General features: G+C 65.7%; 59 protein-coding genes and 1 other RNA gene (2 of these 60 cut by a window edge). 25 read left to right on the top strand and 35 right to left on the bottom strand.

Translation table 11 applies throughout. The annotated features are described in order from the left end of the window. Positions 1–68: the 3' portion of a DNA repair protein RecN gene (gene recN, locus ACZK4Z_RS08650; protein WP_049404573.1), read on the top strand. Its footprint begins 1,594 nt before the window's first position; only the last 68 of its 1,662 coding nucleotides appear in the window; the start codon falls outside the window, past its left edge; its stop codon occupies positions 66–68. Between the two features lie 121 nt (positions 69–189). Here recN and ACZK4Z_RS08645 read toward each other — a convergent pair whose 3' ends face one another. Continuing rightward, positions 190–1,107 (bottom strand): LysR family transcriptional regulator, encoded by a 918-nt coding sequence (locus tag ACZK4Z_RS08645; RefSeq protein WP_125895980.1) that lies wholly within the window; start codon positions 1,105–1,107, stop codon positions 190–192. A gap of 97 nt (positions 1,108–1,204) precedes the next feature. Here ACZK4Z_RS08645 and ACZK4Z_RS08640 point away from each other — a divergent pair, with 97 nt between their 5' ends. Further along, the gene (locus ACZK4Z_RS08640; protein ID WP_125895981.1) at positions 1,205–2,449 is read left to right on the top strand and encodes an SGNH/GDSL hydrolase family protein; all 1,245 of its coding nucleotides are present in this window, start codon (positions 1,205–1,207) and stop codon (positions 2,447–2,449) included. A 58-nt stretch (positions 2,450–2,507) separates the two neighbouring features. Here the strand turns inward: ACZK4Z_RS08640 and fur are convergent, their stop codons facing one another. After that, positions 2,508–2,915: a ferric iron uptake transcriptional regulator gene (fur, locus tag ACZK4Z_RS08635; RefSeq protein ID WP_005409235.1), complete on the bottom strand. Its 408-nt coding sequence runs from the start codon at positions 2,913–2,915 to the stop codon at positions 2,508–2,510. Between the two features lie 103 nt (positions 2,916–3,018). Here fur and ACZK4Z_RS08630 point away from each other — a divergent pair, with 103 nt between their 5' ends. Beyond that, positions 3,019–3,411: an outer membrane protein assembly factor BamE gene (locus ACZK4Z_RS08630; protein ID WP_010484453.1), complete on the top strand. Its 393-nt coding sequence runs from the start codon at positions 3,019–3,021 to the stop codon at positions 3,409–3,411. A 36-nt stretch (positions 3,412–3,447) separates the two neighbouring features. Here the strand turns inward: ACZK4Z_RS08630 and ACZK4Z_RS08625 are convergent, their stop codons facing one another. Together ACZK4Z_RS08625 and ACZK4Z_RS08620 are read right to left on the bottom strand one after the other, a co-directional pair. Beyond that, complete coding sequence (locus ACZK4Z_RS08625; protein ID WP_032128285.1) at positions 3,448–3,705, bottom strand: RnfH family protein; 258 nt, start codon at positions 3,703–3,705, stop codon at positions 3,448–3,450. Positions 3,706–3,708: 3 nt separating this feature from the next. After that, positions 3,709–4,134 (bottom strand): type II toxin-antitoxin system RatA family toxin, encoded by a 426-nt coding sequence (locus tag ACZK4Z_RS08620; RefSeq protein WP_010484449.1) that lies wholly within the window; start codon positions 4,132–4,134, stop codon positions 3,709–3,711. Positions 4,135–4,191: 57 nt separating this feature from the next. On the opposite strand from ACZK4Z_RS08620, the gene smpB reads away from it, so the two are divergent. Together smpB and ACZK4Z_RS08610 are read left to right on the top strand one after the other, a co-directional pair. Then, positions 4,192–4,695 (top strand): SsrA-binding protein SmpB, encoded by a 504-nt coding sequence (gene smpB, locus ACZK4Z_RS08615; protein ID WP_010484447.1) that lies wholly within the window; start codon positions 4,192–4,194, stop codon positions 4,693–4,695. 329 nt (positions 4,696–5,024) lie between these two features. Beyond that, the gene (locus tag ACZK4Z_RS08610) at positions 5,025–5,987 is read left to right on the top strand and encodes an IS110 family transposase (protein WP_478451066.1); all 963 of its coding nucleotides are present in this window, start codon (positions 5,025–5,027) and stop codon (positions 5,985–5,987) included. 36 nt (positions 5,988–6,023) lie between these two features. Here ACZK4Z_RS08610 and ACZK4Z_RS08605 read toward each other — a convergent pair whose 3' ends face one another. The 3 genes from ACZK4Z_RS08605 to ACZK4Z_RS08595 form a co-directional block, all read right to left on the bottom strand. Then, positions 6,024–6,596, bottom strand: a complete 573-nt coding sequence (locus ACZK4Z_RS08605; protein ID WP_032128284.1) for a hypothetical protein — start codon at positions 6,594–6,596, stop codon at positions 6,024–6,026. A gap of 141 nt (positions 6,597–6,737) precedes the next feature. After that, on the bottom strand, positions 6,738–7,190 hold the full coding sequence (locus ACZK4Z_RS08600; RefSeq protein ID WP_293799520.1) for a GNAT family N-acetyltransferase: 453 nt from the start codon (positions 7,188–7,190) through the stop codon (positions 6,738–6,740). 64 nt (positions 7,191–7,254) lie between these two features. Then, positions 7,255–7,482 carry a hypothetical protein gene (locus tag ACZK4Z_RS08595; protein WP_258015708.1) on the bottom strand — a complete coding sequence of 76 codons (228 nt, stop codon included), beginning with the start codon at positions 7,480–7,482 and terminating at the stop codon, positions 7,255–7,257. A gap of 197 nt (positions 7,483–7,679) precedes the next feature. On the opposite strand from ACZK4Z_RS08595, the gene ssrA reads away from it, so the two are divergent. Continuing rightward, positions 7,680–8,072, top strand: a transfer-messenger RNA (tmRNA) gene (gene ssrA / locus ACZK4Z_RS08590). A gap of 343 nt (positions 8,073–8,415) precedes the next feature. Beyond that, positions 8,416–9,921 carry a S8 family serine peptidase gene (locus ACZK4Z_RS08585; RefSeq protein WP_223224726.1) on the top strand — a complete coding sequence of 502 codons (1,506 nt, stop codon included), beginning with the start codon at positions 8,416–8,418 and terminating at the stop codon, positions 9,919–9,921. Positions 9,922–9,969: 48 nt separating this feature from the next. On the opposite strand, the gene ACZK4Z_RS08580 is transcribed toward ACZK4Z_RS08585, so the two are convergent. After that, positions 9,970–11,403 (bottom strand): MFS transporter, encoded by a 1,434-nt coding sequence (locus ACZK4Z_RS08580; protein ID WP_125895154.1) that lies wholly within the window; start codon positions 11,401–11,403, stop codon positions 9,970–9,972. A gap of 108 nt (positions 11,404–11,511) precedes the next feature. On the opposite strand from ACZK4Z_RS08580, the gene soxR reads away from it, so the two are divergent. Further along, positions 11,512–11,982 (top strand): redox-sensitive transcriptional activator SoxR, encoded by a 471-nt coding sequence (soxR, locus tag ACZK4Z_RS08575; protein ID WP_032128280.1) that lies wholly within the window; start codon positions 11,512–11,514, stop codon positions 11,980–11,982. A 93-nt stretch (positions 11,983–12,075) separates the two neighbouring features. Further along, positions 12,076–12,561: a hypothetical protein gene (locus tag ACZK4Z_RS08570; protein WP_125895152.1), complete on the top strand. Its 486-nt coding sequence runs from the start codon at positions 12,076–12,078 to the stop codon at positions 12,559–12,561. A gap of 14 nt (positions 12,562–12,575) precedes the next feature. On the opposite strand, the gene ACZK4Z_RS08565 is transcribed toward ACZK4Z_RS08570, so the two are convergent. Further along, positions 12,576–13,037: a methyltransferase family protein gene (locus ACZK4Z_RS08565; protein WP_125895150.1), complete on the bottom strand. Its 462-nt coding sequence runs from the start codon at positions 13,035–13,037 to the stop codon at positions 12,576–12,578. Between the two features lie 153 nt (positions 13,038–13,190). On the opposite strand from ACZK4Z_RS08565, the gene ACZK4Z_RS08560 reads away from it, so the two are divergent. Beyond that, complete coding sequence (locus ACZK4Z_RS08560) at positions 13,191–15,212, top strand: esterase/lipase family protein (RefSeq protein ID WP_032128277.1); 2,022 nt, start codon at positions 13,191–13,193, stop codon at positions 15,210–15,212. Between the two features lie 74 nt (positions 15,213–15,286). Here ACZK4Z_RS08560 and ACZK4Z_RS08555 read toward each other — a convergent pair whose 3' ends face one another. After that, the gene (locus tag ACZK4Z_RS08555) at positions 15,287–15,979 is read right to left on the bottom strand and encodes an alpha/beta hydrolase (RefSeq protein ID WP_125895148.1); all 693 of its coding nucleotides are present in this window, start codon (positions 15,977–15,979) and stop codon (positions 15,287–15,289) included. A 98-nt stretch (positions 15,980–16,077) separates the two neighbouring features. Here ACZK4Z_RS08555 and ACZK4Z_RS08550 point away from each other — a divergent pair, with 98 nt between their 5' ends. The 6 genes from ACZK4Z_RS08550 to ACZK4Z_RS08525 all read left to right on the top strand — a co-directional run bounded on the left by ACZK4Z_RS08550 (position 16,078) and on the right by ACZK4Z_RS08525 (position 20,373). Beyond that, positions 16,078–17,010, top strand: a complete 933-nt coding sequence (locus ACZK4Z_RS08550) for an AraC family transcriptional regulator (RefSeq protein ID WP_235202873.1) — start codon at positions 16,078–16,080, stop codon at positions 17,008–17,010. A 70-nt stretch (positions 17,011–17,080) separates the two neighbouring features. Then, entirely contained in the window at positions 17,081–17,953 is an 873-nt protein-coding gene (gene hchA, locus ACZK4Z_RS08545) for a glyoxalase III HchA (RefSeq protein WP_032128274.1), read from the top strand. A 5-nt stretch (positions 17,954–17,958) separates the two neighbouring features. After that, positions 17,959–18,663, top strand: a complete 705-nt coding sequence (locus tag ACZK4Z_RS08540; protein ID WP_032128273.1) for a PA1136 family autoinducer-binding transcriptional regulator — start codon at positions 17,959–17,961, stop codon at positions 18,661–18,663. 87 nt (positions 18,664–18,750) lie between these two features. Continuing rightward, a complete protein-coding gene (locus tag ACZK4Z_RS08535; RefSeq protein WP_125895146.1) occupies positions 18,751–18,984 on the top strand; it encodes a hypothetical protein in 234 nt (77 codons plus the stop codon). A 135-nt stretch (positions 18,985–19,119) separates the two neighbouring features. Next, positions 19,120–19,362, top strand: a complete 243-nt coding sequence (locus ACZK4Z_RS08530) for a hypothetical protein (RefSeq protein ID WP_049462602.1) — start codon at positions 19,120–19,122, stop codon at positions 19,360–19,362. Between the two features lie 156 nt (positions 19,363–19,518). Further along, complete coding sequence (locus ACZK4Z_RS08525) at positions 19,519–20,373, top strand: endonuclease/exonuclease/phosphatase family protein (RefSeq protein WP_125895144.1); 855 nt, start codon at positions 19,519–19,521, stop codon at positions 20,371–20,373. A 19-nt stretch (positions 20,374–20,392) separates the two neighbouring features. Here the strand turns inward: ACZK4Z_RS08525 and ACZK4Z_RS08520 are convergent, their stop codons facing one another. Beyond that, positions 20,393–20,656, bottom strand: a complete 264-nt coding sequence (locus ACZK4Z_RS08520) for a hypothetical protein (RefSeq protein ID WP_049423576.1) — start codon at positions 20,654–20,656, stop codon at positions 20,393–20,395. Between the two features lie 140 nt (positions 20,657–20,796). Here ACZK4Z_RS08520 and ACZK4Z_RS08515 point away from each other — a divergent pair, with 140 nt between their 5' ends. Beyond that, positions 20,797–21,174, top strand: a complete 378-nt coding sequence (locus ACZK4Z_RS08515) for a VOC family protein (RefSeq protein WP_125895142.1) — start codon at positions 20,797–20,799, stop codon at positions 21,172–21,174. Between the two features lie 41 nt (positions 21,175–21,215). Here ACZK4Z_RS08515 and ACZK4Z_RS08510 read toward each other — a convergent pair whose 3' ends face one another. The 6 genes from ACZK4Z_RS08510 to ACZK4Z_RS08485 form a co-directional block, all read right to left on the bottom strand. Beyond that, positions 21,216–22,637 carry an efflux transporter outer membrane subunit gene (locus ACZK4Z_RS08510; protein ID WP_032128266.1) on the bottom strand — a complete coding sequence of 474 codons (1,422 nt, stop codon included), beginning with the start codon at positions 22,635–22,637 and terminating at the stop codon, positions 21,216–21,218. Beyond that, positions 22,631–23,368 carry an SDR family oxidoreductase gene (locus tag ACZK4Z_RS08505; protein WP_012510730.1) on the bottom strand — a complete coding sequence of 246 codons (738 nt, stop codon included), beginning with the start codon at positions 23,366–23,368 and terminating at the stop codon, positions 22,631–22,633. The genes ACZK4Z_RS08510 and ACZK4Z_RS08505 overlap by 7 nt, the downstream gene beginning before the upstream one ends. Positions 23,369–23,432: 64 nt before the next feature. Then, entirely contained in the window at positions 23,433–26,603 is a 3,171-nt protein-coding gene (locus ACZK4Z_RS08500; protein ID WP_032128264.1) for an efflux RND transporter permease subunit, read from the bottom strand. Positions 26,604–26,730: 127 nt separating this feature from the next. Then, positions 26,731–27,957 carry an efflux RND transporter periplasmic adaptor subunit gene (locus tag ACZK4Z_RS08495; protein WP_032128263.1) on the bottom strand — a complete coding sequence of 409 codons (1,227 nt, stop codon included), beginning with the start codon at positions 27,955–27,957 and terminating at the stop codon, positions 26,731–26,733. Positions 27,958–28,048: 91 nt separating this feature from the next. Continuing rightward, positions 28,049–28,819 carry an SDR family NAD(P)-dependent oxidoreductase gene (locus ACZK4Z_RS08490; RefSeq protein WP_049400332.1) on the bottom strand — a complete coding sequence of 257 codons (771 nt, stop codon included), beginning with the start codon at positions 28,817–28,819 and terminating at the stop codon, positions 28,049–28,051. Then, positions 28,816–29,043: a hypothetical protein gene (locus ACZK4Z_RS08485; RefSeq protein WP_032128321.1), complete on the bottom strand. Its 228-nt coding sequence runs from the start codon at positions 29,041–29,043 to the stop codon at positions 28,816–28,818. Before ACZK4Z_RS08485 ends, ACZK4Z_RS08490 begins: the two co-directional genes overlap by 4 nt. A 147-nt stretch (positions 29,044–29,190) precedes the next feature. Between ACZK4Z_RS08485 and ACZK4Z_RS08480 the strand changes: the two genes are divergently transcribed. Beyond that, on the top strand, positions 29,191–30,222 hold the full coding sequence (locus ACZK4Z_RS08480) for a LysR family transcriptional regulator (protein WP_005409107.1): 1,032 nt from the start codon (positions 29,191–29,193) through the stop codon (positions 30,220–30,222). Positions 30,223–30,701: 479 nt separating this feature from the next. Here ACZK4Z_RS08480 and ACZK4Z_RS08475 read toward each other — a convergent pair whose 3' ends face one another. Continuing rightward, positions 30,702–31,397, bottom strand: a complete 696-nt coding sequence (locus tag ACZK4Z_RS08475; protein ID WP_010484399.1) for a YiaD family glycine zipper/OmpA-like lipoprotein — start codon at positions 31,395–31,397, stop codon at positions 30,702–30,704. Positions 31,398–31,536: 139 nt separating this feature from the next. Further along, a complete protein-coding gene (locus ACZK4Z_RS08470) occupies positions 31,537–32,952 on the bottom strand; it encodes a cryptochrome/photolyase family protein (protein WP_478451541.1) in 1,416 nt (471 codons plus the stop codon). Between the two features lie 108 nt (positions 32,953–33,060). On the opposite strand from ACZK4Z_RS08470, the gene ACZK4Z_RS08465 reads away from it, so the two are divergent. Next, on the top strand, positions 33,061–33,645 hold the full coding sequence (locus ACZK4Z_RS08465) for an SMI1/KNR4 family protein (RefSeq protein ID WP_125895140.1): 585 nt from the start codon (positions 33,061–33,063) through the stop codon (positions 33,643–33,645). Positions 33,646–33,664: 19 nt separating this feature from the next. Here the strand turns inward: ACZK4Z_RS08465 and ACZK4Z_RS08460 are convergent, their stop codons facing one another. Genes ACZK4Z_RS08460 through ACZK4Z_RS08445 form a run of 4 tightly spaced genes read right to left on the bottom strand, consistent with a single transcriptional unit; the run spans position 33,665 to position 39,282 of the window. After that, complete coding sequence (locus ACZK4Z_RS08460; RefSeq protein WP_107432879.1) at positions 33,665–34,279, bottom strand: inorganic diphosphatase; 615 nt, start codon at positions 34,277–34,279, stop codon at positions 33,665–33,667. Positions 34,280–34,289: 10 nt separating this feature from the next. Further along, a complete protein-coding gene (locus ACZK4Z_RS08455) occupies positions 34,290–35,657 on the bottom strand; it encodes a purple acid phosphatase family protein (protein WP_125895138.1) in 1,368 nt (455 codons plus the stop codon). Further along, a complete protein-coding gene (locus tag ACZK4Z_RS08450; RefSeq protein ID WP_125895136.1) occupies positions 35,654–36,769 on the bottom strand; it encodes an NHL repeat-containing protein in 1,116 nt (371 codons plus the stop codon). The genes ACZK4Z_RS08455 and ACZK4Z_RS08450 overlap by 4 nt, the downstream gene beginning before the upstream one ends. After that, positions 36,769–39,282 carry a TonB-dependent receptor gene (locus ACZK4Z_RS08445; RefSeq protein ID WP_263010093.1) on the bottom strand — a complete coding sequence of 838 codons (2,514 nt, stop codon included), beginning with the start codon at positions 39,280–39,282 and terminating at the stop codon, positions 36,769–36,771. Before ACZK4Z_RS08445 ends, ACZK4Z_RS08450 begins: the two co-directional genes overlap by 1 nt. A 213-nt stretch (positions 39,283–39,495) precedes the next feature. On the opposite strand from ACZK4Z_RS08445, the gene upp reads away from it, so the two are divergent. Continuing rightward, positions 39,496–40,128: a uracil phosphoribosyltransferase gene (gene upp, locus ACZK4Z_RS08440; RefSeq protein WP_005409099.1), complete on the top strand. Its 633-nt coding sequence runs from the start codon at positions 39,496–39,498 to the stop codon at positions 40,126–40,128. A gap of 146 nt (positions 40,129–40,274) precedes the next feature. Continuing rightward, on the top strand, positions 40,275–40,568 hold the full coding sequence (locus tag ACZK4Z_RS08435; RefSeq protein ID WP_032130275.1) for a PsiF family protein: 294 nt from the start codon (positions 40,275–40,277) through the stop codon (positions 40,566–40,568). A gap of 85 nt (positions 40,569–40,653) precedes the next feature. Here ACZK4Z_RS08435 and ACZK4Z_RS08430 read toward each other — a convergent pair whose 3' ends face one another. The 8 genes from ACZK4Z_RS08430 to ACZK4Z_RS08395 all read right to left on the bottom strand — a co-directional run bounded on the left by ACZK4Z_RS08430 (position 40,654) and on the right by ACZK4Z_RS08395 (position 46,695). Further along, positions 40,654–41,541, bottom strand: coding sequence for an MBL fold metallo-hydrolase (locus tag ACZK4Z_RS08430; protein WP_125895132.1), 888 nt, complete (start codon positions 41,539–41,541; stop codon positions 40,654–40,656). Between the two features lie 120 nt (positions 41,542–41,661). Then, positions 41,662–43,392 carry a gamma-glutamyltransferase gene (gene ggt, locus ACZK4Z_RS08425; RefSeq protein WP_032130276.1) on the bottom strand — a complete coding sequence of 577 codons (1,731 nt, stop codon included), beginning with the start codon at positions 43,390–43,392 and terminating at the stop codon, positions 41,662–41,664. Then, entirely contained in the window at positions 43,389–43,670 is a 282-nt protein-coding gene (locus ACZK4Z_RS08420) for a YfhL family 4Fe-4S dicluster ferredoxin (RefSeq protein WP_004153175.1), read from the bottom strand. Before ACZK4Z_RS08420 ends, ggt begins: the two co-directional genes overlap by 4 nt. A gap of 132 nt (positions 43,671–43,802) precedes the next feature. Beyond that, positions 43,803–44,294, bottom strand: coding sequence for a hypothetical protein (locus tag ACZK4Z_RS08415; protein ID WP_004153167.1), 492 nt, complete (start codon positions 44,292–44,294; stop codon positions 43,803–43,805). A gap of 60 nt (positions 44,295–44,354) precedes the next feature. Next, on the bottom strand, positions 44,355–44,864 hold the full coding sequence (coaD, locus tag ACZK4Z_RS08410; protein ID WP_032130277.1) for a pantetheine-phosphate adenylyltransferase: 510 nt from the start codon (positions 44,862–44,864) through the stop codon (positions 44,355–44,357). Positions 44,865–44,890: 26 nt separating this feature from the next. Beyond that, on the bottom strand, positions 44,891–45,469 hold the full coding sequence (gene rsmD / locus ACZK4Z_RS08405) for a 16S rRNA (guanine(966)-N(2))-methyltransferase RsmD (RefSeq protein ID WP_125895130.1): 579 nt from the start codon (positions 45,467–45,469) through the stop codon (positions 44,891–44,893). A gap of 133 nt (positions 45,470–45,602) precedes the next feature. Further along, the gene (locus tag ACZK4Z_RS08400; protein ID WP_125895128.1) at positions 45,603–46,148 is read right to left on the bottom strand and encodes a hypothetical protein; all 546 of its coding nucleotides are present in this window, start codon (positions 46,146–46,148) and stop codon (positions 45,603–45,605) included. After that, the gene (locus ACZK4Z_RS08395) at positions 46,126–46,695 is read right to left on the bottom strand and encodes a hypothetical protein (protein ID WP_253143889.1); all 570 of its coding nucleotides are present in this window, start codon (positions 46,693–46,695) and stop codon (positions 46,126–46,128) included. The genes ACZK4Z_RS08400 and ACZK4Z_RS08395 overlap by 23 nt, the downstream gene beginning before the upstream one ends. A 310-nt stretch (positions 46,696–47,005) precedes the next feature. Between ACZK4Z_RS08395 and htpG the strand changes: the two genes are divergently transcribed. Beyond that, on the top strand, positions 47,006–48,895 hold the full coding sequence (gene htpG, locus ACZK4Z_RS08390; RefSeq protein WP_125895124.1) for a molecular chaperone HtpG: 1,890 nt from the start codon (positions 47,006–47,008) through the stop codon (positions 48,893–48,895). A 241-nt stretch (positions 48,896–49,136) separates the two neighbouring features. Here the strand turns inward: htpG and ACZK4Z_RS08385 are convergent, their stop codons facing one another. Continuing rightward, positions 49,137–49,436, bottom strand: coding sequence for a hypothetical protein (locus tag ACZK4Z_RS08385; RefSeq protein WP_032128872.1), 300 nt, complete (start codon positions 49,434–49,436; stop codon positions 49,137–49,139). 129 nt (positions 49,437–49,565) lie between these two features. Between ACZK4Z_RS08385 and ftsY the strand changes: the two genes are divergently transcribed. From ftsY to ACZK4Z_RS08370, 3 genes are all read left to right on the top strand, one after another. Then, on the top strand, positions 49,566–50,894 hold the full coding sequence (gene ftsY, locus ACZK4Z_RS08380; RefSeq protein WP_125895122.1) for a signal recognition particle-docking protein FtsY: 1,329 nt from the start codon (positions 49,566–49,568) through the stop codon (positions 50,892–50,894). Positions 50,895–50,976: 82 nt separating this feature from the next. Next, positions 50,977–52,101 (top strand): A/G-specific adenine glycosylase, encoded by a 1,125-nt coding sequence (mutY, locus tag ACZK4Z_RS08375; protein WP_125895120.1) that lies wholly within the window; start codon positions 50,977–50,979, stop codon positions 52,099–52,101. Positions 52,102–52,106: 5 nt separating this feature from the next. Next, positions 52,107–52,376 carry an oxidative damage protection protein gene (locus tag ACZK4Z_RS08370; protein ID WP_125895118.1) on the top strand — a complete coding sequence of 90 codons (270 nt, stop codon included), beginning with the start codon at positions 52,107–52,109 and terminating at the stop codon, positions 52,374–52,376. A 74-nt stretch (positions 52,377–52,450) separates the two neighbouring features. Here ACZK4Z_RS08370 and ACZK4Z_RS08365 read toward each other — a convergent pair whose 3' ends face one another. From ACZK4Z_RS08365 to ACZK4Z_RS08355, 3 genes are all read right to left on the bottom strand, one after another. Continuing rightward, positions 52,451–52,900: a DUF6491 family protein gene (locus ACZK4Z_RS08365; protein WP_032128869.1), complete on the bottom strand. Its 450-nt coding sequence runs from the start codon at positions 52,898–52,900 to the stop codon at positions 52,451–52,453. A 204-nt stretch (positions 52,901–53,104) separates the two neighbouring features. Next, positions 53,105–53,818, bottom strand: coding sequence for a lipoprotein-releasing ABC transporter ATP-binding protein LolD (lolD, locus tag ACZK4Z_RS08360; RefSeq protein ID WP_014036806.1), 714 nt, complete (start codon positions 53,816–53,818; stop codon positions 53,105–53,107). After that, positions 53,811–53,919: the 3' end of a lipoprotein-releasing ABC transporter permease subunit gene (locus ACZK4Z_RS08355; RefSeq protein ID WP_125895117.1), read on the bottom strand. 1,133 nt of this gene lie beyond the right edge of the window; the window shows 109 of its 1,242 coding nt (coding positions 1,134–1,242); its start codon lies beyond the right edge, outside the window — the gene reads right to left on this strand; its stop codon occupies positions 53,811–53,813. The genes lolD and ACZK4Z_RS08355 overlap by 8 nt, the downstream gene beginning before the upstream one ends.

Genomic DNA, 53,919 nt, shown 5'->3' with positions numbered 1-53,919 from the left:
GCATGCTCGGCGGCGTGGAAGTGAGCAAGGAAGCGCGCGCCGCCGCCCGCAAGCTGCTGCAGGTCTGAGGCCTGTTCGCGGTTATCCACGCATGGCGTGGATCTACAACGCGCGAGGTAGTGCCGGCCGCTGGCCGGCAACCCAACACAGGTGAACGAAGATCATGAGGTTGCCGGCCAGCGGCCGGCACTACCCCCGTGGCTGCGCCAGATCCACCGTTTCCACCAGAAAATCAAGGAAGGCGCGCACCCGCAGCGGCAGGTAGCCGCCCTGCCCCAGGAACACCGCGTGCACCTCTTCCAGGTCACCGGGGTTGGCCTCCTCCAGCACCGGCAGCAGGCGTCCGGCGGCGATGTCCTCCTGCACCTGGTAGGTCGCCAGCCGCGCCATGCCCAACCCGCCCAGCACCAGCTGCCGCAGCGCGTTGCCGTTGCTGGCGCGGGCATTGCCACTGGGCAGCAGCATGCGCTCGCGACCGTCCTGCAGCAGCGGCCAGCCCTGCATCGCACGCGCATGGCCGATGTCCAGACGGTTGTGCGACATCAGCTCCTCAGCGTTGCGCGGCAGTCCATGCCGCTGCGCGTAGGCTGGCGCGGCCACGATCATCATCCGCGTCGCACCCAGCCGTCGCGCCACCAGGCTGGAACTCTTCAGCGGGCCTGCCCGCACCGCCACGTCGGTGCGCTGCTCAAGCAGGTCGATCACCTCGTCGTTCAAGGTCAGGTCCACGCCCACCTGTGGGTTGCGTTCGAGGAACGCCGGCAGCAGCGGCAACAGGAAATGCTGGCCGAACGGCACGTTGGAATTGACCCGCAGGCGTCCGCGCGGCTCGGCATGGGCGCTGGCGCAGCGCTCGGCCTCCTCCAGGTCGGCCAGCACGCGCAGGCCGCGCTCGTAGAACGCGCAGCCTTCCGGGGTCAGCTGCAGCTGGCGGGTGGAGCGCTGCAGCAGGCGCGTACCCAGCCGCTGCTCCAGCCGTGACACCAGCTTGCTGACTGCCGACGGCGTCATGTCCAGGGTGCGCGCTGCGGCAGAGAAGCCACCGGTCTCGATCACCCGCACGAACACTTCCAGTTCGCCGGATCGGTTGATGTCGGGTCGCGCCATGGCGATGAATCCAGTTCACAGATGATTATCCATGCGCAGTCTAGTTCACAGATCGACGGAGAATCACCATGGCCCTCCCTCCTCCCGGGATTGCCCGATGAACCGCCTCAGCCAGCTCACCGCGACCGCCTTGATCGCCCTCTCCAGCGCAGCCAGTGCCGCCCCGGCCCCGCACTGGGTCGCCAGCTGGCAGGCCAGTCCGCAACCGGTCTGGGGCGCCGATTTCCTGTTCCCGACCCTGGTTCCGGCCACGCTGCAGGACCAGACCTTCCGCCAGACGGCGCGTATCAGCCTGGGCGGGCCTCGGCTGCGGGTGAGGCTGAGCAACGCCTACGGCAGACAGCCGCTGCGGATTGGGGCGGCAAGCGTGACGGCACAGGCAGGCGCAATGCCGCAGCCGCTCAGCTTCGACGGCCAGCCCGGGGTGCTGATCGGCCCCGGTCAGGAACGGCTGAGCGATCCGCTGCCACTGGCCACGGATGACCACCAGGCGTTGCAGATCAGTGTCTTTGTGCCGGGGCCGACGCCCGTGCAGACGTTCCACTGGGAGGGTCGGCAGACCAGTTGGATTGCGCCCGGCGACCAGAGCCAGACCCAGGCTCTGAGCGGGGCCAGCAGCACCACTGCCCGCCTGTTCCTGGCTGGCATCGAGGTCGAGGCGGCGGCCAGCGCACGCAGCGTGGTGGTGATCGGCGACTCGATTACCGACGGCGCCACCGCCAGCCTCGACCAGGACCAGCGCTGGACCGACCATCTGGCGGCGCGCCTGGCATCGCGGGGCGTTGCCGTGGTCAACGCCGGTATTTCCGGGGGGCGGCTGCTGCGCGATGGCATGGGCGAATCCGCCCTGGCCCGCTTCCGGCGTGACGTGCTGGATCAACCAGGCGTGGTCAGCGTAGTCGTGCTGATCGGCATCAATGACATCAGCTGGCCCGGCACCGCCTTCGCCCGGAACCAGGCCCGGCCCACGCTGGCCGAACTGCAGGCGGGGTATCGCACCCTGGCCGAGCAGGCCCATCGGCGGGGTCTACGCATCCTCGGCGCCACCCTGACGCCGTTCGCCGGCGCCCTGCCCGGCACGCCGTTGGACGACTACTACCAGCCGGACAAGGAGGCCCTGCGCCAACAGCTCAATGCCTGGCTGCGCAGCGACAGCCCGTTCGATGCGGTGATCGACCTGGATGCGGCGCTGCGCGACCCGGCCGATCCGTCACGGATGGCCGCCGCCTACGACTCCGGCGACCACCTGCATCCGGGCGATGCGGGTAACCGGGCCATGGCCGAGGCGGTGGATCTGGAGGTGTTGATGGGGCCCCTCACACATGGCGCGGATCTGCCGTAAGCAACGAAAAACCCCGGGCAGGCCCGGGGTTTCGTCGCATCCAGCTGGCTGGAACGGCTTACTTGCGCTTCTTGCGCACGTACAGCACCAGCGAATGCTCTTCCAGCTCGTAGCCGTGGTCGGCCGCGATCTTGCGCTGCAGCTCCTCGATCTCGTGGCTTTCGAACTCGATGATCTTGCCGCTGTCCACGTCGACCATGTGGTCGTGGTGGCCGCCACGGTCCAGCTCGTAGACGGCCTGGCCGCCTTCGAAATTGTGCTTGAGCACGAGGCCGGCGGCCTCGAACTGGGTCAGCACCCGGTAGACCGTCGCCAGGCCGATCTCGTCGCCATGCTCGAGCAGCTGGCGGTAGATGTCTTCGGCGGTCATGTGGTGCTGGGCATTGCGCTGTTCAAGCAGCGCCAGGATCCGCATCCGTGGATGGGTCACCTTCAGGCCGACTTTTCGCAGGTCGTGGGTTTCCATAGGTCTCCGTTCATTGGCGATTTAGCGCCAGCTGCCTCGGATTGGGTCGCGGTGGCACGCCGGGAGTGTATCATCGGTTTGATTTCCCCAACCGCCAGTCCCGATGCGCAATCTCCTGTTGGTCGCCGCCGTCGCCCTGTCCACCACCGGGTGCGGCATCATCTACAAGCAACCCATCTATCAGGGCAACCTGATCCGGGAAGATGCCGTGGCCAAGCTGCAGGTCGGGCAGAGCAAGCAGCAGGTCACCGCGCTGCTGGGCACCCCGTCCATTCCGGACCCGTTCCACGCCCAGCGCTGGGACTACACCTCCAGCCAGCGCGTGAACCGCCTGGGCCGTACCGAGGTGAAGAACTTCACCGTGTTCTTCGACAATGACAACGTGACCCGCTGGGAAGGCGATTACTTCCCGGGTAACGACAAGGCCCTGGCCCAGCAGACCGTGCGCCAGTTCGGCCGCAATCTGCCGAAGGACAAGAAGAAGAAGGGTCGCTGACGCCCCCTGCCCGTCCTCGCGGACGGGCGACAGGAATCAACCGCCGAGCGCGCGACGCCGGCGGTTGTCCTTGGGGTCGGCCTGCAACGGGCGTAGCAGCTCGATGCGGTCGCCATCCAGCAGCACCTGCTGCGGGCGCGCCAGCAGCCCATGCACGGCCGCCGCCGGGCAGTCGGCACTGCCTTCCAGCGCAGCAGCGGCAATGGCCTCGGCCACGGTCGCGCCCTCGTCCAGCTGCAACCGGCGCGAAAGCACCCGCTGCGGCCAGGCCAGCACCACCTCGACCTCGATCATCGCTCAGGCCTCGTCGGCAACGCGGATGAAGTCGTTGACCATGCGGTCGGCCAGGCTCTGGAAGCCCAATGCCAGCGCCGGACCGAGCAGGCGCGAACTGGGCTCGAAGTCCAGGGTCAGGGTGACCTTGCAGGCATCTTCGGCCAGCGCATGGAACTCCCAGCGGCCGTGCAGCTGCTTGAACGGGCCATCGCGCAGCTGCATATCGATGCTGTGCGGGCGCTGCAGTGTGTTTTCAGTCTGGAACCAGGTGCTGAACGAGCCCAGGCCCAGGTCCAGGCGCGCTACCAGCCGGTCCTCGCCCTGCTCCAGAATCTGGGCAGCCGAACACCAGCGGAAACGGCGCGGATAGGCCTGGACATCATTGACCAGGTCGAACATGCGCGCGGCCGAATGTTCGACCAGGGCGCTGCGGCGGATAGTAGGCATGAATACAGGACGTTTCGGCAATCGACCGGGCGGGCCCGAATCGGAGACAATACGGAAATGAGCAAGAACAGCGGCAAGGATAAAGCAAAGAGCGCGACGGCCAACAAAACCATCGCGTTGAACAAGCGTGCCCGCCACGAGTACCACATCGAAGACCGCTTCGAAGCCGGCCTGGCCCTGCAGGGCTGGGAGGTGAAATCGATCCGTGCTGGCCGCGGCAACATCGTCGACGCCTACGCCTACGTGAAGGATGGTGAGATCTTCCTGATCGGCGCGCAGATCACTCCGTTGATCCAGGCCTCGACCCATGTCGTGGCCAACGACCGGCGCGATCGCAAGCTGCTGCTGCACCGGAGCGAGATCGACAAGCTGGTCGGCAAGGTCGAGCGCGATGGCTACACGATCGTGCCCACCGCGATGTACTGGAGCAAGAACAAGATCAAGCTCGAAGTCGCGCTGGCCAAGGGCAAGCAGACCCACGACAAGCGCGATGCCGCCAAGGACCGCGACTGGGCGATCGAGAAGCAGCGCGTGATGCGTCGCGGCAACCGCGACGCGTAAGGCGTCTGCGCATCACCCTGTAGAGTCGAGCCATGCTCGACTGCCTTGGCTTCTGTAGAGCCGAGCCATGCTCGGCTTCGATAAGAAAAGCAGTCGAGCATGGCTTGTATGTTCCTCCCGGCTCCTACGCGGTATGTAGGAGCCAGGGTGGAGGGACCGTCAAGCATGCATCTGCGGATACTAGCCGACAGACGAGTCGAGCGATCCCCATCCCGCACACGAACGTCGATAAAGGATCGTACGGCCCCCAAAGGGGATCGTCGATGTAGGCAAGCTAACGTCGGTGCGGTACCACCCCAGCCCCTTAAAGATAGCTGGGAGCCGTACAAATGTCTGATTCTCTCGATATTGGCGTGGACGTGGACTCCAAGGAGTTCGTACCGGCAGTGGCCGACCGCAAGGCCGGCGACAGGATCGCCAACACCCGGGCCGGCATAGCCCAGTGGCTCAACACCTTGCCCCAGCGATGCCGGATTGGCATGGAGGCGACGGGGCGGTACTACGAGTTGTTGGCTCGGATGGCTGGCCAGGCAGGCCACGTTGTCTATGTGATCAATCCACGTCTGATCAAGCACTACGGCCGGGCGACGGGCTCGCGTGGCAAGACGGACGCCATGGACGCCGAAGCGATCGCCCGGTACGTGAAGAAGGAGAGCGATCGCCTGCGTGAATACGTACCGCGTACCGACGAGCAGCAGCAGATGCACGATTTGCTGCGCAAGCGGCAGACGCTGGTAAAGACACGCGCGCGCCTGGAGCAATCCTTCGGGGTAAGCAAAAGTGCCCCCGGGGAGCTGTCAGATCTGTTCTGCGCTCTGGCTGGGACGCTGTCCGAGCTGGAAAGCGAACTGCAGCGCTTGGGTCGCGATGGAGAGCATGGCACGCTCTACAAGCGCCTGTTGACCATCCCTGGTATCGGCCCCGCCGTCGCCGCTCACCTGATTTACTACATGACGCGCTGGCCGTTGGCCAACGCCAACGCGTGGATCGCCTGCACGGGCCTGGATCCCCGGCCCAACGAGTCTGGCGGCAGAACGGGACGGCGTCGGCTGTCCAAACAGGGCGCGCCAGTGCTGCGCCAGATGCTCTACATGGCCGCAATGGGGCTCAAGCGGTGTCGCCGGGGGCAACCGCTCTACGACGAGCTGTCAAAACGCGGTCACCCCAGCACCGCCGTCTTCAACATCCTGGCCAGAAAGCTGGCCAGGATCGCCTGGGGTGTCTTCAAAAGCGGCCGGGACTTCGATCCGGCCATGCTGAAGGTGGGTCAAGCCTGCTTCCAGCAGGCTTGACCACGAACATAGGATCTCGACTCTACAAAAGGCAGGTCACCCCGCCAGCATGCCCTGCCTGCGCATCCGCGGCGACAGCGCCGCGTGCATCACCGCCAGGTGCATCACTACCGCCAGCTCCGGTGCGTAACGGTCATCGCCCAAGCGCCACTGTTGGGCCAGGTTCGCGGCATCAGCCGGCAGCAACGCCAGCAACTGGGCGTCGTCCAGTGCATCGGCCGCGCCCTGCAGCTGGCGTGCCATCTGTCGCGACTGCCACACGTGCACACCGATACTGAGACTGGCCAGCGACATCAGGACCACGGCCAGCCCGTGCTCGAACCACTGCGACAGCACCTCCGGCCCCCACAGCAGGGCAGCCAGCACCGCCAGGCCCGGCAGGCGCCACCCCAGCCAATGGATGCGGCCGCGCTGCGACCAGTGCACCACCACCGCGCTGGCGACCAGTGCCGCAGCTGCCGTGGCCGGCAACTCCGTCACCCAGGTGGCCGCCAGCAGCACCGCCAGCACCGCCCAGACCCAGCCCGGCGGCAACGCACGCCGCTGGTAGTCGGCACCGACCGGCCCGATCAGCTGCCGCAGGCTGCGTTGTTGGCTTGCATCGGTCACCCATGGTCTCCGTGTCTGTCCTGGCTCGGATGGTCATCGCCAGTGTGTCGCAAATTCGTGCCCACGAAGTTAGCAATCCGCTATGACAGACGCTCTACAACAAGTTGCGGATTGACAGGACGCGCGGCTCGCCCGCAGCGCTCACCCCGCCGACAGATCCTTGCTGAGGAACACCCTGCATGTGCCGGCCGGATCGCATGGCACCCGGCCAAACACGACCCATCCATGCTTCACATAGAAGTCGGGCGCCTGGAAGCTGAGGGTGTACAGCACGCCGGAACGGCAACCGCGACGCCGCGCTTCATCCTCTGCGGCCTTCAGCACACGCGACCCCAGCCCGTTGCCGCGATGGGCCGCTGGCAGATGGAACAGATCCACGAACCACAGGCCCAGTGAGGTTCGCCCGGTAAGGCCCCCTACTACCTTGCCGCTGGCCGGATCGGTAACCAGTACCGCCAGCGCGCGTCGATCGGCATACCCTGCAGCCTCCAGATTGAACTGGTCCAAGCCAGTGCCAATCACCTCCAGCGCTTCGTCGCTGAGTTCATCTGTTACTGCAACGTCTAGCGTCATGGCGTCCTTCCACTGGCTCAACTTCAGGAATCTGGATGCTATCAAGCCTGATCGCACCTACGCCGGCCCGCTTCAGCGTTTGGCGCTATTGCGGCCCGTCTTGAGCACAGACCGATGCCACTGCCTTCAACAACAGATCGGCCTGCAGCCCTGATGCAGGACCTGTTGCCGGAAACGCCGCCGCGAGGGCCTTCGCCGCCCGATCTGCGTGTGGCTGGATGTACCAGGACGATTCAGCCGACAGCATGCCAGCGCGCACCTCTTGCCCGATCCGATACTGTCCCCAGTTGCCGGGGCTGACGGAAATGGCCATGAGGCCCCCCGTGGAGTGGTACCGGAAATTCGAGCACGGCGTCCCAAGGGATCGCAACGTGCCAATCAGCTGGGAGACGGACGCTCACCCGCGTGACTGTTCAGGAAGATTGCCGTAAGATCCGTCTCGTTGGGCAGGGTCAGTGTCAGCTTTTATGACGGCATTGGCCCCAAAGCCTTGCAATGCTTGAAGAAACCGGGGGTGCATTGGTTTCGACGGGGGTTGTGAAGTCGCCTGGCGCATGCCGAGGGGGTAGCTTTCCTCGTAAATCCAGCTGCAAAACTCTAGTTGCCAACGACGACAACTACGCTCCGGTCGCTCTCGCAGCCTAAAAACTGCGGTGCGTGACCTTCTGCCGACTTAGGCGGAGCCTCGAAACTGCTTGTGTCCATGCTCGCAGCGTAGAGTCATTATCATGGAATCGCGCTGGGCGGCTGCCTGTCAGTCCGGCACTAGAACACAACAGGCTGGTTCCCGGGTGCGCTTTGCACACCGTGCTGCTCGGGGATGAGATTCAACGGTGAGCTAAGCATGTAGTGCTGGGGATGGAGTGCCTTCGGACGGCGGTTCAATTCCGCCCACCTCCACCAACGAACGGTTCGTCAAGGACCGGAGAAGCCCGGAAATTCCACCAGCGTGGGTTTCCGGGCTTTTTTATTGGCTGCTCTACGCCGCTGCGAAGTTCGACGCCCCGGCGCAATCGCGGTCCGATGCCGTCAAGCAATGTCGGCAACCGCCATCTTCTCTCGCTTTCGACATCACTAAACCACTTCAGAAATTTCCCACCCTCTCCTTGGGGGGGATGTGTCCGCGAAGCCGTTCGTCCTTGGTCGCCATCAAAAGGAGACCACGGGACACCTGCACCCTTCACATCCAAGCCGAGCCCGAAGGGCACGGCCTGCTCGACACATCTTCCACAAAGGAACTGTATCCATGCGTACGTCGCTTCGGGTTTCCCTTGCCAGCGCCATCACCCTGGTCCTGGCCAGCGCCCCCGCCTTCGCCCAACCCACCGAACGGGTATGGACGCGAGGCATGGCCAGCAACGAGCAGTACAGCAGTTTCATCGTCAAGTACCGGGACGGCAGCAGCAAGCGCGTCTCCGCCACCACCGCGCAGGATGCGCTGAAGAAGCGCCTCGGCGTCCAGCAGCGCAGCAAGCGTTCGATCGGCAACGCACCGCCAGCAGCCGCGTCCGTAACCCATCAACGCCGCATGGGCGGCGGGGCCGACGTGGTCACCACGGACAAGCCACTGGACCTCCCGGAAGCGCAGATCCTGATGCAGCGCATCGCCGACGATCCGGACGTCGAGTATGTGCAGCCGAACTACATGATGAGCGCATTCGCCACACCGAACGACCCACGCTACGGCGAGCAGTGGCACTACAGCAATCCGACCAGTGGCGCGCGCCTGCCCGGCGCGTGGGATCGCTCCACTGGCCAGGGCGTGGTGGTGGCTGTGGTCGATTCGGGCTACCTCAACAACAACGACCTGCAGGCCAACCTGCTGCCGGGCTACGACATGATCTCGTCGACCCGTCCGTTCAGTGATTGGCAATGCATCATCGGCGGAATGAATCCCGGCTGTGGCGGCTCCGACGATGGCGATGGACGCGACGCGGATGCCTTCGATGCCTCGGGCATCGCACACGGCACCCACGTCGCTGGAACGGTCGCTGCGGTGACCAACAACCAGATCGGCGTGGCCGGCGTGGCCTACAACGCGAAGGTCGTGCCGGTACGCGTACTCGGCAACCAGGGCAATGGCGGTTCCGCCGACATCATCGATGGCATGCTCTGGAGTGCCGGTATCAACGTGCCCAACGTCCCGGCCAATGCGAACCCGGCCGAAGTCATCAATCTCAGCCTGGGCGGCCGCCGCGCCTGCTCGCCGGCCGAGCAGGATGCAATCGACGACATCACCGCGCAGGGCACGATCGTGGTGGTCGCCGCCGGCAACAGCAATCTGGATGTGTCCGAGTTTGCTCCGGCGAACTGCAAGGGCGTGATCGCGGTGGCTGCCAACGATCAGGGCGGGCGACGCGCGTTCTACTCCAACTATGGCGCAGGCATCCATATCACCGCACCCGGTGGTGAAACCTGGTCCTGCCGCGCGTCCGTCGGCGAGTTCCTGCCGCTGGCCACGCCGCCTAGCCAGGCCAACTGCGCCCCGACCCGTCAGCATCCGGCACAGGGCATCCTGTCCACGGTGGGTAACAACGCCTTCGACTTCATGTCCGGCACTTCGATGGCGGCGCCTCACGTCGCTGGCATCGTCGCGCTGATGCAAGCGGTGGCGCCGGTGCCAAAGACCACCGACCAGGTCAAGGACATCCTGCGTCGCACTGCGCACCCGATCGCCGCAGCGAACTGCCCGGGTGGCTGCGGGCCAGGCATCATTGACGCGGCCGAAGCCGTGAAGGCAGCCAGCAACTGATGGCATGGCGCAGCGGCCCGGCAAGGTCGCTGCGCCCTCCTCCGTTCCTCAGTTCACGTCTGCCGGAAAGCGGCATCGCTTCACCAGCAGCATGCCCAGCATCGGCGCCAGCGCGAAGGTGGCAAACAGCCACCGGGCCGCACGCGCGGTTCCCTCGGCCCCGCCCGGCTCGATCAGTCCCGCTGCATTGGCGACCATCCCGGCAAGCGCTGCCCCGGCCGCGGTGGCGAACAGCTGGATGGTGGTGATCGACGCACCGGCGCGCTCCTGTTCCTCCGGCGGTGCAGAGGTCAGAACACGTGTCAGCAGGTGAGGCCAAGCCAGACCCACGCCGATCCCGATGACGGCCAGCGCCACGCAGATCGGCACCATCTGCAACCACGTACCGCTGCCCGCAGCCGGCACCCGCAGCGCCAGCCCGATCATGCCCACCCACCCCAGCGCCGGGCCGATCATCAACGCCCGGTCAACGGCGCGCCCGCTGAAGCCGGAGCCGACCAACGACCCGAGCGTCCAACCGGCCGCCATCAGCGCCGCGAGGTAGCCCGCAGCAAGCGGTGATTGCTGATGCAGCACCTGCAGGAACAGTGGCACGAAGACCTCGCCGCTGGTGATCATCACCACCAGCAGCGACATCAGCCCATACAACGCGGCCAGCCGCGAGCGGAGCCGGAGAGCGCCGGAAGGAAGCAGCGTCTGCTTCGCTCGGGACTCGATCCTCACCAGCACCACTGCGAGGAACACGGCCATCACGATGCCGATGAAATTGTTGACTGCGCTCGAGGATGTACTGCCTAGGGAGACGCTGATGACGGCCAGGGTCAGCAGCAGGATCTGCAGCCACGGGACCGAAGACCTGGCCGCAGCTGAAGACGATGCCTCCCTCTGCGGAAGGACGTTCGACGCCAGCAGCGCGAACAACACGGCAACCGCGGTGACCGACCAGAATGCGGCCCGCCATACGCCCCATTCGGCGAAGACGCCGCCCACCGCAGGCCCGATCAACGTCGCCACGCCCCACATCCCCGAAACCAGGGCCATCGCGCGGGGCCAGAGCGGTTCTTCGAACGCGAGCCGGATCATGGCGTAGGCCAGTGCGAACAGGAAGCCGCCGCCAACACCCTGCACCAGCCGCCCCACCAGCATCATCGGCATCGAGGTCGCGAGCGCGCAGATCACGGCACCGGCTGCGAAGATGAGCGTCGCCAGTGCATAGCTTCCACGAGGCCCGGCACGTTCAAGCAGCTTGATCGACAATGCCGACCCCAGGATGGACGCGACCACGAAGAGCGTGGTGTTCCATGCGTAGAGATCCAGGCCACCGATGTCCTCCACCACGGTTGGCAACATGGTGGTGGCGATGTAGACGTTGACCGCATGCAGTGCGACCCCGCCCGCCAGGGCAAGTGAGCGCACTGCATTGCGGCCGGACAGGAGATCGCCCCAGCGGGTGCCGGGGACGGCGATGCCTTGCTGTTCCATTTTCGTTCAAACCTATGATTCATGACCTGCAGCCCAGGGTTCACATGCAGGAAAAAGGGAACTGCCTTATAAAACCTCATGTATTGATGAGGTCAAGGAACCCCGGCCATGAAGATCGATGTCAGCGTTCCGCTTTCCGTGGGCGAAGTCGCGCGTCGCAGCGGGGTCAGCATTGCCACCGTCCACTTCTATGAAGCCAAGGGACTGATCCATGGCTGGCGCAACAACGGCAACCAGCGCCGCTACCGCCGCGACGTGCTGCGGCGCATTGCCGTGATCAAGGTCGCACAGCGTGCAGGCGTTCCCTTGGCCACGATCAAGATCGCGCTGGATGATCTTCCAGCCGAACGGGCGCCCAGTTCGAAGGACTGGGCAAGGCTGTCCAGCAACTGGCGCGACATGCTGAACGAGCGCATCCGCAGCCTGGTCCAGCTGCGCGACCAGCTTGACGGCTGCATCGGCTGTGGTTGCCTGTCACTGAAGGACTGTCCGTTGCGAAACCCTGGCGACCAGTTGTCACAACGCGGCGACGGGGCCGTCTTGCTTGAATCGGACGACGGCAGCCGGAATGGGTCATGATCCATTGCTGCACGCGGCACTGACTGGAACATCGCACAATGAGGCGGCATCCTCCGTCCGTGTTGCTGCCCACTACCTACAGAAGGACCTGCGATGAGAATCGTGATCATCACCTCTGCCCTGCTCCTGGCTGCTTGTGCCGCGACCCCGGCTGCGCACGCGGCTGCACCCGCCATCGCGCCGCCCGGCACCGCAACACTCGAAGCCCTGCTGGCCTGCAAGGCAGGCTCGACCTTCAGCGAAGCCGAGGCCATCGATGCCCTGCAGGCAGCCGGCCTGGCCAGGAAGCCTGGTGGCACGTTCGAGCCGGAAACCACGCCGGTCGCCCTGTTCGGCGGTACCGTCACCCATGCCGACGTGAATGTCGCCGAGGGCGAGAAGAGCATCTTCGTCTACTTGAACGGTGTCGACCCCAAGCGCCTGGCCAAGACCTGGTCGGTGACCACGGTCAACGAATACGCCAACACCGAAGCACCGTCCTACGTGAAGCGCGTCGACAAGCACCACACCCTGCACGTGATTGCCGGTGATGATTACGAAGGCTATTCCGCTGCCGTGAAGTGCCAGATCACACCGTGACGGCCTGACCCGCGCTAGAGCCAGCGCCGTATCCGCTGGCGGAAGGCTGCGTATGCCTCGGGAAAGCGGGCCGACAGTGCCCGCTCTTCCGGCATGATCTGCCATCGGTTGATGTACAGCACGAACAACGGCACGGCCAGCAGTGCGGTCAGGTTCTGCAGGTACAGCATGGCACCTGCCAGGACAGTGGCCTGGCCCAGATACATCGGGTTGCGCGTATAGCGGTACACGCCGTGCGTGACCAGCATGCTCGACGTCGCTGGCCGCAGGGGGTTGACCGTGGTGCCCACGCGCCGGAAGGCCAGCTTCGGCAGCAGGTTCAATACCACGCCGAAGGCCATCACCAGACCCGCAAGCAACTCCGGCACGGGTAGCTGCAGCGCCCCGCCCGGCTGCCATCGGCTGACCATATAGCCGATGGCGGCGCACAACAGCATCACGAGAGGCGGAGGAACACGGGTCTCAAGCCATCGCATCGCAGCCCCGCATTCATCCTGTTCACCCCAGTGTCACACGGGAATGCCTGAATCGCCCGGTTGGCGGCATTTCCGCGCTCCAAACCGACCGCCCGGTATCTTCCGCTTTGACATGCCGACCGCTAGAGTGGCGCCACCGCGCAGGAGGATCGTATGGCAACCACGGGCTTGGGCTTCATCGGCCGCACGACCCTCATCATCACCGTGCTGCTCACCCTGGGCGGCTGCGCGACGTTGCGCCAGTTCGGGCCGTCGGTGCAGGTGGCCTCGGTCACCCCCGGCCAGTACATCGCCCTGAAACGCGGAGACATCCTGACCACCGGCAAGCTCAGTTCGGCCACCATGGAGACGCTGCGCGTCGCCGGCCTCGACGAAGGCGTCTGCGCCAAGCCAGGCCTGCCCTGCATCGAGGCGATGGAAGGCAGCATCGTGGTGCGCGAGGAGGACAAGCGCTCAAGCCTGGCCGAACTGTGGCTGCAGTATGCGATGACCTTGCCCGCGCCCAAGCGCGAGTACTCCACGTCAGGCCGTGCCAAGAGCGCGATCACCGAACTGGATGCGGACTTCCAGCCGCGCCTGGACGCGTGGATGCAGGTCGCGCGGCAGGCCTACGCCTACCTGTTCTTCACCGAGCGCACGGCCAACCAGCGCGGTTTCGAAGACCGCCAGACCCAGGTGCGCGACTACTACAACCTGGCCGTGCAGGAAGCCTCGGTACAGTTGTACAACGCCTATGCCACCGGGCGCGTGCATGGTGAAGCCAGCCACTTCCAGCTGGGCCGCTGGACGTTCGTGCTGGCGCCGTCGGGCCAAGCATCACCGCTGGATACGCGTACGCCCACCGAACTGGTACCGGCAGCCTCGCTGTCGTTCACCGGCACGCTGCGCAGCGTGCATCGCCGCGATGGCTTCGGTGCCGAACTGGTGGCCGTGATGGATGATCCCGCCGCCACTACGGCCACCACGCCGCCGGCCACCACAGCCGCCGCGCAGGCCACCACGCCCGTCACGCAGAGCTGGAGCGAGATGCCGTCGCCATCGATGACGGTGCTGCTGCGCTTCTCCGGAAAGAACCTGTGGGAAGTACTGCACGACGACGAGCCGGAACTGGAGATCCACGATCCCTACCAGGTCACGGAAGTCACCCTGCATGGGCAGCAGGTGCCATTGGCCGCGAACTTCACCGCAGGCTACGCACTGTGGCTGGCGCGCTCCAATTTCAGCCACCAATCGCTGCGTTCGCTGTTCGGTGGCAAGGGCGGCATCGACACGCCGCATCTGTACATGATGCAGCCCTACGACCCGAACCGCCGCGTGCTGCTGATGATCCATGGCCTGGCCAGCAGCCCGGAAGCCTGGGTCAACGTCGCCAACGAGCTGATGCGCGACGACGAGATCCGCCAGGACTTCCAGGTCTGGCAGTTCTACTACCCGACCAACATGCCCATCGCGATGAGCCACGATGCGATGCGCCACACGCTGGATGAGGTGTTCAAGCACTTCGACCCCAGCGGCAAGGCGCAGGCCTCTCATGACATGGTGCTGGTCGGGCACAGCATGGGTGGGGTGATCTCACGGCTGATGGTGTCTTCTTCCGGCGACCACCTGGTAGAGACCCTGCTGGCGACCGCACAGATGACGCCTGCGCAGCAGGAGCTGCTGCGCACCAAGGGCGCGCCGGTGCTGACCTTCCTGCCGGAACCGGAAGTATCTCGCGTGGTATTCATTGCCACACCGCACCGCGGTACCGATGTGGCGAGCACCCGCCTCGGCCGCTGGATCGGCCGCCTGGTACGGCTGCCACTGACCGTCCTGGAGGACGTGGCCACCATCGCCAACGACGGCAAGATCGATCGCAACGACGGCAAGCACGGCTACCAGATGAACAGCATCCAGAACCTGGACAAGGACGATCCCTTCGTGCGCGCCGTGGCCGACCTGCCGATGGCACCGAAGGTGCGTTACCACTCGATCATCGCGCGCGCCAAGGCAGATGGTCCGCTGGAAAAGACCGACGACGGGCTGGTGCCCTACTGGAGCTCGCACCTTCCGCACGCGGATTCGGAGAAGGTGATCGTGTCCGGGCACAGCGTGCAGGAAGCCACGCCAGCCATCGTCGAACTGCGGCGGATCCTGCATGAAGACATGCAGGAGCACGACCGGCAGAACAAGTAACGCAAGCGTGGCGGCATCACGGCAGCAGTGCTCTGGCGGGCCGGGACACCGCCACTGAGGCATGACCGGCGTACTCAGCCTTGTCCGTGGGCCGCAGCGTCGGTGATCAGTTCGGCCACCGCTACCGGCTGCGATGCCAACGAAGCATGACTGGCGTCCAGCGTAATGCTGGCACGTGGCTGCATGCGGGCCGCCATGCGCCGCTGGTTGTCAGGGTGGATCATGTGGTCAGCGCTGGAGACCTGGTACCAGCTCGGCTTGTGTCGCCACGCCGGGTCACTGACGGCATCACCGAACGTGCTCGCCATCGGCGCCTTCTGCGTGACCGCCATCACCCGCGCCTCGTCGGCCTGCAGGTCCTGGCAGAAACTCTCGTGAAATTTGCCGGGCTGCAGCCACAGATAGCCGTCGCTGTCCGGCGCCAGATTGGCCGCCGCCTGCGGCAGCTGTTGCTCGGTAATGCCACCGGGACTCTCACCCGCATCCGGCGCGAACGCGGCGATGAACACCAGGCCGGTCACGTTGGGTTCGTTTCCGGCTTCGGAGATCACCGCGCCACCATAGGAATGACCGACCAGCAGCACCGGCCCCGGGATCTGGCGGATCATGCGCCGGGTTCGCTCTGCGTCGTCGGCCAGCGACGTCAATGGCAGTTCCACGGCATGCAGGTCGTGGAAACCCCGGCGATCGAGTTCCAGGATCACCTTGGACCAATGCGCGGCGCCACCCCAGAAACCATGAACCAGAACGATGCTTGGCTTGCTCATCTTGCAGAACTCCTCACTTGGATGGGATCGTTGCCCGACAGCCACCAGCGCTGCCTGAAGCCACCCGACCAGACTACGGATCGCCACTGCCAGCGGCGATGCACGGACTCCTGAAAACCATGCCAAGGCTCCACACCACCGAATCGCTCCAGGCCGGATCCGATGCCTTGTTTGCGATCTTCCAGTCCTCGCGCATGCACGGCGGCGACATCACCCGCCACGTCGTGCAGCCCGATGGAACCCGCATCATTGCCGAGGGGCGCGGCTGCTTCCATTTCATCGAACAGGGCACGGCACGTCTGCATGCGGATGCAGCGGTCGTGCCACTGCAGGCCGGCGAGCTGCTGTTGATGCCGCATGGCCGGACACATCGCATCGACTGTGCCGGCGAAGCTCTGCAGCCCGTCCATCTGACCACGGCATCCTTTGGATTTGACGGCCCAGGCAGCCAGTTGCTGCTTGATGCCCTGCCCGGCTGGCTGCATGTCCCCGGGGTGGACCGGATGCCAAACGGATTTCCCGCCAGCTCGGCCGATTGGGTGGCGGTTACCCTGGGCGCGATCCAGGTTGAAGCGGCCCGGCCCACCCTGGGCAGTGGGCTTATGCTGTCACGCCTGCTCGACCTGTTGTTTGTCTGGACGCTGCGCTACTGGCTGGGAACCTCCAGTCCACACAACTGCCAGCGTCTGCATGCGCTGGCCGACCCATTGATCGGGCGGGCACTGGCGTTGATGCAGGCACACCCCGCACAGGCATGGACGGTCGAGTCTCTGGCGGCAAGCCTGAATCAATCGCGCTCGAATTTCGCGCAGCGGTTCAGCCTGGCCACTGGCATGTCACCCATGCGCTATCTCGCTGGATCGCGGCTGCAACTGGCCGCAGAGCTGCTGCGCAGCGGAAACCGGCGGGTTTCTCAGATCGCCGGAGACGTCGGGTATCTCTCCGAACCGGCATTCAGTCGTGCTTTCCGCCGCGCCTTCGGTATGAGCCCGAATGCCTGGCGCCAACAGGTGGCAACGTCGCGCGAATGAGGGGAAAACCCTCATCGCCTGTACGCATCCGCCCTTCTATGCTGGCTCCACTACCCCACTGGAGGTCCGCATGAACACGCAAGAGCCCAGCCGCCACCCCAGCCCCGATCCGGCCGAGCGCGACGCCTTCTTCCCGTCGCCGTACTCGCTGTCACAGTTCACATCGGCGAAGAGCGACCTGTCCGGCGCCGACTATCCCGACGCGCGCCGCGATGGCCGCTGGAAGGTGCTGATGATCGCTGCGGACGAACGCTATCTGCCCACCGCCAACGGCCACTTGTTCTCCACCGGCAACCATCCGGTGGAAACCCTGCTGCCGATGTACCACCTGGACAAGGCCGGCTTCGACATCGATGTGGCGACGCTGTCCGGCAACGCCGCCAAGTTCGAGTGGTGGGCGTTCCCGCATGAGGACAAGGAGATCGGCGGACTGTACGACCGCTACGAAGCCCGCTTCCGCCAGCCACTGCCGTTGGAAGAAGTGGTGGCAGGCCTCGATGCCGCGTCGGACTATGCAGCCGTGTTCATTCCCGGTGGCCACGGCGCCCTCATCGGGCTGCCGCAGAGTCGCGCGGTAAAGGCGGCCCTGCACTGGGCGATGGCCGAGCAACGTCACATCATCACCCTCTGCCACGGCCCGGCCGCATTGCTGGCCGCAGGCGTTGACGAGGCCGAGGGTGGCTCGCTGTTCCGCGGCTACCGCATCTGTGCCTTCCCCGATGCGATGGACCGGCAGACGCCAGAGATCGGCTACATGCCCGGGCAGCTGCCGTGGTTCTTCGGTGAGCGCCTGGCGCAGCAGGGCGTGCAGATCGTCAACGACGGCATCGATGGCAGCGTGCTGCAGGACCGCCTGCTGCTGACCGGCGACAGCCCGCTGGCCGGCAATGCGCTGGGCAAGCTGGCCGCGCGCACGCTGCTCGACGCATTGGCCGGGCGCTGACTGGCGTGAGCGATCTGGTGCAGGCGTTGCTGGAACTGGAACGCGCCCGCTCACTGAGTACGGTGGGCGCGGTACTGCGCGGCATCTGTGCACCGCTGGGCTACGACCGCGTGCTGGTGTTCGCCACCGGCACGGGGTTGGAACGCGGTACCCAGCGCGTGTACTGGATCGAGGGCGACTGGTTCGGCGACGGCAGCACTACCGACCTCGCGCGCTACCTGCACGCCTGTCCGGTCAATCGCCACGTTCTGGACAGTGACGCGCCGTTCTTCTGGAGCAAGCGCCAGGGCGTTCGCGGCGAACGCTATCAGGTGGTAAAGCAGCCACGTGGTGAAGGCCTGCACGGTCTGCAGGTGCCGGTGTTCGGCACCACAGGGCTGGAAGGCGCGATCAGTTTTGCCGGGACAGCGATCGATGCATCGGCCAGCGCGCGACTGCTGCTGGATGCTGCTGCAGCTGCAGCATTCCGTGCCGCACGCCGGCTTTCCGAGACGCCCACCGAGCTTTCCGGAAGTGCGTTGAGCACGCGCGAACGCGAGGTGCTGCGCTGGGTCGCCGCCGGCCGTCGCCAGGCGGAAATCGCGGCCACGCTGGGGCTTTCCGCCCGTACGGTGGAGAATCATCTGCGACGCGCGCGCCAGCGCCTGGGCGTGGCAACCACCGCGCAGGCGGTGCGTGCTGCCAGTCGGCGCGGCGAGATCGAGGACTGATCCGGGCAAGACACTTCCGGCGCTCTGGTTCGCGTGTTACACACGCCATGCGCATGTGCGCGATTGCAGAAAGCAAGGACGATGCTTATGAAACTGCAACTGGCCGCGATGGCCGCGTTGGTGATGGCAACGGCAACCCTGGCTCCGGTGGCGGACGCCAATGCCGTGGGACCGAAAGAAAATGTTTCGTGCGTGCCGGTGAAAGTGGACCACAACCGGGTCCACCAGCACTGCACGGAAACCTACACCGATGAGTTCGGCAACGTGTACGAAGCCGAGTACTGGATCGACGAGTACGGCAACCCTTACCTGCGCGACTGAGCCGGCAGGGGACTGCGCCGGGCCGCCCGCCGGGCCGGCGCGCATGCAGCAGCTGCCGCTCGGGTGCATGCTCTACCCGGGGGTAGTTGCACGACACCGCGCAGATGCGCGATTGCAGACACAAGGATGATGCCCATGAAACTGCACCTGGCCTCGATGGCCGCACTGATGTTTGCCGTGGGAGCTCTCTCCACGCCGTCCCAGGCCACCGCCGGCGGTGGTGGCGGTGGTCCGGAGAACACGAACTGCGTCCGGGTCAAGATGGGGCCCTATTACCATCAACGTTGCGAAGTGACGTACTTCGACGAGGACGGCACTCCCTACATCCAGGTGTACTGGATTGACCAGAATGGCCAGTGGTACCTGCCTGCCGACTAAGAACCCATGACCTCCTGATCGCGCCCGCGCGATCCGCCGGGCGGGACCTTCACCGCCCGCCCGGCATCTTCCATCCGCCCATCCCGGCATATCGCCGACCCCACCGTCCATGGCATGCTTCATGAAACCGTTTTCATGGAATGGAGGGATTCCACGATGTTGTCGCGTTTCCGTCGCCCTGCGCTGTGTGCGCTGCTGGCGCTTGCTCTGCCTGCCGTCGCCTGGGCTGCTGCGCCGGTGCCACTGAAAGTGATGTCGTTCAATGTCCGTACCCCGGCCGATACCGAACCGGGCAAGCGCTGGCCGGACCGTCGCGATGCCATGGTCAAGGTCATCCTCGATGCACACCCGGCCGTGATCGGCACGCAGGAGCTGGTGAAGGAACAGGCCGACTTCCTGTCCGGGCATCTGCCCGGCTACCGCTGGTTCGGTGAAGGCCGCCGCGGTGGCAGCGGCGATGAACACATGGGCGTGCTCTACGACAGCAAGGTGCTGGCCATCGAGGAATCCGGCAACTTCTGGTTATCCGATACGCCCGAAGTACCCGGCAGCATCACCTGGGGCAACCTGTACCCGCGCATGGTCACCTGGGCCCTGTTCCGGCGCCTGGATGATGGCCGCCGTTTCTACTTCATGAATACCCACCTGCCCTACCGCGACGAGGACGAACCGCGCCGGGTGAAGGGTGCCGAGCTGATCGGCAAGCACCTGGAAGCCCTGCCTGCCGACCTGCCGGTGGTCCTGACCGGTGACTTCAACAGCGAGCCCGGCGGTGACACCTACAAGGCGTTCACCCGCCTGCTGCAGGACACACGCACGCAGGTGAAGGCACCGCAGGGACCACGCCTGACCTTCCACGACTTCACCGGCAAGGCCACCGTGCAGCTGGACTGGGTGCTGGTGCGCGGCTTCCATGCCCGCAGTTTCCTCACCGATGACCGCCGCATCGACGGCGTGCTGCCGTCGGATCACTTCCCGCTGGTGGTCGAGCTGGACTGGCCGACGCACTGAATCTCTGCGGCAGCCGTGGCTACCGCGGCGGCTGCCGCGACAACAGCCGGTACAATGCCAGGTGCTGGTTGCGCGCCTGGCAGATGCGGGCGCCGACAGCAAGGAACACGGCAACGCCGATCAGGCCCAGCCCCAGCATCGGATCAGGCAGTCGCAGGAAACCGATCGCAGCGGCCATCGTCGCCAGCACCAGCAGCACAACGACCGCCACCGAAAGGCCCGCGCCGGGTGGCCCCGGGTCGCCAAACAGCATGCGCTGGGTATCCCGCCTGTCATCACTCATCGTCTTTACTCCCTGGAATCTGCCCCACTAGTTACACGGCGGACACGGCTTCCGGCAGAGTCAGAAACGTCACGACTGTGACAACGTCCACAGCACACACCGCGCTACCCTGCCCCCGTTCCCGAACTGTGGAGAAAGGCATGGCACACCAGAGTCGCCTGGCCGGTTTCATCATCGATTGCGAGGGCATTCCCGCCGACGAAGGCGCCCGCTTCTGGTCCGCCGCGCTCGGCCTGCAGGCGCAGCCCGCCTATGCCGAAGACGGCGCCGAGTACGCCGACCTGCAGGGCGCGCCCGCAGGCCTGAACGTGGAGGTGCAACGCGTCAATCATCCTTCACGGGTGCACCTGGACATCGAGAGCGACGACATCGACGCCGAGGCCGACCGCCTGGAGAGGCTCGGCGCGCGGCGGATAGGCTTCGTCAAACGCTGGTGGGTGATGGAAGCACCGACCGGCCATCGCTTCTGCATCGTGCGCATGCGCGAGCGCGAAACACCAGCCAATCACTGGCCCTGAAAGAAGAAAGGGACGGAAGCCACTGCTTCCGTCCCCTGCGGTTACTGCACCTGCGCCACACTCGCCGGCTGCGGTGATTGACCCCAACCACCCAGCGCCTTGTACACCCCCACCACGCTGACGTTGACCTCGGACTCGGCCGCGGCCAACGCATCATCGGCTGCCAGCTGCGTACGCTGCGCATCCAGCAGGGTCAGGAAGTCCTCCGAGCCCTCGCGATAGCGGATCTGCGCCAGCGACTCGGCACGGCGTGCCGCCTGCGCCTGCTCGACCACGATCGCCAGCCGCGCCTGCTGCTTGGAATAGCGGGTCAGCGCGTTCTCGGTGTCTTCCAGTGCCAGCAGCACCGTCTGCTCATACTGTGCTGCCACGCCTTCGGCCTCGGCCTTGCTGGCACGCAGGCGTGCACGTACGGTGCCGAAATCGAAGGCCGCCCAGCTCAGCGACGGCGTCAGCGACCAGGCCTTGTTGTTGCCATTGACCAGGCCACTGGCATCGCCACCGAGGAAGCCGACGAATCCGGACAGCGACAGCCGCGGGAACAGATCCGCCGTGGCCACGCCCACCCGCGCGGTAGCGGCGGCAAGACGACGCTCGGCCACGCGCACGTCGGCGCGTTGGCGCAGCAGCTCGCGGGTATCGCCCAGCGGCAGCGCCTTGGCGAATGCCGGCACTTCGTGCGGCGCAAGCATGGCGGTCAGCGTTTCCGGACGCTGGCCCAGCAGAACCGCCAGGCGGTTGCGCGACTGCGTTTCGGCCACTTCCAGCAGCGGAATGTCGGCCTCGATCGCCTTCAGCCGGGCACGACTGCTCTGCACGTCCAGCTCGCTGCCGGCGCCCAGCTCCCAGCGTGCCTCGGTCAGCTTCTGCGTCTCGCGCAGATTGACCAGGGTGTGCTGGGCCACGGCGATGCGCTTCTGTGTGCCGCGCAGCTCGAAGTAGTTGCGTGCCACTTCGGCGGCGATCAGTACCTGTGCGTCGGCCAGGTTGGCCTGCTCGGCATCGAGGTCGGCACGGGCGGCTTCTGCAGCACGGCGCTTGCGGCCGAACAGATCCAGCTCCCAGCCCGCATCGAAGCCGAGCTGGTAGCTTTCACTGAACACCCGCTGCCCACCCAGCTGCGGATCGGGTTGCTTGCGGCGATCGTAGCTGCCGCCCGCGGTAACGTGGGGCGCCTGGTCGAAGCGGCTTTCGACGAACACCGCGCGGGCCTGGCTGACGCGGGCCACGGCCACGCGCAGGTCCAGGTTGTCCGAAAGTGCGCCGTGAACCAGTTCTTCCAGCACCGGATCATCGAACTGCGCCCACCAGCTCGCCACCGGCGAGGTGGTGCTGAACACCGGCTGCTGCGCCCCCTGCAGCACCACCGGTTCCTGCACCGGGGCCTTGTAGTTCGGGCCGACGCTGACACAGCCTGCCAGCACCAGGCTGGAGACAGCCATCGCCAACGTGCGGATCACCATGGCAGCACCTCACCCAGGTAGGTGAAGCTGCCGTTCGGACCTTCATGGCCGATCAGTGCCATCTGCACGCTGGAGCGCGCGCCTTCGCTGATCTCAATCTCGCCGTGGCCGCCGTTCATATCGGTTTTCACGTAACCCGGATGCACGGTATTGACCTTGATCTGGGTGCTGCGCAGTTCGTGCGCCAGCGCCAGCGTCCAGCTGTTCACCGCTGCCTTGGAGGCGTTGTACGCGGGGATCTTGAAATCGTAGATGCCCGAGGTCGGATCAGCGTGCAGGGTCTGCGAGCCGAGCATGCTCGAAACGTTGACGATCCGCCCGGACTTGGCCTGCCTGACCAGTGGCAGGAAGGCCTGGGTCACCGCAACCAGTGCGTACACGTTGGTGTCGAAAGTGCGCTTCCAGGTATCCAGCGACTGTTCGGACGGCGCCTGTGCCGGGTTCTCGATCATGATGCCGGCGTTGTTGACCAGGATGTCCAGGCGCCCATGGCGCTGGCGTACCTGCTCGACCGCTTCGGCGATGCTGGCGGCATCGGTCACGTCCAGCTGGATGGCTTCCACCGGCAGGCCCTCGGCCTGCAGCTTCAGCGCCTGCTCTACGGCGGTCTCGCGCTTGCGGCCGGCCAGCAGCGTATGCACGCCGGCCTGGGCCAGCTGGCGCACGGTCTCGGCGCCGATGCCGCGGGTGGCGCCGGTGACCAGCGCGATCTTGTTCTGATGAGAGTTCATGGATTCTTGCCTCGTGAGGGGGAAGCCGCCGCCGGCCAGCGACCGGCGGCGACGGGGTTCCATGTCAGTGGTGGATGGTCGGCTCGCCGTGCTGCACCAGCTGGCCACCACCGTTGCGGGTGACGAACTTGCGCAGGGCCACGTAGAACACCGGGGTGAGGAACAGGCCGAACAGGGTCACGCCCAGCATGCCGGCGAACACGGTGATACCGGTCACCGAGCGCACCTCGGCACCTGCACCGTGCGACAGCACCAGCGGTACGGTGCCGGCGATGAACGCGATGGAGGTCATCACGATCGGGCGCAGGCGCAGGCGGCAGGCTTCCAGCGCAGCTTCAACGATACCCTTGCCGCCCATCTCCAGCTCTCTGGCAAATTCGACGATCAGGATCGCGTTCTTGCACGCCAGGCCCATCAGCACCACCAGGCCGACCTGCACGAACACGTTGTTGTCACCACCGGTCAGCCACACGCCGAACAGCGCGGACAGCAGGGTCATCGGCACGATCAGGATCACCGCCAGCGGCAGCGACCAGCTCTCGTACAGTGCGGCCAGCACCAGGAAGGCCAGCATGATCGCCACCGGGAACACGATGAAGGCGGCCTTGCCCTGGGTTGCCTGCTGGTAGCTCAGGTCGGTCCATTCGGTGGTCATACCCACCGGCAGCACCTTGCCGGCGATCTCGGTCAGCTTGTTCATCGCCTCGGCCGAAGACAGCAGGCGCGGGTCGGCTTCACCGGCCAGATCCGCCGCCGGATAGCCATTGAAGCGCAGCACCGGGTCCGGGCCGAAGGTCTGCTTGATGGTGACCATCGAACCGATCGGCACCATCTCGCCGCGGTCATTGCGGGTACGCAGCTTGCCGATGTCCTCGACCGTTTCGCGGTACGGACCGTCCGCCTGCGCGATGACCTGCCAGGTACGGCCGAACTGGTTGAAGTCGTTGACGTAGGCCGAGCCGAGGTAGGTCTGCAGCGTGTCGAACAGTTCGGTGAGCTGCACGCCCTGTGCCTTGGCCTTGACGCGGTCGACCTCGGCATCCAGCTGCGGCACATTGGCCTGGTAGCTGGAAATCGGGAAGGCCATGCCCGGCGTCTGCGCAACGGTGCCCTGCATTGCCTGTACAGCATTCTGCAGCGCGCCGTAACCCAGGTTGCCACGGTCCTCGATGAACATCTGGTAGCCGTTGCCGTTGCCCAGGCCGAGGATCGGCGGCGGCATCATCGAGAAGGCGAAGCCTTCCTGCAGGCCGGCGATCTTCTGGTTGATCTCGGCGTTGATCTGCGCGGCGGTACGGCCATGGCGCTCGGCGAACGGCTTGAGCGGAATGAACGCTACACCGGTGTTCGGCGTGTTGGTGAACTGCAGCGCGTTCAAACCCGGGAACGAGATGGTGTGGGCCACGCCATCGGTTTCCTGAGCGATCTTGGCGACCTTGCGCAGCATTTCATCGGTACGCGCGATCGACGAACCTTCCGGCAGCTTCACACCGGCAATCAGGTACAGCTTGTCCTGGGTCGGGATGAAGCCCGGCGGCACCAGCTTGAAGATCACACCGGTACCGACCAGCAGGATCGCGTAGACCACGAACACCGCACCACGACGGCCGAGGATGCGGGCCACGCCACGCTCGTATTTCTCCGAACTGGACTTGAAGAAGCGGTTGAACGGACGGAACACCCAGCCGAACAGGCGGTCGATCAAGCGGCTCGGCCCGTCCTTCGGCGCACCATGGGCCTTCAGCAGGCGCGCAGCCAGGGCCGGCGACAGGGTCAGCGAGTTGATTGCCGAGATCACCGTGGAGATGGCGATGGTGACCGCGAACTGCTTGTAGAACTGGCCAGTGACACCCGACAGGAAGGCCATCGGCACGAACACGGCACACAGCACCAGCGCGATCGCGATGATCGGGCCGGACACCTCACGCATGGCCTGGTGGGCCGCGGCGGTGGGCGACAGGCCTTCTTCGATGTTGCGCTCGACGTTCTCCACCACCACGATCGCGTCATCGACCACGATGCCGATCGCCAGCACCAGGCCGAACAGGCTCAGCGTGTTGATCGAGAAGCCCAGCAGGTACAGCGCGGCGAAAGTACCGACCACCGACACCGGCACCGCGATCAGCGGAATGATCGACGCACGCCAGGTCTGCAGGAACAGGATCACCACCAGCACCACCAGCGCGATCGCTTCCAGCAGCGTGGAGACCACGGCCTTGATCGAGTCGCGCACGAAGATGGTGGTGTCATACACGGCTTCGTACTTCACGTCGGCCGGCATGGTCTTCTGCATCTCGTCCATCGTCGAGATGACCTGGTCGCGGATCTCCAGTGCATTGGCACCCGGCGACTGGAAGATACCGATACCCACCGCGTTCTTGCCGTCCAGCTGCGAACGCAGGGTGTAGTCACCGGCACCCAGTTCCAGGCGGGCCACATCGGCCAGGCGCACGATCTCGCCATCAACACCGCTCTTGAGCACGATGTCGCCGAATTCCTTTTCAGTCTTCAGGCGGCCCTGGGCATTGATCAGGGTCAGGAACTGGCTGTTCGGCAGCGGTTCGGCACCGAGCTGGCCGGCCGAGACCTGCACGTTCTGCTCACGCATGGCGCGCACCACATCACTGGCGGTCAGGCCGCGCGAGGCGACCTTGTCCGGGTCCAGCCAGGCGCGCATGGCGTAGTCACCACCACCGAAGATCTGCGCGTCACCCACGCCCGGAATACGCGCCAGCGCATCCTTGACGTGCAGACGGGCGTAGTTGCGCAGGTACAGGGTGTCGTACTTGCCGTTCGGCGAGGTCAGGTGCACCACCATCAGGAAGGTCGGTGACTGCTTCTGCGTGGTCACGCCCTGCCGGCGCACGTCCTCGGGCAGGCGCGCCTGCGCCTGCGCCACGCGGTTCTGCACCTTCACCGCCGCCGCGTCCGGGTCGGTGCCCGGGCGGAAGGTGACGGTCATCTGCAGCACACCGTCCGAGCCGGCGACCGACTTCAGGTACATCATGCCTTCGACGCCGTTGATGGCCTCTTCAAGCGGGGTGGCGACGGTCTCGGCAATGACCTTGGGGTTGGCGCCCGGATACACCGTGCGCACGACCACCGACGGCGGCACCACTTCCGGGTACTCGCTGATCGGCAGGATTGGAATCGTGATCAGGCCTGCGGCGAAGATCACGATCGACAGCACCGCCGCGAAGATCGGCCTGTCGATGAAGAAACGGGAAAAGTCCATGGAGGAATTCCTGGGAAAGGCGTTCGGCGGGCAACAGCCTCCCCGCCCCTCGCCGAGATGACGAAGGCAGGGAAGGCTGCCGCTGGCGCCGGCAGCTAAGCGGGGACGCGGATCAGGAGACGGCGGATCAGTGGTTCAGCGCGGCGGTGGCATCGCGGCCCGGTGCCGGCGGCGCAGCCTGCGGCTGCATCGCCACGGCCTTGGCCTGCACCGGCATGCCCGGCATGAAGACCTTCTGCACGCCGTCGATGATCACCTTGTCGCCGGCCGCCAGGCCATGCTCGACAATACGCAGGCCGTCGGCGGTGCGGCCGAGCTGGATGTCACGGCGCTGGGCCTTGCCATCCTTGTCGACCACGTACACGTACTTGCGATCCTGGTCGGTCAGAACAGCCTTCTCGTCGATCAGCAGGGCCTGGAACTGGCCGCTGCCGAGCAGCTGCACGCGGGCGAACAGGCCCGGCGTGAACTGGCGGTCGGCGTTGTCCAGCAGCGCGCGGACACGGATGGTGCCGGTGCTGCGCGCCACCTGGTTGTCGAGGAAGTCGACCTTGCCGGAGTGCGGGTAGCCCTCTTCGCCGGACAGGCCGACCTTCACCGGCAGATCGCTGTCACGCTCGCTCGGGCGTTCACCCTTGCGTGCCATCTGTGCATAGCGAAGGAAAGTGCTTTCATCGGCATCGAAGTAGACGAACACGGTGTCCAGCGAGACCAGCGTGGTCAGCACGCTGGCGCTGTCGCCGGCGGTGACCAGGTTGCCGGCGGTGACCATCGCGCGGCCGGCACGGCCGTCGATCGGCGCACGCACCTTGGTGAACTCCAGGTTGAGGCGGGCCGCATCCAGCGCAGCCTGGGCCGCCTGTACGGCGGCACCGGACTGGTCAGCCGCAGCGCGACGCTGCTCGGCCGTCTCGGTGGAAATGGCCTGCTGCTCGGACAAGCGCTTGGCACGCTCGGATTCACTGCGGGCCAGCGTGGCCTGGGTGCGGGCGCGGGCCAGTTCGGCAGCGGCGCGATCGTACTCGGCCTGGTAACTGCGCGCGTCGATGGTGAAGAGCACTTCGCCCTTCTTCACTTCCTGGCCTTCGACGTAGTTGACCTTGTCGATGTAGCCGGACACGCGCGGGCGCAGTTCAACGCTCTGTACCGCTTCGACGCGGCCGCTGAACTCGTCCCACTGGCTGACCTGCTTGACCAGCACCGGTGCAGCACTGACCTGCGGCGGCGGCGGTGCACCGGCTTCTTCGGCGTGGCCGCCGCTGCAGGCCGCCAGCACGGCTGCGGCGAGGATCGACACGCCAACCATCGCGATGCGATGGCCGAAACGATGTGGGGTGGAATTGGGGGAAGTCATGGCATGCATCCGTACGGAGGGGTGGTACAGCTAGATGAGAACGTGTTGCAAAAACAGGCGGCGTATCCTGCGACCTCAACCATGGTCGAGGTCAAGCGACGCCTGCGGTATCGCGCCACAGGGGAGGAACGTCCAGGTGCAGCAGGCCGCGCGGCAGTTCGGCATCACTGCTGTCGCAGCGGACGATGGCGCGGTTGTCGCGGCAGCCGTCGAGCAGGGAGACCACGCGACGGCCGACCAGCAGTGAGCTGGGCCACTCGATGCAGGCATTGGCCGCGTTGGCCGGCGTACACACCGGGCTGCAGACTTCCAGCATCTGCGCGCGCACGCCCAATGCCTGGGCTTCCTGGTGCACCACCTGCGCGTACATACGCAGCGCCGCAGTGGTGATCGAGGTTTCGCCATAGCCCGCCCATGGCTTGGCATTGGCCGGGCTGCCGATCATCACGTAGCGACGCGCATGCACGTTGTCCTGCAGCAGCGGCAGCAGATGACGCACTGCGTGCACGTGCGGCATCAGATCGGCCTGCATCGCGCCCAGCAGTTCATCGCCGTTGCGGTCAGTCACCCGGCCGCGACGGTAAGGGCCGCCCATTGCGGCGATCACTGCCGCCAGCGGACGCGGGCGATGCGCGATGCGTTCGGCCAGTGCGCGCGCCGAGCCGTCATCGCTGAGCGAACCCAGCAGCGTCTCCAGGCCCGGCTCATCGGCGAACTGCTCATGCAGCGCCGCCAGCCGGCCCGGGTCGCGACCGACCACCAGCACCGGGCTGCCGGCTTCCAGCAGTGCGCCAACCACGCCCTGGCCGACGGCACCGGTGCCGCCGAGGACCAGGACTTCGGGCGTCAGCATCCCATTCACGGGACATTTCCTCCCAAATCCGGGATAGTCCCGATTCGACGCAGCCGGTCGCCCTTGTGCGGCGCCAGGCGGATGGCACCGCCACGCTGCTGACGCATCGGCGCGGTAAACTCACGGAAGTCCTTGTGTACCAAGGAACTCGGGCGGACTTCAACGGTCATTGCCAGGTCCAGGGTGCTCTGGCCGGCGTTCCGGAGACGGGCAAGAATGTTGCGCAGGCTCATGGCGGACGGGCTCCAAGTAACGAATGGCGCCACGATAGACCTCAAACCTTTACTTGATTAGTCCTGATTAAGGGGAATAATCATCCCGCTCCCGGTCCAATCGTTCTGTCACGATTGTCCCATCCCCGACGTCCAGGATCCCAGACCATGTCCCACGATCTCAACGAGACGCTGATCTTCGTCAAAGTGGTCGAGCAAGGCAGTTTCATTGCCGCTGCCAAATCGCTCGGCCTGCCCAAGACCACGGTCAGTCGCAAAGTGCAGGAGCTGGAAACGCGCCTGGGTGCGCGCCTTCTGCACCGGACCACCCGCCGCCTCGGCCTGACCGAAGCGGGTTCGATCTACCACGAACATTGCCAGCGCATCGCGCGCGAACTGGAAGAAGCTGAGAGCGCGGTGAGCCAGCTCCAGTCCGGTCCGCGCGGCTGGCTGCGCTTCACTGTGCCTTACTCGATCGGCATCACCTGGATTGCACCGCTGCTGGGCCAGTTCCATGCGCAGTATCCAGAGATCCGCTTGGACATGCACATGGGCAACGAGAAGCTGGACCTGATTGCAGGTGAGGCGGACCTGGCCCTGCGCGTGGGTGCCCTGCCCGATTCCAACCTGGTGGCTCGCAAGCTGGGCAGCCTGCGCACGCAGGTGTTCGCCAGCCCGGCCTACATCGAACGCTATGGTGAGCCGCTGCATCCGGAAGAGCTGCAGTTCCATCGCATCCTGGCGATGCGCAAGCCGTACCACACCGGCAACTCGCCGCGCTTCACCTGGCAGCTGGGCGAGAACGGCGGCGAGCTGCGCGACTTCCCTGTTACCCCGCTGATGACCGCCAACGACATGTCTGCGTTGAATGGTGCATTGGTGTGCGGCGAAGGCCTGCTGCTGACCGGGGACGTGATGGCCAAGCCGTTCGTTGAGTCGGGCATGGTGCGCCGCGTGCTGGCTGGCTGGACCGGGCCGGAAGTGGACTTCAACGCCGTGTTCGCCGGTGGCCGCCTGGTCTCGCCGAAGGTGCGTGCATTCGTCGACTTCCTGGTCGAGAAGCTCAACTTCGACGCCAATTACATGCTGGCGCAGTGCCCGGGCGCGAAGCTGGCGCAGCAGCAGAAGGAAAAGGAAGACGCGGCGCTGGAAAGCAGCGGCAAGCGGATTCTGGAGAAGGTGGCCGCTTCGGCCGCATGACCGGAAGCATCCACGCATGGCGTGGATCTACCGGCATTCCGTAGAGTCGAGCTTGCTCGACTGCTCTTGCGCTTCAGTCGAGCAAGCTCGACTCTACGGGCGCTATCAGTGTGCCGAGCAAGCTCGGCACCTACAGAAAATGCCGCCTGCAAGGGCGGCATTTTCGTTCCGGCTACGTGGCTTTCGGTAGATGCCGACCTTGGTCGGCGCCGTTTGGAAAAGCCGCGACCGGAAGCGCTATCGGTGTGCCGAGCAAGCTCGGCACCTACAGAAAATGCCGCCTGCAAGGGCGGCATTCTCGTTCCGGCTACGTGGCTTTCGGTAGATGCCGACCTTGGTCGGCGCCGTTTGGAGAAACCGCAACCGGGAGCGCTATCGGCGTGCCGAGCAACGCTCGGCACCCACAAAAATGCCGCCTGCAAGGGCGGCATTTTCGTTCCGGCCAATAGCCGGACCGGCTCAAGCAATAACGCGTAGCGTTATTGCTTGAGCGGAATCACGCGGATTTCGACGCGGCGGTTCTTGGCGCGGCCGGCATCGGTGCTGTTGTCGGCAATCGGGTACGACTTGCCGGCGCCCAGGGTTTCGATGCGCACGCTCTGCACGCCCTGGCCGATCAGGTACTGCGCGACCGAGTCGGCACGTTCCTTCGACAGGCGGTTGTTGACCGCGTCACTGCCGATGCTGTCGGTATGGCCGACCACTTCGATCATGGTCTGGTTGTAGTCACGCAGGGTGCCTGCCACGCCATTGAGCGAGCCGTAGAACTGCGGCTTCAGGGTCGACTTGCCGAAGTCGAAGGTGATGCCGTCCGGCAGGTTCAGCATGATGTTGTCGCCCTGGCGCTGCACATCAATGCCGGTGTTGGCAGTGCGCTCGCGCAGTGCGCGTTCCTGGCGATCCTGGTACTGGCCTACCGCGGCGCCGCTGAGCGCGCCGATACCGGCGCCGATCAGCGCATGCTGACGACGCTCCGTGGCGCTGTCACCGGTCAGCAGGCCGGCGGCTACGCCGATGGCGGTGCCGATCAGCGCGTTGCGGCCGGTGCGGTTCTGCTGCTCGGTCGGGTTGCCGTACTGGTCACTCTGTACGTAGGAGCCGCCGGTGGCGCAGGCCGACAGGACGGCCGCACTCATCAGGGCCAGTGCGACGTTGCGGGTGGTATTGCGGATCATGAGGTTCTCCTTGGTTTCCGGTCGGCCGGCGGCCTGCGGGCGCAAAGAGAATAAACAGCCCGATGCGATGCCGGAATGATGATCGGGCACGTCGACAGGGCCGCGTTCAGCTAACTGACCGGATCGCTCGGCCCGCACTTTACCCCGCTCCCGACTGCCGATAGGCAGCCAGCGCGGCATCGCGGCCAACCGCCAGATCCACCAGCGGCGTGCGCGGATAGCCCGGGGCATGTGCCGCCAGCAGCAACGGATGCTGCCACGGCGCGAAGCGCGCTTTCACCGGCAGCGCCCCCAGTTCGGGCACCCAGCGGCTGATGTAGCGGGCCTGGGGGTCGAACTTCTCGGCCTGGGTCACGGGGTTGAACACGCGGAAGTAAGGTGCGGCATCGGCACCGGTCCCGGCCACCCACTGCCAGCCCATCGTGTTGTTGGCCAGGTCGGCATCGACCAGGGTGTCCCAGAACCAGCGCGCGCCATGCAGCCAGTGCGCGCGCAGGTGCTTGCACAGATAGCTGGCCACGATCATCCGCACCCGGTTGTGCATGTAACCGGTGTGCCACAGCTCGCGCAGGCCTGCATCGACGATCGGCACGCCGGTGTTGCCGCGCTGCCAGTCGTGCAGCTGCGCGGCACTCGGTGTGGCCCACGGGAAACAGTCAAAGCGCGGGTTGAGGTTGTCGGTCGGCGTCTTCGGGAAGTGATGCAGCAGGTGGTAGGCGAAGTCACGCCAGCCCAGTTGGCGAAGGTAGCCGTCGATGTCGGCGTCGGTGTCGGCACTGCGCAGCCCTTCCAGCGCATGGGCAATCCGCCAGGGTGCGATTTCGCCGAAATGCAGGTGCGGCGACAGTCGCGAGGTGCCCACGCGATCTGGCAGGTCACGCTGCTCGCGGTAGCCGCGCAGCGCACCGTCCTCGAACACGGACAGCGCTTCCAGCGCACCGGCTTCACCCGGCTGCCAGTGCTCCCAGAAGCCGGTATCCCAGTCCAGCGTCGGTGCCAACTGGAGATCATCCAATGCCAGGCTGTCGACCGCGTGCGTCGCCAATGCTTCCGGTGCGGCCTGCAGCGCGGGCAGGCGCCAATGACTGAGTACATTGCGCCAGTACGGCGTGAATACCTTGTAGGGCTGGCCCTGCTGGGTGGCGATGTCCCACGGCTCGAACAGCAGGCTGCCATTGCAGCTCTGTGCGTCGATGCCCTGCTCGCGCAACGTGCGCTTGATGGTGGCGTCGCGTGGCTGGGTGGCCGGTTCGTACTTGCGGTTCCAGTACACCGCCCCGGCGCCGGTCTGCTCGATCAGCAACTGCAGGGCCGGCAGGCTGTCACCACTGCGCAGCACCAGCGACGAACCGCGCACGCGCAGGTCGGCGTCCAACGCGGCCAGTGAACGGTGGCGCCACGCATCGGAGGCGGCACCCGGCACCCACTCACCCTCTTCGTGGGGCGCATGGATGTAGATCGGCACCACGTCGTGACCGGCATCCAGCGCGGCCTGCAGGGCCGGATTTTCCTGCAGCCGCAGATCACGGCGGAACCATACCAACGCTACCGACACAGACACCGCCTTCGTTGTTGAAGGCGGACATGATAGCCAGCGGCGGTGAAGGCGCTGCACGCAGACGCCGTCTGCTAGGCTGCTGGGCCGCTCCTCGTTGGACCCGCCATGGATGATCTGTACGCCTCATTCGCCCGCTTCGGGCTGCTGCGGGCCCAGCACGAAGGTGACTGGCAGGGACCGTTCCCGTTACCACCGGTGCTGGCGTGCTTCTACGCGCAGGTGGGACCGCTGGGTCATGAGATCAATGCGAAGGTGGGCAACTCCGGAATCACCATTCCGGGCCTCGAAGTCTGGATACCGCCGCTGCGACGCGTGTGGAGTCACCAGGCCGGCTATCGCTGGCATGGCATCAGCGGCGATCCGATCGACAACTGGCCATCGAACTGGCTGGTGATTGCCGATCGCGGCGCTGATCCGTTCATCCTCGACCTGGATGACGGCCGTGTGCTGTTCAGTCACCACGGTGCGGGCCTGCTGGATGCCGGCGAGATCACTGCCGATGTGCCGACCTTGATGGCGGCTCTGGCTGCTGCAGGCACGGTGTACCTCGATGCCGGCGATGACCTCTACAACGACGATGACGATGGCGGCATCCGTCCTGAACACCAGGAGGCAGCCGTACAGGCGGTGGCCCGGGTACTGGGCGACCGCCTGCAGGCCGAGTCGTTCATCGAGACGTTGCTGGACTGAATCCACGCATGGCGTGGATCTACTTTTCGAAGCGCTTCATCGCTTCGCTGATCAGTACCCGCGCCTCGGCGGCGTTGCCCCAGCCATTGAGCTGCACCGGGTTGCGTCCCGCCGGCAGGTCCTTGTAAACCCGGAAGAACGCCTCGATGCGCTGACGCTCGACCTCCGGCAGATCCTTCAGGTCGCGGATGCTGGCGTAAGTCGGGTCGACCTTGTCGGTCGGCACGCCGATGATCTTCTCATCGTGCTCGCCACCATCGATCATCTTCAGGTAACCGATCGGCCGGAAGCGCACGATCACGCCTGGGTGCAGGGGTTCGCGGGTCAGCACCAGCGCATCCAGCGGATCGTTGTCACCGGCCAGGGTGCGCGGCATCGAGCCGTAATTGGCCGGATAGGCCACCGGCATCGACTGGAAGCGGTCCACGTGGACCAGGCCGTCTTCCTTGATCTCGTACTTGGTGAAGCTGCCGGCCGGAATCTCCACCGCCAGATTCACCTCCTGCGGGGCCTGCTTCGGCTGGGCGACCAGGAACGGATGCAGCACGGTATCGGCGGCCGTCACCGCACTGGCCAGCAACAGCAGGGCGGCGCCGATGGCAGCGAGAGGAAGGATGCGTCGGAGCGTGGTCATTGGCATCTCGTCATTCCCAGCAGCGGTCGGCGCGACCCTTGGCGGTCTGCGCACGCGGGCAGTCGCGCGGTGCGATGCGGCCTTCGGTCAACTCCGTGCGTTGCTTTGCGCCCTTGGCATCGCGGCGTAGTTCGAAGGCGTCGTAGAGGCGCCCGGTCACCGTGCGTGCTTCATAGCGCAGGTGCTGCGGATCAATGTTCAACACCTGGAACAACTGGGTATCCTCGGCCACCGGATCCATCGTCCTGCGTGCTTCGTCGGAAAGGCGGTACTGCTTCGGTCCGGCCACGGTCACCACATACTGCGGCGTCGCGGCCTGCCCTTCGCCACGGCGACCATAGGTGTGATCGTGGCCCTGCAGCACCAGGTCGACGTTGTGGCGGCGTACCACCGGCAGCAGCACGTCACGCAGCGCAGCGTTCTCGCGGCCTTCGCGGGGTGAGTAGAACGGCTGATGCAGCAGCACAATGGTCCACGGCTGCCGGTTGCCGGCCAGGACCTTGTCCAGCCATTGCGCCTGTGCCTTGGCGGTGCCGAGGTCGAGTGCCGAGGTGCCATCGACCACCGCCACGCGTACACCCTGCGCATCGAACCAGTAGCTGGTCTGCTGCGCGGCGGTGGCGCCATTGCCCGGCAGCGCGAAGGTCACCGGCCAGTGCCGGCCCAGCACGCGACGCTCCTGCGGCGTGTCCTCGAATTCCTCGAAGTACTCATGGTTGCCGATCGCCGGGGCCACCAGTGTTTCCTGCGCCAACCATCCGGTGGCGGCAAACCACTCGCCCCATTCGCTGTCATCCATGTTGTCGCCGCCGCTGACCAGGTCACCGGCGAACAGGCTCATGCGTGCCTGCGGTGCGGCCTTCTGCGCGGCGCGCACTACACGGCTGACATGGCTGACGTTCTTGTTCTGGGTATCACCGAAGTACAGCAGGGTCAGCGGCTGATCGGCCGCGGCCAGCGTGCGCAACTGGTTCCAGGCGCTCCAACTGCCGTTGCCCTGCACGCGGTAGACGTACTGGGTATCCGGCTGCAGGCCGCTGATGTCCGCGCGATGATGATGCGACAGCCCGTTCTCGGTCTGCAGCGCGCGGGTCGTTGCGCGCACCTGGCGGATGCCCTCGATCGCCGGCGAATCCCCGGCGAGGGCAATCTCGAGCAGCGGTGCCTGCACGCTGCCGTCAGTACGCCAGGCCACGGCGAAACCGTGGCTGGGATCCACCGCCGGCGAGGCGACGATGCGATCCGGCACCGCCGTCGCTGCGTAATGCCGGCTGCCCGCTGACACCTGGGTATTCGGTTCGGCCGCTGCGAACGACAGCGACGGCATTGCCAGCAGCAGGCCAAGCACCAGCGAACGCATCACGCACTGGCCGCTCATGCGCCACACTCCAGCGGCAGCGCGAGCTGCTTGGCGATGCTCTCCCAGTCGAACGCCACCACGCCCTGGTCGTCATGCACTGCATACAGTGCGCCGTGCGGGAAGCGCGCACTGGGTTGCTGCATCATCCAGATGCCGTCGGTGTTGGCCACGGTATCCCCCTGGAACGCGCCCACCGGCTTCAGCGTGTGCCGGTCGAACAGATGGAACACGCTGCGCTGCTTGCCCTGTTCGGTGGTGATCCACCAGCCGTCCTTGCCGCAGGTACGCAGGGTCACACCTTCGGCCTGCGCCTTGAACACGTCGCGACCGAATGTGGTGCCGGTGAAGCGTCCAGCAAGGGTGTAGACCTTGAACTCGCTGGCGTAGCTTTCATCCTCTTCGGCGATCAGCAGGCGATCATTCTCCGGGTCGCCCCAGATCGACTCGACCACGCGCAGCGCACCGGCTTCGCTGGTGTCACCGATGCTGGCCACCAGCTTCGCCTCGACCTTCGCACCGTCGCGGGTCACGTGGTACTGGCGCACGCGCTTGTCCAGCTCGGCCAGCGGCGGCAGGATGTCACGCCCCTGCGCATCCTCGCCGTTGTCCCAGGAGTCGGTAACGTAGACGCTGTAGCCATCGGCACGGCGGTCGACCCACAGCCCGTACGGCTTGCGCAGGTCGTCCGCAGCGAACGTCGCCAGCGGCGCGAAGTCCGGCAGGCTCAGCACCTGCACGCGGTGATTGTCGCGCTCCACGATCCACAGCAGGTCGTCGATTACCGCGATGCCGTTTGGGCGGTCGAACTGCCCCGGCGCGGAGCCGCTGCTGCCGACGTCACGCAGGTGCTGGCCGGTGCTGCCGTCGTAGACCACCAGCTTGTCGGTGGCCTTGGCGGTGGCGATCAGCCACAGCGCGCCGTCCGGCGCGCGCCAGGCCGCCGGCGAGTCGATGTTGTCGGCCGGGGTCATCGGTGACAGGAAGGCTTCGGCGATGGTGGTCACCGTGCGCGCGCCCCCGGCTTTCGCTGCCGTAGGGGCCGCGGCCGGATCGCTGCCGGTCGCCGGCGTGCAGCCGGCGGCCAGGGTCGCCGCGAGCGCGACCGCCAGGACGGTGATGCCACGCCCCATCACAGTGCCACCTTCAGGCCGAGCGCGTAGGTACGACCGTATTCTTCCATCTGCAGGGTGCGCGAGCGCGTGCCCTGGTACAGCTCAAGCGGCTTGTCCAGCAGGTTCTGCGCCTCGAAGTACATGCTTACGCGCGGGGTGAACTTGTAGTCCAGCGAGAAATCGAGCTGGGTGTTCGGCGCAACGTAGATGTCGAACGCCCGGCCCTTGCCGATGCTGTCCAGGTACTCGCTGCGGTATACCGCCGCCAGGCGTGTACTTACACCGTACTTTTCATAGCCGATGTGTGCGCTGTAGACATGCTTGGAGGCGCGCGGCAGTGTGAAATCCTCGCCTGCACGGTCCTTGATGCCGGCATCGAATTTGGTATCCAGCCAGGTGCCACTGGCACCGACCAGCAGGCCATCCAGGCCGTCCGGCAGGAAGGCCAGCTGCTGCTGCCAGTTGAATTCCGCGCCACGCACGGTGGCCTTGCGGCCATTGATCGGCTGGGTCACGTCAAAGCCGCCATAAGCGGGATCATTGGTCCGCACCGTTTGCACGATGTAGCCATCGATCGACTTGTGGAACAGGCCAAGTGAAACGATACCGGTGCTGCCGATGTACTTCTCCACCGACAGGTCGATGTTCTTCGACTCGTACGGATCCAGTTCCGGATTACCCAGGCGCACTTCCTCGTCGCCGCGGCTGTAGCCCACGCGCGGCGAGATGTCACCGAAGGACGGGCGCGATACGGTCTTGTTGGCCGAGGCGCGCAGCACCCAGTCATCGGCCGCGTCGTAGCGCAGGTGCAGGCCCGGCAGCACGTTCGTGTAGCTGCTGTTGGCCACCCTCGGGGTGACGGTGAAGCTGCGGCCGTTGGAGGCCACGTCCACCTGATTGCCGACCGCCTTGAACTGGGTGTTTTCCACGCGCACACCGCCGATGATGCGCAGCGCGCCCACGTCCCATGTGCCCATCGCATAGCTGGCGAAGATGTCTTCGCTGGCCACGTAGTCCTCTTCCAGCGATGTCATTGCGTTGCCACCGGCATCCTGGGGACGGGCGCTGTACTGGCCGCCATTGGCCGCCCAGAAGGCACGCATCGCGGCCGAATCCATGCCGTCACCGAGGTTGCCGTGGCGGTGCTCCGGCGAGGAGGTGCTCCAGCTCGACAGCGCCACCTTCGGGCCGACACGCAGTTCGCGCTCGTCCACATTCACGTCACGGTCGCGCCAGCGACCCAGCAGGCCGAATTTGATGCTGCTGCTGTCGCCGTCGAAGCGTACGTTGACCTGCGCGCTGTGTTCCTTGTCGTTGACCTGCTTGGGCGAGAGCACGAAGCGGTCGAACGCGTAGTTGCTGTTGTCCAGCCACTGCGGGTTGTCGAAGCTGTAGCTGGGCAGGCGGCTGCGCTGGTCGAGGGTGCCATTGAAGGCCTTGCCATCAAGCTTGAAACGGGCCTCCATCTCGTCGTTCACGCGCTCTTCGGTACGGGTGTAGCCGATCCGGTAATCGACCACGGCGTTGGTCAGCTTGTTCTCGCCACCGAGACTGGCCGCGAAGGTGTTTTCCTTCTTGGTGCGGTAGCGCATGCGCTTGTCGATGGAATCCTTCGGCATTCCATCCAGGCGGTACTGGTCGGTGCCGGTCTTGACCATCTTCGCGTCGTCGAAGTTGAAGATCACGCGCTGGCGGGTCTCCGCATCGTCGAACTGGCTGTACAGCGTGCGCAGGTAGTACTTGCTGTCTTCATTCGGGCGCCAGTCGAGGTTGAGGTTGGCACCGATGCGCTTGCGCTCGATCTCGTACTTGCGGTGCTGCAGGTTGATCGCGGTGACATCGCCGGGGACGGCATCGTCCTTGCCGTCATACTCCACTTCGGTGTTGTCCGACTCGAACTTGCGCTTCTGGTAGTTCACGCCCAGCGCCACACCGAAGGTGTCGTTGAACACTTCGCTGTAGTTGAAGGCAGCCTTGGGGCTGGTCTCACCGGACAACTGCTGGTGGCTGCCTTCGATCTTGCCACGCAGGCTGCGACCGTTGCGGTCGAAGGCCGAGGCCGATTCCACCAGCACGGCGCCACCGATGGCATCACCCGGCATGTCCGGGGTCGGCGACTTGACCACGCGCAGGCGCTCGGTGGAGTCGGACGGGATCACGTCCAGCGGTGCGGCGCGGCTGGAATCCTCCGGCGTACCGATGGCGATGCCATCCACGCTGACGCTGTTGAGGTTGGCGTCCAGACCACGGATGACCACGAAGCGCCCCTCGCCCTGGTCGCGGGTCACGCTGATGCCCGGCAGGCGCTGCAGCGACTCGGCCACGTTCTTGTCCGGGTACTGGCCCAGTGCATCGGAGGACACGGCGTCTTCGATCGCATCACTGCTGCGCTTGAGGTCAACCGCGCGGATCTGTGATTCGAGCTGGGCGCGCACTTCGATGCGGTCCAGGTCGACCGCGTCGGACGCCACGGCGCCGGTGGCGGCTACCGCCTGCTGCCCGGCCGCCTGCAGCGGGGCTGCGGCCCCCATCGCCAGGGTCAGGGTGATGGCAACGGCCAACGGAGTCTTGATATGCACTGGGAATCCCCATTCCTGTTAAGAATGGGTCTGCACGGTATGTCCGCAAGGTTGCATGGCAATGACATGCATCTGCACATTTCGCGTACCAGGGCCACGGCCCGGTTTGGGTTCGGCCCGCCGATCCGGCAAAATGGCGCCCTCTCTCCTTTTCCCCTTCCGACCATGAAGATCGTCGAAGTGCGCCACCCGCTGGTGCAGCACAAGATCGGCCTGATGCGCAACGCTGCGCTCAGCACCAAGGATTTCCGCGAACTGGCCAACGAGCTGGGTACGCTGCTGGCCTACGAGGCCACCGCCGACCTGGACACCGAGCCGCACACCCTGCCCGGCTGGGCCGGCCCGGTCACCGTGCAGCGCATTGCGGGCGCCAAGATCACCGTGGTGCCGATCCTGCGCGCCGGCCTGGGCATGCTCAGCGGCGTGCTGTCGCTGATCCCGGCGGCCCGTGTCAGCGTGGTCGGCCTGCAGCGCGATGAGGAAACCCTGCAGCCGGTGCCCTACTTCGAGCGCCTGACCGGGCGCCTGGAAGAGCGCGACGCGCTGATCCTGGACCCTATGCTGGCCACCGGCGGTACCCTGATCGCCACCATCGACATGCTCAAGCGTGCCGGCGCCCGCCGCATCAAGGGCATCTTCCTGGTGGCCGCGCCGGAAGGCATCGAGGCGGTCAAGGCCGTGCACCCGGACGTGGAGATCTACACCGCGGCCATCGATGCCCAGCTCAACGACAAGGGCTACATCCTGCCGGGCCTGGGCGATGCCGGTGACCGCATCTTCGGTACCCGCGTCGGCTGATCCGAAGAACCGGGGTCAGAGCCCTTTCGCCGCGAAAGGGGTCTGACCCCAACAGCGCAGGCCATCGCGGCCGCGTTGCGATTCTTCACGTGCTCTTGGCGCCGGGAAGCGAATGCTCCGCGCACCCGCTACCCTTGGAGCTCCCGATGAAAGCCTCTTTCCTGCTGGCCGCCGTCCTGCTGGTCGGCCTGCCCCTGGCTGCCAATGCCACCACTCCGCAGCAGCAGCGCATGGCCGAATGTTCGGCCAAGAACAAGGGGCTGAAGGGCGATGCCTACAAGACTGCACAGAGCTCCTGCCTCAGCGGCCACGCCGCCGACGCCAAGCCGGTCAATACGCAGCAGGAACGCATGCGCAAGTGCAACGCTGACGCGGGCGCCAAAAAGCTGGCCGGTGATGCGCGCAAGACCTTCATGAGCAGCTGCCTGAAGGCGTCGTAATGGTCGTGTCCGGATGAAACGCCATCCACGCATGGCGTGGATATACCGTCATCAGTAAAAGGCCGGGCATTGCCCGGCCATGCCATTACCCCAGGGCGCGTGCCTTCAGCTCACCCTGCTCGTGCAGGGTCACGAAACGCCCCTTGTCATCCCTGCCAAGCTGCGCCAATGCCACCTGCGGGTCGTGGGTGAAGAACAGCCGCACGTTGCGCGCCAGCTTGTCTTCCAGGAACTGCCGCTTCTCGTCGATCAGCAGCTCGGCATTGCGGTCATAGCCCATGGTGATCGGCACGTGTACCCATGAGCGGCCCGGGATCAGGTCGGCACAGAACACCACGCCACCATGCGCACTTTCGCCTGGATGCGCGTGACCGACGATCTCGGCCAGCATCAGCCCCGGTGTATGCCCGTCGCTGTAACTGAAGCGCACGCTGCGGCCGAGCGCCTTCGAGTACTCCCCGTCCACCACTTCCAGCCGGTCACTGGCCTGCAGCAGGCCCGGCAGTTCCGGAATGAAGCTGGCGCGATCGCGCGGGTGTGGCTGCACGGCGCGCTGCCAATGCTGCGCGCCGACCACATAGGTTGCGTTGGGGAACAGCAGCTCGGGCTCACGTCCTTCGCTCCATGCCGCCAGCAGGCCACCGGCATGATCGAAATGCAGGTGGCTGAGCACCACCACGTCGATATCCTCGTGCTCGAAGCCGGCTTCGCGCAGCGAATCGATCAGCACGTGCTGGCTTTCCTGCACGCCGTAGCGCTCGCGCATGCGCGGATCGAAGAACGCGCCGATACCGGTTTCAAACAGCACCGTCTTGCCTTCCAGCGGGCTGGCAAGCAGCGCACGGCAGGCCAGCTCGATGCGATTGAGCTCGTCCGGTGCCGCCCATTTTTCCCACAACGCGCGCGGCGCGTTGCCGAACATCGCGCCGCCATCAAGGCGCTGCGAGTTTCCACGAATAGACCAGAGTTTCATGTGTCGATTATCGGCGCCGGCTCGTTAAATAATCGCTAGAAGGGAAACAGAAAACCCCGCCGGCAAAGGCGGGGTTTCGATAATCAGCCGGATTGCCGGCCAGCAGCCGGCACCACCGGATCAGTGTGCCGGCACCACCTGGGCACTGCCCACCGGGTTGCGCGGGTCACTGCCACCGAACAGCTTGTTGGCCCTGCGGTCCCATTCCACGGTCTGCAGGTTGCCCCACACGTGGCTGGAACCGCGGCCACCCGCGGCGACATTGCCCGGCAGGTCGATCTTGTGGCCCATCGCCTGCAGCTGCTTCACCGTCGCCGCGTCGAACGCATCGTCCTCGGCTTCGATCAGGTCCGGCAGCCACTGGTGGTGGTAGCGCGGCAGTGCGGCAACCTGCTGCGCATCCAGGCCGTCGTCGTAGCCGAGGATGCCCAGCAGCACCATGGTGATGATGCGGCTGCCACCCGGGGTGCCCAGCACCACCACCTTGTCGGCGTTCTCCATGAAGGTCGGCGTCATCGAGCTGAGCATGCGCTTGCCCGGCTTCGGCGCATTGGCTTCATAGCCCATCACACCGAACGCATTGGGCGTGCCCGGCTTCAGCGCGAAGTCGTCCATCTCGTTGTTCAGCAGCACGCCGGTGCCCTTGGGAATCAGCCCCGAGCCGTACAGCAGGTTGACGGTCTGGGTGGCGCCAACGCGGTTGCCGTCGCGGTCGATGATCGAGAAGTGCGTGGTCTCGTCGTCTTCCAGCGGCGTCGGGTTGCCCGACAGCAGGTCGCTGGGCGTGGCCTTCTCCGGATGGATGGTCGCCCGCAGGCCCTGTGCGTAGTCCTTGCTGGTCAGCACCTTCTGCGGGATCTGCACGAAGTCCGGATCGCCGAGGAAGAAGGTGCGGTCGCGGTAGGCGCGACGCATCGACTCCACCACCAGGTGGGTACGGTGCGCCGGGTCCATCTTCTTGATATCCCAGCCTTCCAGGATCTGCAGCATGCTGGCCAGCGCGATGCCACCGGACGACGGCGGCGGCGCGGTGGTGATCTTCCAGCCGTTGTAGTTGAACACGATCGGCTCGCGCTGCTTCACGCGGTAACCGGCCAGCTCTTCAGCGGTCCACTTGCCGCCGGCCTGCTTCACGCCGGCCAGCAACAGCGTTCCGGTCTGGCCCTTGTAGAAGCCATCGAAGCCACCTGCGGCCAGGCGCTCCAGCGTCTGTGCCAGCTCCGGCTGCTTGAACAGGTCACCGCTGGCGATCGGCTTGCCGTTGCGCAGGTAGACCTCGCGCGTTCCGGGATAGCGCTCCATCACTTCACGGCGCGAGGCATAGCCCTTGGCCATGCGGTCGTACACCGGGAAGCCTTCGCGCGCGATGCGGATCGCCGGCTGCAGCGAGGTCGCCAATGGCAGCTTGCCGTGCTTGGCCGACAGCTCGACCAGCGCCGCAGGCAGGCCCGGGATACCGGCCGACCAGGCGCCATTGACCGAGCGGTCACGGTCGAGGTTGCCCTGCTTGTCGAGGAACGCCTGCGGGGTCGCAGCGGCCGGTGCGGTCTCGCGCGCATCCAGCATCACATCCTTGCCGGTAGCCGCGTCGTGCAGCAGGAAGAAGCCACCGCCGCCCAGGCCGGAACTGATCGGCTCGACCACCGCCAGCGTGGACGATACCGCCACCGCGGCATCGAAGGCGTTGCCGCCCTGCGCCAGGATGTCGATGCCCGCCTGGGTGGCCAGCGCATGGCCGCTGGCAATGGCCGCGCCATCGGGGCGCTCGGCACGGGCCGGGCTGTCGGCCCAGGCAATCGGGCTCAGCAGCAGGCCGAGCAGCAACAGGGGGCGGACGATCAGCGTCTTCATTCGGATGGGGGCTCCGCGTAGAGTTCGGGGTGATCGTGCTGCAGCTGGCGCAGCTTGGCCAGCAGCTGGTCTTCCGTTTCCACGATCTCCGGGTCCGGGTCGATGCACTCGACCGGGCAGACGACCACGCACTGTGGCTCGTCGAAATGACCCACGCATTCGGTGCAGCGCGCAGGGTCGATCACGTAGATGGTTTCACCCATCGCAATGGCCTGGTTCGGGCAGGCCGGCTCGCATACGTCGCAGTTGACGCAGAGCTCGTTGATTTTCAGCGACACGGCGATACTCCTCGCCCGCGCCCTGGGACAAAGGACCGGCCAGCGCGGGCGCGCGGGCCGGTCAGGTCATCAGCGGCGCCCTTGCAGGACGCCGCCCGGGCCATGCCGGAGCATGGCCGCCATGGCTCGGTATTACTTGGCTTCGACGAAAATGTATTCGGCACCGGTCGGCTGGATCGCAGCCTGTACGCGGGCGTTGTCGGCCGACTGGCCGATGAAGACGACGCGCACGCCCTTCATCGAATCCGGCGACACGTCCTTGAACACGGCCTGGATCATGTCAGCCATCTTGCCCGAGGCCGACGAACCGAAGGCCAGCATGTTGCCCGGCTGCACGCCACGGGCCACGGCCTGGGTCGCGCTCTCGGTCTGGCGCTCGTACTTGGCCTGGAAGTCCGGGTCCGATTCCGGCGAGAGGTAGTACAGGAACGGGCTGTTGGTGATGTTGCCCATGTTCTGGATCGCCACTTCCTGCAGGTACTTCTTCCAGCCTGCATCGTCGTCCTTGGACGGAGCGACCAGGGCCTGCTTGGCCTCGTCGACCGGAGCGGCCTCTTCCTTCTTGCAGGCGGTGAAGGCCAGGGCCAACGAAGCGATCAGCATCGCGCGCATGGTGGTGTTCATGGGTTTCCTCCCGGAATGGTGCGTGGTGTTGTACGTAATGGGGTGCGGGTACAGCGGGGCTTACGACTGTGCCGACTTCGCTTCGCGGACCTTGCGCAGGGCTTCGAGCACCGCGGCCGGCACGAAGCCGGACACGTCGCCGCCCAGGCGCGCGATCTCGCGGACCAGCGAGGACGAAATGAAGCTGTGCTGCTCGGCCGGGGTCAGGAACAGGGTCTCGACCTCGGGGATCAGGTGCCGGTTCATGCTGGCCATCTGGAACTCGTACTCGAAGTCGGACACCGCGCGCAGGCCGCGCAGCAGCACCCCGCCCTGGACCGAACGTACGAAATGCGCCAGCAGGGTATCGAAGCCGATGACCTCGACGTTGCTGTGGTGGGCCAGCGCGCCACGCGCCAGCTGCACGCGCTGCTCCAGCGGCAGCGCCGGGCCCTTGGACGGGCTCTGCGCCACGCCGACCACGACCTTTTCGAACAGCGGCGCGGCCCGGCTCACCAGATCGATATGACCATTGGTGATGGGGTCGAACGTGCCGGGGTAAACGGCGATGCGGCGATTGGCCACGGTCATGGGCGGTTGCAGATGTTCAGATGAGGTCAAAGTGTAGCAGTGGCGCGGCGGTACAGGGCAAAGCGCACCTCGCGGGTGCCACCCTCGCGGTGCAGCAGCCAGTCCGGCGGCAGCACCGGCACGTGGCCGGCCGGCGATTCTAGGTACAGCCAGGCATCGGCGGCCAGATGCCGCGGCAGCTGCGCCAGCACGTCCTGCCACAAGCCGTCGGCGAACGGCGGGTCGATGAAGACCAGATCGGCCTGCTGCGCCGGCGCGCCCTGCAGCCAGCGCAGGGCATCGGCCTGCACGACGCTGATCTGGTCGCTGGCCTGCAGCTTGGTCACGGCAGCGGTCAGATTGCGTCCCAGCTGCGCGTCGCGTTCGACCAGGGTGGCGTGTGCGGCACCGCGCGAGACCGCCTCCAGGCCCAGTGCGCCACTGCCGGCGAACAGGTCCAGCACGCGGGCCCCACCGAGCCTGGGCATCAGCCAGTTGAACAGGGTTTCGCGCACACGGTCGCTGCTGGGGCGGAGCCCCGGCAGGATCGGCACCGGCAGGCGGGTATTGCGCCAGCGCCCGCCGATGATGCGGACCTGGCCTTCATTGCCGCCACGGCCGCTCATCGGCTCCCCCGGCGGGAGGTATTCGAGAATTTCAGCATGAGCGGGATTGTAGTCGTCCGGGCAGCGCCCGGGGATGCGTCGAATCAACGGTCACCGCAGGTCACCTGGGGGGCATGGGACTCCAATGTCGGGATCACGCCCCAGCCAGGTCGACTCCATCGCTCTGAAACATCCGCGCATTGACCAGACTCTCTACGAACTCGGCCACTTCCCAAAGATCATGAGGCTTGATCTTCGCTGGGGACCAATACTGTCCATGGGCAATCCAGTGCCGAAGCTGGAATGCGCTGTTGATACGGTCGTACTGGTGATGGGTCAGCACACCCTGCTGCAGCCAGGCCTTGACGATGTCGTCCATGAGCGCGGCCTTGTTGCGCTTGCGATTGAACAACCTGATGAGGACCCTGGACAGTCCATCCTTGAGCTTCAGACGCTTTCTGTTTGCGTAGTCCAATCGGAAACATGCTTCCAGAAAGGCCAGCAACGCCATCATGTCCCGATTTTGCTGGACTTGGACGCATGCCTTGCGGCGCTTTTCGAGCTCCTGCCGGGATAGGTCCGAGTTGTCAGGATTGTCTTCGGAAAAGAGCAGGTCGATCGCTGCGCGTGTGGTGGCGTGATGTCCCATCACGTGCATGTAATTGGGAAGATCGGGATTAACGACGAGCGGATTGGCCACGGGCAACATCCATGATGGCCGACTGCAGTGCTTCCGGATCCAGAGCGCTGTAGCGGATCAGGGGCGGAGACGTGGACACTTTCCAGACGTACGCAGCCAGATCCATCGGTTTCGGCTGCTTGTCGGGGCGAGCCCCTTCGGAAGCGGTCGACCCGACAAGTATCGGTCGATCTGCATCCGGCAAGGTCAGCACGAAGCGGACTTTGCCGTGCGGCCCCACGAGGTCCACACGCCCAGGCGACCCCAGCAGGATCGTCCCTACCGGAACGAAGCGTACGCTGCTGTTTCCCAGGTCGATGTTCAGACTCGGCACTTCGTAACTACCCAGCAACTCTTCACGGAGCTCCATGCTGGACACACGGACCCCCATGGCGCCGCGCTCTATGTACGGAAAAAGAATTTCCTGGACAGTCGCATAGAGAATCTGGATTTTCTCCAGCCATTGAGCCTTGCGGTCAACCAAGTTGCCGCGTTCGGCCTTCCCTGCATTCTGCTCCCTGAGGAACTGATCGAAATCCAGATGCCTTGTCATGGTGATTATCGCCATCGAACCGCCCCGCTGAATTGTCTCACGACCCTGACCGGCTTTCCTGGGCAAGACAAGAGATTGAATACGACAATCTGGGCGCCCCCCTTGGATCAGCCCATCGTGTGCCTGGCTGACGCGACCCTGGGGCTGACCGACCGCCTTGAGCAGGGCCAAATGCGACCCACGCGAGTGATGGCAGCGAACGGTCAAGGCAATCCAACGGGATTCACGCCCCCCCCCCGCTCGCCCCCTTGATTTCGGGACAATCAGCCATACCCCTTGGCGAGGCCGCACGCGCTGGCGCGGCATTGCACACGGAGCCTTATCGATGACCGAGACCACCCAGACCGAAACCCTTGGCTTCCAGACCGAAGTCAAGCAGCTGCTGCAACTGATGATCCACTCGCTGTACTCCAACAAGGAAATCTTCCTCCGCGAGCTGGTCTCCAACGCCGCCGACGCCGCCGACAAGCTGCGTTTCGAGGCCCTGACCCAGCCGGCCCTGCTGGAAGGCGACAGCGAACTGCGCGTGCGCGTCAGCTTCGACCCCACCGCCCACACCATCACCATCGAAGACAACGGCATCGGCATGAGCCGCGCCGAAGCCATCGCCCACCTCGGCACGATTGCAAAGTCCGGCACCGGCGATTTCCTGCGCCAGCTGTCCGGCGACCAGAAGAAGGATTCGCAGCTGATCGGCCAGTTCGGCGTCGGCTTCTACAGTGCCTTCATCGTCGCCGACGAAGTGGAAGTGACCTCGCGCCGCGCTGGCCTGGCTGCAGGCGAAGGCGTGCGCTGGACCTCGCGCGGCGAAGGCGATTTCGAAGTCGCCACGGTCGACAAGGCCGAGCGCGGCACCCGCATCGTGCTGCACCTGAAGGACGGCGAGCACGACTTCGCCGATGGCTGGCGCCTGCGCAGCATTCTCAAGAAGTATTCGGACCACATCGGCCTGCCGATCCAGATGCCCAAGGAGGGCGAAGACGGCGCTGCCGGCGAGTGGGAGACCGTCAACCGCGCCAGCGCGCTGTGGACCCGCCCGCGCACTGAGATCAGCGACGCCGAGTACACCGAGTTCTACAAGCACGTGGCACACGACCACAGCGATCCGCTGGCGTGGAGCCACAACAAGGTCGAGGGCAAGCTGGAGTACACCTCGCTGCTGTATGTGCCCGGCCGCGCACCGTTCGACCTGTATCACCGCGATGCACCCAAGGGCCTGAAGCTGTACGTGCAGCGCGTGTTCGTGATGGACCAGGCCGAGCAGTTCCTGCCGCTGTACCTGCGCTTCATCAAGGGTGTGGTCGACTCCAACGACTTGTCGCTGAACGTCTCGCGCGAGATCCTGCAGTCCGGCCCGGTCATCGATTCGATGAAGGCGGCGCTGACCAAGCGCTCGCTGGACATGCTGGAAAAGCTGGCCGCTGACAAGCCGGAGCAGTACACCACGTTCTGGAAGGAATTCGGCCAAGTGCTGAAGGAAGGCCCGGCCGAGGACTACAACAACCGCGAGAAGGTGGCCGGCCTGCTGCGCTTCGCCTCCACCCGTGGCGACGGCGATGCGCAGAGCGTGTCGCTGGCCGATTACCTCGGCCGCATGACCGAAGGCCAGGACAAGATCTATTACCTGACCGGCGAGAGCTACAGCCAGGTCCGCAACAGCCCGCACCTGGAAGTGTTCCGTAAGAAGGGTGTGGAAGTGCTGCTGCTGACCGACCGCATCGACGAGTGGCTGATGGGCTACCTGACCGATTTCGACGGCAAGGGCTTCGTCGACATCGCCCGTGGCGACCTCGACCTGGGCGCCCTGGAAACCGAAGCGGACAAGCAGGAACAGGAAGCGGCGGCGAAGGACAAGCAGGGCCTGGTCGAGCGCCTGAAGACGGTGCTGGGCGATGACGTGGCCGAAGTGCGCGTCTCGCACCGCCTGACCGATTCGCCGGCTGTGCTGGCCATCGGCGAACAGGACCTGGGCCTGCAGATGCGCCAGATCCTGGAGGCCAGCGGGCAGAAGGTGCCGGACAGCAAGCCGGTGCTGGAGATCAACCCGGGCCACCCACTGATCGCCAAGCTTGATGCCGAAGCCGATGGCGCGCGCTTCGACGACCTCGGCCGGGTGCTGTTCGACCAGGCTGCGTTGGCCGCCGGTGACAGCCTGAAGGATCCGGGTGCCTATGTGGCGCGCCTGAACAAGCTGCTGCTGGAGCTGTCGGTCTGATCGAGGCGGTGGTCGCCGGGCATGGCCCGGCGCTACCGGGTGCTGGTGGATGCCAACCTTGGTTGGCATTCCTGCTTTGGTAGGTGCCAACCTTGGTTGGCACTGCTGCCCTGGTAGAGGCCAACCTTGGTTGGCGCCCCAAAAGCGTGCCAACCAAGGTTGGCACCTACCAGGGCGGGTCGAGCGTGCCAACCAAGGTTGGCACCCACCAGGGGTGGCGGTTGGCAGCTGCCGAGGGGGTTCAGGCGTCCCGATCCAGCAGTGAGCCCAGCATCTGGTCCTGGCGACGGATCACCGTGGCATTGGCGGCAAAGGCCACGACCTCGGCTTTCGCGGCCAGCAGATCACCCAGCGGCGCGCCGGCATCGGCGCCGATGGACGCCACCGAAGCCTGCACCCCACCCTGCTCGGTGGTAATGCGCTGCAACTGCAGGTGCTGGGCATCCGGGGTCGCCAGGTTGGCCACGTTGTGCGCGGCCACCTGCACGCCCTGCTGGGCCGCACGCATCCCGCTGAGGGCGATTCCCATCACGTTGTCCATGGCGGTCTCCGGGCCGCACGACGCAGCCCTCCGGACCGGTTAACGGCCGGTGGGCCGCAACCTTGAGTCCACATCGGCCCGACAGGCCCGAGTGGTAGCATATCCCTCTGATTTCAGCGCCTTTTGCCAATGCTCAGTTTTTTCCGCCGCAAGAAGCCCCAGGATGCCCCCGCAACGGAGGCGCCCAAGACCCAGCACTACTCGGCTGAAGAGCTGGCGGCGGCATTCCCGTCGGCCGCGCCGGTCGAGGACAAGGAGCCGGCGCCGGTAGCCGTACCGGCCGAGCCTGTACCGGTCGAGCCGCCCCCAGCAACCGCCGTTCCGGTCGCTGTCGAGCCCACCCCGGTTATTCCGGCCCCAGCCGCACCGGTTCCGGCAGCTCCTGCACCGTCGGCTCAGATCGACGTCGCCCCCATCGCGACCCCGGCCATCGAACCGGCCCCCGTACCGCTGCCTGAGCCCACCCCGGCACCGACACCGGCACCGGTCACCGACGACCTGCCTGCCGCCGCCTCGATCGACGCCGTTCCGGCGCCGGCTGGCAAGCCCGGCTGGCGCGAGCGCCTGCGCAACAGCGTCATCGCGCGCAGCTTTGGTGGCCTGTTCTCGCGCAACCCCAAGCTTGACGACGACCTGCTGGACGAGCTGGAAACCGCACTGATCACCGCCGACGTCGGCGTGGGCGCCACCACCGACCTGGTCGAGGGCCTGCGCAAGCGCATGAAATCGCGCGAATTCGCCGACGCCAATGCGCTGCTGGCCGCGCTGCGCGCCGAGCTGATCGCAATCCTGCAGCCGGTGGCCAAGCCGCTGTTGATCGACCGCAACGCCAAGCCCTTCGTGGTGCTCACCGTCGGCGTCAACGGCGTCGGCAAGACCACCACCATCGGCAAGCTGGCCAAGCGCTTCAAGGACGATGGCCACAGCCTGATGCTGGCCGCCGGTGACACCTTCCGCGCCGCTGCCGTGGCCCAGCTGCAGGCCTGGGGCGAGCGCAACGGCGTGGCCGTGGTCGCGCAGGGGCAGAACGCCGATGCCGCTTCGGTGGCATTCGACGCGCTGCAGGCCGGCAAGGCCCGTGGCACCTCGGTGCTGATCGCCGATACCGCGGGCCGCCTGCACACCCAATCCGGCCTGATGAACGAGCTGGGCAAGATCCGCCGCGTGCTCGGCAAGATCGACCCCACCGCCCCGCACGAAGTGCTGATGGTGATCGACGGCACCACTGGCCAGAACGCGCTGTCGCAGCTGCGCCAGTTCAATGCCGCAGTGAACGTGACCGGCCTGGTAGTGACCAAGCTGGACGGCACCGCCAAGGGCGGCGTGGTGTTCGCACTGGCCCGCGAGTTCGGCATTCCGATCCGATTCGCCGGCATCGGCGAGCGCCCGGAAGACCTGCGCGTGTTCGACCCGGAAGCTTTCGTCGACGCCCTGCTGCCCGAAGCGCTGGGCGCCTGATACACCGTGCAGCCACGCATGGCGTGGCTCTACTGCAATCCAGTAGAGCCACCCCACGGGTGGCTGCCTCTCTGGAACACCGATGCCCCGCCAGCCGCACGCCAGCGCCAAGACTGCCCGGGAAGACGGTTTCGTCGCCCGCCTGCTGCACTGGTTCGACGACCACGGCCGCCACGACCTGCCCTGGCAGCACCCGCGCAGTCCCTACCGGGTCTGGCTGTCGGAAATCATGCTGCAGCAAACCCAGGTGGCCACGGTCATCCCGTATTTCCAGCGGTTCCTGCAGCACTTCCCGACCCTGCCCGACCTTGCCGCCGCCAGCAACGACGCGGTGATGGCGCAGTGGGCCGGGCTCGGCTACTACGCCCGCGCACGCAACCTGCATGCCGCTGCGAAGCGCTGCGTGGAACTGCACGACGGCGACCTGCCGCGTGATTTCGATGCATTGCATGCCCTGCCCGGCATCGGCCGCAGCACCGCCGGTGCGATCCTCAGCCAGGCCTGGAACGACCCGTTCGCGATCCTCGATGGCAACGTCAAGCGGGTGCTCAGCCGTTACCACGGCATCGATGGTTTCCCCGGGCTGCCGGCCATCGAGAAGCAGCTGTGGGCGATCGCCGAGGCGCATGTGATGCAGGTGCCGGCCGGGCGCATGGCCGACTACACGCAGGCGCAGATGGACCTGGGCGCGACGGTGTGCAGCCGTGCCAAACCGGCCTGCGTGATCTGCCCGTTGCAGGATGACTGCGTGGCACGGCGCGAAGGCCGCACGGCTGAACTACCCACGCCCAAGCCCAGCAAGACCCTGCCCGAGCGCGAGGCCGTTGCGCTGCTGCTGCGCGACGCCCAGCAGCGTGTGCTGCTGCAGAAGCGGCCGGACACCGGCATCTGGGCGCAGCTGTGGACGCTGCCGCAGGCCGATGCCGGCAGCGTGCTGCAGGACTGGTTCGACGTGCACGTCGACGGCTCGCTGGAAGAGGCCGAAGAGCTGCCGGTGCTGCAGCACACCTTCAGCCACTACAAGCTGCATCTGCAGGTATTGTCGCGGCAGGTACACGGCCTGCACGTGGAAGAACCCACGCTGCGCTGGGTCGCCAGCGACGAACTGCACGCGCTGGGCCTGCCGGCACCGATCCGCAAACTGCTCGACGGCGCAACGATCAAGACGCCGAAACGAAATTCCAAGAAACCCCGCAACCACGAGTGAATGCCATGTCCCGAACCGTCTTCTGCCAGTACGAACAACGCGATGCCGAGGGCCTGGACTTCGTGCCCTACCCCGGCGAACTGGGCCAGCGCATCTTCAACAACATCGGCAAGCAGGCCTGGGCTGCGTGGCTGGCGCACCAGACCATGCTGATCAACGAGAACCGCCTGTCGCCGCGCACGGCGGAGCATCGCGCGTTCCTTGAAGGCGAACTGATCAAGTTCCTGTTCGAGAAGGACGCGGAAAAGCCGGCCGGCTTCACCCCGGAAGCCTGACACACAGGTAGTGCCGGCCGCTGGCCGGCAACCTGGCATCTGCGCGATGCCGGCCAGCGGCCGGCACTACCACGCTATTTCGTGCTTTCCTCGCGCTCCTGCACCTGCGCCTGGCGCAGCTCCTGCTCGGAGGCACGCAGCGCCTTCACGTCCAGCTTGCGGATGCTGTCGATGAAGCACGGCATGCGCGGGCCGCCGGTGGGGTCGCGCACCAGCACCTTGTCGAAACGCGCCGAAACACGGTTCATCTGGCTGGTCAGGCCGATGGCGGTGGCATACGGCAGGTCCTGGCAGGGCCCCCTCAATTCCAGCAGATAGGCCTCGCTGGGACGCGTCCACACCGCCAGCGCGCTATCACCCAGTTCGGTCCAGCCGTTGAGGCTGCCGAAGAACTGCATGTCGTTCTGCGGCGCGCCGGCATGGGCACGGTACAGGTCAAGTTTCTCGGCAGAGCTGAGCCGGCCGGTGGTCGCGCAGGCGGCCAGCGCCAGGCAGAGTCCGGCCATCAGGATCGGGGTCTTCATGGCGATCTCCTCGGGGAACTGTCGCCATCATGCGCCTGCGCAGACAACGCCGGCGCGAAAGCCAGTACCCCATTCAGCAGCCGGTCGGCGGTCGCCCCAAGCAGGCCCAAGGCTCCGGATTCCGGTAGTCGCCAACCTTGGTTGGCGCTTGCCCTGCAGGAGCAGCCGACCAAGGTCGGCTTCCACCAAAGCGGGCCCGGCGCCTCAGACGTCGGCGTGGGCCAGCGCGTGCAGGCGCCCCTCGCGCAGCTCCAGCACCCGGTCCAGGCGCCGTGCCAGGCTGCGGTCGTGGGTCACCAGCACCAGGCTGGTATGCCGCGCACGATTCAGTTCCAGCATCAGCTCGAACACAGTGCCCGCAGTGCGGTCATCCAGGTTGCCGGTCGGCTCGTCGCCGAGCACGCAGGCCGGATGATTGACCAGCGCACGCGCCACTGCGGCACGCTGGCGTTCGCCACCGGACAGTTCGCCGGGCTTGTGGTCCAGGCGATGGCCAAGGCCGACCGCTTCCAGCAGCGTGGTGGCCCGGCTGCTCGCCTCGGCCACTGCAGTACCGGCCAGCAGCACCGGCATCATCACGTTTTCCAGCGCGGTGAACTCAGGCAGCAGGTGGTGGAACTGATAGACGAAGCCCAGCGCCTGGTTGCGCAGCAGGCCGCGCGCGGTATCGGACAGCGCTGACATGCGCTGGCCGGTCACATAGACCTCGCCGGCGGTCGGAATGTCCAGGCCACCCAGCAGGTGCAGCAGCGTGCTCTTGCCGGCACCGGAGGCACCGATGATCGCCACCGTTTCGCCGGCGGTCACGGTCAGGTCCAGGCCATCGAACACCGGGGTCTGCATGCGTCCTTCGGCGTAGGTCTTGCCCAGTGCTTCGGCGCGGATCACTTCATCGCCGCGGTTGAAGACCTTATTCATAACGCAGGGCCTCCGCCGGCTGGGTGCGTGCTGCCCGCCAGGCGGGATACAGGGTGGCCAGGAAGCTCATCAGCAGCGCGACCACGGTGATCGCCACCACG

This window comes from Stenotrophomonas sp. 71799_Sma (assembly GCF_056482505.1).
Note: the sequence above shows the minus strand (reverse complement) of the source record. Positions and strands in the feature narration are given on the sequence as shown.

What these genes read in the sequence shown, in the direction of transcription:
- ACZK4Z_RS08520 (WP_049423576.1), bottom strand. Translation starts at nt 20,656, where the DNA reads ATGAGTGATGACAGGCGGGATACCCAGCGCATGCTGTTTGGCGACCCG.
- rsmD (WP_125895130.1), bottom strand. Translation starts at nt 45,469, where the DNA reads ATGAGCGGCCGTGGCGGCAATGAAGGCCAGGTCCGCATCATCGGCGGG.
- ACZK4Z_RS08645 (WP_125895980.1), bottom strand. Translation starts at nt 1,107, where the DNA reads ATGGCGCGACCCGACATCAACCGATCCGGCGAACTGGAAGTGTTCGTG.
- ACZK4Z_RS08510 (WP_032128266.1), bottom strand. Translation starts at nt 22,637, where the DNA reads ATGGTGATCCGCACGTTGGCGATGGCTGTCTCCAGCCTGGTGCTGGCA.
- ACZK4Z_RS08525 (WP_125895144.1), top strand. Translation starts at nt 19,519, where the DNA reads ATGTTGTCGCGTTTCCGTCGCCCTGCGCTGTGTGCGCTGCTGGCGCTT.
- ACZK4Z_RS08630 (WP_010484453.1), top strand. Translation starts at nt 3,019, where the DNA reads ATGCGCAATCTCCTGTTGGTCGCCGCCGTCGCCCTGTCCACCACCGGG.
- lolD (WP_014036806.1), bottom strand. Translation starts at nt 53,818, where the DNA reads ATGAATAAGGTCTTCAACCGCGGCGATGAAGTGATCCGCGCCGAAGCA.
- ACZK4Z_RS08460 (WP_107432879.1), bottom strand. Translation starts at nt 34,279, where the DNA reads ATGACCACGCTCCGACGCATCCTTCCTCTCGCTGCCATCGGCGCCGCC.
- soxR (WP_032128280.1), top strand. Translation starts at nt 11,512, where the DNA reads ATGAAGATCGATGTCAGCGTTCCGCTTTCCGTGGGCGAAGTCGCGCGT.
- smpB (WP_010484447.1), top strand. Translation starts at nt 4,192, where the DNA reads ATGAGCAAGAACAGCGGCAAGGATAAAGCAAAGAGCGCGACGGCCAAC.
- ACZK4Z_RS08475 (WP_010484399.1), bottom strand. Translation starts at nt 31,397, where the DNA reads ATGATCCGCAATACCACCCGCAACGTCGCACTGGCCCTGATGAGTGCG.
- ACZK4Z_RS08530 (WP_049462602.1), top strand. Translation starts at nt 19,120, where the DNA reads ATGAAACTGCACCTGGCCTCGATGGCCGCACTGATGTTTGCCGTGGGA.
- ACZK4Z_RS08445 (WP_263010093.1), bottom strand. Translation starts at nt 39,282, where the DNA reads ATGGGGGCCGCAGCCCCGCTGCAGGCGGCCGGGCAGCAGGCGGTAGCC.
- ACZK4Z_RS08465 (WP_125895140.1), top strand. Translation starts at nt 33,061, where the DNA reads ATGGATGATCTGTACGCCTCATTCGCCCGCTTCGGGCTGCTGCGGGCC.
- ACZK4Z_RS08495 (WP_032128263.1), bottom strand. Translation starts at nt 27,957, where the DNA reads ATGACTTCCCCCAATTCCACCCCACATCGTTTCGGCCATCGCATCGCG.
- ACZK4Z_RS08555 (WP_125895148.1), bottom strand. Translation starts at nt 15,979, where the DNA reads ATGAGCAAGCCAAGCATCGTTCTGGTTCATGGTTTCTGGGGTGGCGCC.
- ACZK4Z_RS08565 (WP_125895150.1), bottom strand. Translation starts at nt 13,037, where the DNA reads ATGCGATGGCTTGAGACCCGTGTTCCTCCGCCTCTCGTGATGCTGTTG.
- ACZK4Z_RS08455 (WP_125895138.1), bottom strand. Translation starts at nt 35,657, where the DNA reads ATGAGCGGCCAGTGCGTGATGCGTTCGCTGGTGCTTGGCCTGCTGCTG.
- ACZK4Z_RS08550 (WP_235202873.1), top strand. Translation starts at nt 16,078, where the DNA reads ATGCACGGACTCCTGAAAACCATGCCAAGGCTCCACACCACCGAATCG.
- ACZK4Z_RS08535 (WP_125895146.1), top strand. Translation starts at nt 18,751, where the DNA reads ATGAAACTGCAACTGGCCGCGATGGCCGCGTTGGTGATGGCAACGGCA.
- ACZK4Z_RS08485 (WP_032128321.1), bottom strand. Translation starts at nt 29,043, where the DNA reads ATGAGCCTGCGCAACATTCTTGCCCGTCTCCGGAACGCCGGCCAGAGC.
- ACZK4Z_RS08595 (WP_258015708.1), bottom strand. Translation starts at nt 7,482, where the DNA reads ATGGCCATTTCCGTCAGCCCCGGCAACTGGGGACAGTATCGGATCGGG.
- ACZK4Z_RS08620 (WP_010484449.1), bottom strand. Translation starts at nt 4,134, where the DNA reads ATGCCTACTATCCGCCGCAGCGCCCTGGTCGAACATTCGGCCGCGCGC.
- upp (WP_005409099.1), top strand. Translation starts at nt 39,496, where the DNA reads ATGAAGATCGTCGAAGTGCGCCACCCGCTGGTGCAGCACAAGATCGGC.
- ACZK4Z_RS08385 (WP_032128872.1), bottom strand. Translation starts at nt 49,436, where the DNA reads ATGGACAACGTGATGGGAATCGCCCTCAGCGGGATGCGTGCGGCCCAG.
- ACZK4Z_RS08610 (WP_478451066.1), top strand. Translation starts at nt 5,025, where the DNA reads ATGTCTGATTCTCTCGATATTGGCGTGGACGTGGACTCCAAGGAGTTC.
- ftsY (WP_125895122.1), top strand. Translation starts at nt 49,566, where the DNA reads ATGCTCAGTTTTTTCCGCCGCAAGAAGCCCCAGGATGCCCCCGCAACG.
- ACZK4Z_RS08395 (WP_253143889.1), bottom strand. Translation starts at nt 46,695, where the DNA reads ATGGCGATAATCACCATGACAAGGCATCTGGATTTCGATCAGTTCCTC.
- ACZK4Z_RS08480 (WP_005409107.1), top strand. Translation starts at nt 29,191, where the DNA reads ATGTCCCACGATCTCAACGAGACGCTGATCTTCGTCAAAGTGGTCGAG.
- ACZK4Z_RS08640 (WP_125895981.1), top strand. Translation starts at nt 1,205, where the DNA reads ATGAACCGCCTCAGCCAGCTCACCGCGACCGCCTTGATCGCCCTCTCC.
- ACZK4Z_RS08515 (WP_125895142.1), top strand. Translation starts at nt 20,797, where the DNA reads ATGGCACACCAGAGTCGCCTGGCCGGTTTCATCATCGATTGCGAGGGC.
- fur (WP_005409235.1), bottom strand. Translation starts at nt 2,915, where the DNA reads ATGGAAACCCACGACCTGCGAAAAGTCGGCCTGAAGGTGACCCATCCA.
- mutY (WP_125895120.1), top strand. Translation starts at nt 50,977, where the DNA reads ATGCCCCGCCAGCCGCACGCCAGCGCCAAGACTGCCCGGGAAGACGGT.
- ACZK4Z_RS08370 (WP_125895118.1), top strand. Translation starts at nt 52,107, where the DNA reads ATGTCCCGAACCGTCTTCTGCCAGTACGAACAACGCGATGCCGAGGGC.
- coaD (WP_032130277.1), bottom strand. Translation starts at nt 44,864, where the DNA reads ATGACCGTGGCCAATCGCCGCATCGCCGTTTACCCCGGCACGTTCGAC.
- ACZK4Z_RS08570 (WP_125895152.1), top strand. Translation starts at nt 12,076, where the DNA reads ATGAGAATCGTGATCATCACCTCTGCCCTGCTCCTGGCTGCTTGTGCC.
- ACZK4Z_RS08450 (WP_125895136.1), bottom strand. Translation starts at nt 36,769, where the DNA reads ATGGGGCGTGGCATCACCGTCCTGGCGGTCGCGCTCGCGGCGACCCTG.
- ACZK4Z_RS08560 (WP_032128277.1), top strand. Translation starts at nt 13,191, where the DNA reads ATGGCAACCACGGGCTTGGGCTTCATCGGCCGCACGACCCTCATCATC.
- ACZK4Z_RS08625 (WP_032128285.1), bottom strand. Translation starts at nt 3,705, where the DNA reads ATGATCGAGGTCGAGGTGGTGCTGGCCTGGCCGCAGCGGGTGCTTTCG.
- ACZK4Z_RS08430 (WP_125895132.1), bottom strand. Translation starts at nt 41,541, where the DNA reads ATGAAACTCTGGTCTATTCGTGGAAACTCGCAGCGCCTTGATGGCGGC.
- hchA (WP_032128274.1), top strand. Translation starts at nt 17,081, where the DNA reads ATGAACACGCAAGAGCCCAGCCGCCACCCCAGCCCCGATCCGGCCGAG.
- ACZK4Z_RS08415 (WP_004153167.1), bottom strand. Translation starts at nt 44,294, where the DNA reads ATGAACACCACCATGCGCGCGATGCTGATCGCTTCGTTGGCCCTGGCC.
- ACZK4Z_RS08435 (WP_032130275.1), top strand. Translation starts at nt 40,275, where the DNA reads ATGAAAGCCTCTTTCCTGCTGGCCGCCGTCCTGCTGGTCGGCCTGCCC.
- ACZK4Z_RS08505 (WP_012510730.1), bottom strand. Translation starts at nt 23,368, where the DNA reads ATGAACTCTCATCAGAACAAGATCGCGCTGGTCACCGGCGCCACCCGC.
- ACZK4Z_RS08580 (WP_125895154.1), bottom strand. Translation starts at nt 11,403, where the DNA reads ATGGAACAGCAAGGCATCGCCGTCCCCGGCACCCGCTGGGGCGATCTC.
- ACZK4Z_RS08365 (WP_032128869.1), bottom strand. Translation starts at nt 52,900, where the DNA reads ATGAAGACCCCGATCCTGATGGCCGGACTCTGCCTGGCGCTGGCCGCC.
- ggt (WP_032130276.1), bottom strand. Translation starts at nt 43,392, where the DNA reads ATGAAGACGCTGATCGTCCGCCCCCTGTTGCTGCTCGGCCTGCTGCTG.
- ACZK4Z_RS08500 (WP_032128264.1), bottom strand. Translation starts at nt 26,603, where the DNA reads ATGGACTTTTCCCGTTTCTTCATCGACAGGCCGATCTTCGCGGCGGTG.
- ACZK4Z_RS08585 (WP_223224726.1), top strand. Translation starts at nt 8,416, where the DNA reads ATGCGTACGTCGCTTCGGGTTTCCCTTGCCAGCGCCATCACCCTGGTC.
- htpG (WP_125895124.1), top strand. Translation starts at nt 47,006, where the DNA reads ATGACCGAGACCACCCAGACCGAAACCCTTGGCTTCCAGACCGAAGTC.